We start from the raw sequence: 56667 nt of genomic DNA on the forward strand, positions 1-56667 counted from the left end.
GAAGAGCTGGCTTTGCCGCCGGTGAAGATCCACTGTTCGGTCTTAGCCGAAGACGCGATCAAGGCTGCCATCGACGACTACCGCAAGAAAAACGGCACAGCCGTCAGCGAAGTCGCCTAACGTAAAAACGGGGACAGACCCCTTTTTTAGGGGTACGACCCCGAGGAAAAAAGGGGTCTGTCCCCGTTTTTTGGTTTTTTGCTAAGCTCGCGCCTATGAATACTTATCGCGCTCTAGTGCTCACCAAAGACGAGGCCGGCGTCCACGCCGCCCTTCAAACCCAAGAAGAATCACAGCTGCCCGAAGGCGATGTCACCGTGGATATCGCCTGGTCAACGGTGAATTACAAAGATGGCCTGGCGATCACCGGCAAAGCCCCGGTGGTGCGCAGCTACCCCATGGTGCCGGGCATTGACTTCGTCGGCACCGTGACCGCCAGCCAGCATGCCGATTGGCAGGTGGGAGACCGCGTCATCCTGAATGGCTGGGGTGTTGGCGAAGGCCACCCAGGTGGTTTCGCGCAAAAAGCCCGCGTCAACGGCGATTGGCTGGTCGCACTCCCCGAGACGATGAATGAACGCGATGCGATGATCATCGGCACTGCCGGTTACACGGCGATGCTCTGCGTGCTGGCCTTAGAAGCCCAAGGCGTAACTCCCGACCAAGGCGAGATTTTAGTGACTGGCGCTAGCGGCGGCGTTGGCAGTATCGCTGTCATGCTGTTAGCCGGACGTGGCTTTACCGTGGTGGCCTCAACCGGGCGCCTCGCAGAAACGGATTACCTCAAGAGTCTGGGTGCCAGCGAAGTCATCGATCGTCACACCCTATCCGAGCCCGGCAAGCCACTGGCAAAAATGCGCTGGGCCGGCGCCGTGGATACCGTCGGCAGTCACACCCTAGCCAACGTACTCGCATCCACCCAATATGGCGGCAGCGTCGCTGCCTGCGGTCTGGCCCAAGGTATGGACCTGCCGGCCACCGTCGCCCCCTTCATCCTGCGCAGCGTCAAACTCATCGGCGTCGACAGCGTCACTGTGCCGCGGCCTCAGCGCGAGCGTGCCTGGGCATGCCTGGCCAAAGAACTCGACGCCAACAAACTGCACAGCGTCGCCACGGAAATCCCTCTAAGCGGCGTTATCGATTGCGCCGAAAAAATCATCGCCGGACAAGTGCGCGGTCGCACTGTGGTCAACGTTAATCATGGTTGTAGTGATGAACGTCTCTCTGCGGGAACGGAATAGAGCAGCCAGCCGCTTCAAGCTCGGACTTAAGTTGCTCCAGTAACTGGCCGCGAGTCGGCCAAAATTCGGAAGACTTCACCCACGGACGCACCGCGAAATCCACACTGGATTCACCCAAGTCCATCAACATAATAGTGGGCTCAGGATCATCGAGTACATTCGGGTGATTCTGCAAAACCTTTTCAATCACCGAGCGCGCCACCTTCAAATCATCATCGTAATGCACGCCAATCACCAGATCGATGCGTCGCGTGGCGTAGGCTGAAAAGTTGGTGATGTTGCTGCTGGTGATCGAGCTATTACCCACCACAATGTGGCGGTTGTCAGGCGTTTGTAGCTCGGTGTGGAAAATTCCCACGCTTTGCACTGTTCCAGCAACCCCGCCAGCATCCACGAAATCGCCTTTGGTAAAGGGTCGAAACGCCACCAACATGATGCCCGAAGCGAAATTGCTTAAACTGCTTTGCAATGCCAAGCCCACCGCCAAAGCGGCGCCACCAAGAATAGCCAGCAGCGGCGTGATAGGGATGCCCAGGTAATTGATGGCAATCAGAATCACCATCACCAACAACAATACTGAGAGGATGTTGCTGACAAACTGAATGAGTAAATCATCCAGATTCCGGGCTTTCATCACGCGGCCCAGGCCATTCACCAGCCGCTTGCTCACCCAGCGGCCGAAAATAAAGATGGCCAAAGCGCCCAGAAGCTTCAGGCTGTGATCAATCCAATCGATATTCACAACCCACTCAGTCAGCCAATCCATTTAAACTCTCCTTAGAATCAATCAGGCTATTGTAGCCATACGACAAACGCGAAAGCATCACATGATTGCATTAATTCAAAAGCTGAACAGGCCGCTGTGGCAGTGAAATTCTGGCAACGAAAAAAGGCAGCAACAAGCGACGAGCAGTCCAGCCTGCAAATTGAGACGGTCGGTCACAGCCGCATCGCCCAAATCAGTGCCAGTGCGCGCAAGGTCCCGTGGCTGTTCAATTTTCTGCAGCTGCTGTGGGTCGCCGGGCCAGTGACCTTCATCGCCATGCAAAGCGCCTACAAGCTTGGGTTTGGGGAGTTTGCCCCAGCTCGAAACGTCATTTACTTCGTTTTCTTCACTTTATTCCTAGGTTCTATTGGTCTAGGCAGTAAATTTGTCTCCGTGGCTTTCACCCAGCCGCGTACCGAGCGCTCCGCAGAGCGTTTGCGTCAAGCCATGAATTGGCTGCCTGATCTGCTTTTCGCGATCCGCGATATCGATCAGGCGCGAGAAGATCCTGGCCGCCGGCGACTGCTGGCCGCGGCAACATTGCTCCAGGAGGTCGAGCTCGGTCCCGATGGGGTCGCCTTGGCTGTTGAGGAGATCACCGGCGATGCCAGTTTGGCGGGGGCTGCCCGGCAAATTGAGCTCTATCGGCGCTTGGGTCTGAGTTCGCGGGTAGCTGATCTTATTGAAGCCTCAGCCGATGCGCGCTTGCATGCCCTCAACCAGATTCATCAAACCATGCCGGAAATCGCGGATACCCTGCGTGATCGGCTGATGGGCACCAGTCCGCGCCGGGAGGAGGGTGTTGCGCGCCGCGAAGGCTTTGTCGAGCGCCTATTGGCAGCGGCCGATCAAGAACAACCCGAAGCCCTGCCGCTGGCCGATATCCAGGAATTGATTGTCCTGCTGTTTGAGCTGATCAACGGTCGAGAAATTCGCTATTTGCACTTCGAATGGCAAGGCTCGTGGGAAGTAGCCAGAAGAGTCGCCGATGTTGAAACCGCGCGCAGTCGCTACCGGCTTGCCCAAACCCGCATGGATAATCGCCTGCGTCATTTGGGCTATCGGCTGCTAGGTTGGGGGGAGCCGCCTTTGAGCCGAGCAGATATTAATGGCCCGGTGGTGCCATTGGCCTATCGTATCTCCGAAGCCCTCGTGGCTTTACTCAGGCAACGGCCCCGTTCAGGCACACCGCTGGCGCGTCAGGTCACTGAGATCGCCCGCCTTCTACAAAAACTGCGCCATGATCGTCAGCGCTGGCTGCAAGCCGGTAAGCAGTTTAAACAGGCTTTGCACAAATGGCAGGCGGTGCAAGCCAAAGCCCATGCCAAACTCCCCGAAGAGGCCGGAAAAAAACCGCTCTTGGCTGGCCTGAGGCGGGCTCCTGGCTTACAGATTCAAGAGGCGGTTATTGGCTGGGCCGATGAACAGAAGCTGGAGTTTGCAGACGCGCTATGCAGCTTGTTAGAGCAATTTGAACTGCACATGGACTCAGGAAACCTGAGCTCAGGGGGCAGCCCCATGGGCCCTGAAGACATCCAACGCCTGGGGCTGGCCTTACTGGACTTGCTGCAACAATCCTTGGATCTAGGCGACCTAGCGGTGCAGCGGGCGATCCAAGCGGCGCCAGCGGCCTGGATGGGTGGTCTGCATTCGGTGGTGGGGGCCGACGCTCGTGCTGGAGTGGCAGCGGCTGCGGTCAAAGATGTGCGCCAAGACATGGGCCGCATGGCGGAAAGATTGGCGGCTCAGTGGGTGACTTGGTATCAGTTGCCACTCTCAGCCTCATTACGCGAGCAGCTGGTGCATGAATATCAGGCCAACGCCGAACGTCTGGAAATGCTGGCCAACCGCCCTCAAGACAGCGAGCGGCCACCGCCGGATCCCACGGCCATGCAAGCCGCTCGTGCGGAGGTTATGGAGAATCCTTTGTGGGATAGGCTGTACGCATTGGCGAGGCGCCTGGCAGACTAAAATGGTGCGGGTGGCCGGACTCGAACCGGCACGGCCTTGCGGCCTTCAGATTTTAAGTCTGATGTGTCTACCAGTTCCACCACACCCGCGCCGCGCACAGTATATCAGCCCAGACTGGAATTGGCTCGAGCATTATTCAGGTACGCATAATTTTGCGTATTCACCCGAGAAATCCGAAATTCCACCGGCTCATCGTCAAAGCTCAGGGCCGTGCGCTCGATACGCAGTACCGGTTGGCCAGCCTTCAGTCGCAATAAACCGGCGTCTTCAGCGGATGCGAGGTCAGCCATCAAGCGTTCTGTTGTGCGTACCACATGCATGTTGAATTGCTCCTGATAGAACTGATAAAGCGAGCCCTCGTTTTTTTCTAATAGGGGTCGACTCATACCGGTGACGCGTTGCCTGTCGATATAGGCGTCATAAATCTCAATGATTTGTTGATCGATGAGCAAGGCATTGCGGATACGAATTAAAGGGCGATTTTCGGGGAGCCTAAGCGCTTCATTGGCTCTAGGTTCATCCGCTATGTCAGCGAAATCAATGAGCTGCCGATGGGGTGGGGATTTTTGTCCGTCGCTATCGATGAGATGGAAGAAATGACGAAAAAAGCGCTCTTTGGAATGCGCTTTTATAAACGTGCCAAGTCCCTGATGACGCGAAAGAATATGTTCGCCAACGAGCTTATCGACGGCCTTACGTAACGTTCCAATGCTAACCTGAAATTCAGCGGCGAGATCCAGTTCGTTGGGGAGCGCTTCATAGACCGACCATCTGCCATGCGCGAGGTGACGCAGAATTTCATGCCGGACATGTAAGTAGAGAGGCACCTGATCCGTTGGCGGCAAAGCCTTTTGACTCCTTGGCATTAAATGATCCTTTATATTTTTGTTGGTCCTGTCGCCATTAAATAACAACACAAAAAGTAAGTATTTGACGAGCCTCAGCTAAACAGGTCAAGTTGCCTCTCGCTTGGTGTTTGTTTTGCACGACCAGCTTTTGAGGGCCACCGTCTACGCCAAAGCCAAGGGCGCATGATCAGCGACGCGCAAATCCCTTTTGAACCATACGACATGGACGGGATTCAAGGCATTTCGCATTCAGCATTTCCCCTGTAAGCTGGTGCCAATAGGTGTCGTATCGCGACTGAACACTGGCGCCAAGAGTGTCGGAACCGGACTAAGACGATAATGCCTCTAAACACTGAAAACCAGCGGCATCAAGACAAACCCATCGTGGCTTTGTTTGTCAGTTGCTTGGTGGATTTATACCGCCCATCGATTGGTTTTTCTGCGGTCGAGCTTTTAGAGGCCGCCGGTTGCGAGGTACGCGTTCCCTCCAACCAAACCTGCTGTGGCCAGCCGGCGTATAACAGTGGCGATAATGCCCTGGCTGCCAAGATCGCTCGCCAAACCATCGAGGCGCTCGCCGATCATGATTACGTGGTGGTGCCCTCAGGAAGCTGCGCCGGCATGCTGCACCACTATACGGCGCTTTTTCGCGACGACCCGGTTTGGTCAAAACGGGCCGAGGATCTCAAAGCCAAGACCTTCGAACTCACCGATTTTCTGCTCAATCAACGCGGACTCAAAACCGTCAGCAGCCAGTTTGATGGGGTCGTGACTTATCATGACAGCTGTTCGGGGCTGCGTGAGTTGGGTATTAAAACTCAGCCTCGAGCCTTGCTCTCCAGTGTCAGCGGATTGGAGCTTCGAGAGATGGCCGATGCCGAAGTTTGCTGCGGGTTTGGCGGGCTGTTTTGCGTGAAATACCCCCCGATCTCCGGGCGCATGGTTGATAATAAGGTGCGCGCAGCGCTGGCCACCGGTGCCGATGCCTTGCTCGGCGGTGACCTAGGCTGTTTGTTGAATATGGCCGGAAGACTGCGGCATGTGGGCGCCAATATGCGCGTTTATCATGTCGCCGAGGTCCTGGCGGGGCAGGCCACGGGCCCCGGTATTGGTGAGGTGTGAGGCGATGACCAAGCGCTTTCAGTTACGGGTAGAAAAGGCCCTAAACGATGAACATCTAGGCAAAGCCCTGGGCCATGCCCGCGATGGCTTCGTGGTCAAACGCCAAAACGCCATCGATGCTTTCCCCGAGTTTGAACAATGCCGTGAACAGGCGGCCAAGATCCGCGCCCATACCCTGGCGCACCTCGATGACTACCTGCTGCAATACGTGGAGAAAGTCGAGGCACTAGGCGGACAAGTGCATTGGGCACCCACGGCGGCCGATGCCCGGCAGATTATTCTCGATATTTGCGCCGCCGAGAAGGCCAAGGTCGTCACTAAGGGTAAGTCCATGGTCTCCGAAGAGGTGGGGCTAAATCCGGCTTTGGAAGAGGCGGGGTATGAGCTGGTGGAGACCGATCTGGGTGAATACATCATCCAACTCGCACACGAGCCACCCAGCCACATCATCGCCCCGGCAGTCCACAAAACCCGCGAACAGATCACCGAGTTGTTTCATCAGCATCATCAGGCGCTGGGCTATACCGAAAAAGTCACCAGCATTCCCGGCCTGGTCAATGAAGCCCGCCAAGTGCTGCGCCAGCAATTTCTCAGCGCTGATGTGGGCATTACCGGCGCCAATTTTCTGATCGCAGAAAACGGGGCAGGGGTGATCGTCACCAATGAGGGCAATGGCGATCTAACCATGAGCCTGCCGCGGGTGCACATCGCCATCACCGGTATCGAGAAAATCGTGCCAACGCTGGATGATGTCAGCGTGTTACTGCGCGTTTTGGGGCGCAGCGCCACCGGTCAAAGCATGACCAGCTACACCACGTTTTTTGCCGGGCCACGCCGCGATGAGGATGCTGATGGGCCCGAGGCCTTCCACGTGGTGCTGGTCGACAATGGCCGCAGCCAAATGCTGGCCGATCCCGAGTTTCATGACATGCTGCGCTGTATTCGCTGCGGTGCCTGTCTCAATCACTGTCCGGTTTACGGGTCGATCGGCGGCCATGCCTATGGCTGGGTCTACCCCGGGCCGATGGGCTCGATTCTGACGGCGCGTTACCAAGGCTTGGATCATGAGCCGGATCTGCCCAATGCCTGTACCTTGAATGGGCATTGTGCCGAGGTCTGCCCGGTGAAGATTCCCTTATCCGAGCTCATGCGGGGCTTACGTCGCCACCAAAATGCCCAAGGCATGCAGGCCAGGCCAGCGCGCTGGGGCTTGGGACTCTGGGCCGCCTTGGCGCAGCGACCGCGGCTGTATCGCATGATCAGTCGTATCGCGGCGGGCACTATGGCGCGGGCGGGTAAACAGGGCGTGCTGCGGAGCTGGCCGCTGGCTGGTGGTTGGTTTGCTGGCGGACGCGACTTGCCCAAGCCCCAAGGAAAAACGTTTATGGATGTCTGGAAGAAGCGCAATGGCTGAGAACAGCGCTCGCGATCGCATCCTCGCCGACATCCGCGCGGCGTTGCGCACCACCCCGGCGGACAAACCGCCGCCGCCCGCCGCCATCGCTCGCCCGAGCTTCAGCGATAATGATCGCTTTCGGGCTTTCGTGCAGCGTTTAGAGGCTGTCGCCGGCACCTGGGAGGAGGTGGCCAAAGCCGCCGATGTTCCCAAGGCCGTGGCCGCTTATGCTGCGCAGCATGAACTGGAGAAGCAGGTTGCAGTGGCACCTGCTTTGGCACACCTAGATTGGGATGCGGCCGGCCTCAAGATCGATACCCAAGCACCAGCGCCGGCCCGGCAGCTGGGCTTGACGGAAGCTGTTTGCGCGGTCGCAGAGACCGGAACGCTCGTGCTTTCCTCCAGCGCCGACCACCCGACCACACTCAATTTCCTGCCCGAATATCACTTAGTGGTGATGCACAAAGACAGCTTGGTGACCCACCTTGAGGATGCCTGGCAGCTCATGCGCCAACATCATCAAGTGTGGCCGCGTACGGTGAATCTGGTGACCGGGCCTTCGCGCACCGCCGATGTCGAACAAACGATTCAACTCGGCGCCCACGGCCCGCGCAGCCTGCACGTACTCATCGTCGCCTAGCCAATTCCAGCGGCTGCAGCGGCTGCCCGCATCGCCTAGTTGTTGAAAAAGCCGCGCGCGCCGGTGGCCAGCACTTCCGGATGCGCCAACATCAGCTCGCTACTCAAGCCCTTCTGCAGATAAAAATCATCGCCGCGGTAATTCGGCGCCGGGTTCTGCCGCGTCATGACGCGTATCACACACGAAAAGCCATCCTCTTTTTCCGCATGGCGCAGCGCATACAGACTGAAGTTGAAGCTGAAATACCCCAGATGTCCGAAATAGGCCAGCACATGCGACAGGCCAGCGGCAAGCTGGCTAATGTCCTCATACGACAGCTCGAGAAAATCACCTTGAGTTTCATGGATGCCCATCAGCTCATTGCTGCCCAGTGGCGCATAAGCAGCTAGCCAATGCCATGGCCCGGTGGCGGCGATATAGCGGCTCTGTTTTTCCTGCTCCTCTTTTACGAGGCAAGCGTGATAGGGCTCGCCATGGCGTGATTGCCATTGTTGGCAGGCCGCCGCCAGCTGCGCTTGGTGTTGATAGGGCTGGCTACTGGCCAGCATCTGAAAATGTGGGTGCAACTGGCTCGCACCGGCGGGCGGCAGATAATTGCTGTGCACGCTCAGCCATCGATAGTCAGGATTCTTGCGGTCGCTGGCGCGGGCCACGTTTTGCAGCGCCAAGAACGCATCGCGTATCAAAGCCGGGTCGAACTCCTCGAGCCGCAAGAAGTGCTTGCGCGAGATAATCGCGACGCTGTGCGACCCCGCCAAAGCAAACAGGTTGGGAAACGCCAGCGCCTCACCGACCCGCACGTCGCCAGCATCGATGAAACCGTCGGGATAGCGCGCCAATAAGTGCTGACGAGCGCTGCAAAACAAGCAGTTCTGCTCCGTGTCTTCGGCCAGCTTCTTCAACCAAGCCTCATCAACATCGCCCAAAAATACCTTAAGTCCATCCTCAATTGCCGGGTTATACACACTCGTATGCCCCAGCAAAGGATCCCTGAACACCCGCACCCGCTGCCGCTCAAACGTGAAGTTATTCAGCGGATTCAGCAACTCAAACGCGTCCTCCCACTGCTCAAACTCAATCAGGCTCATCACCACCTCCCAAAAACCGGGACAGATTTATTTTCCGCCCCAAACGGGGACAGATTTATTTTCCGCCCCACCAATATCAGCCAGCCCCAATCATAACTCCATCACCATCACCACATTAACCCTGGGGTACGACCCCAATTGGGGTCGTACCCCGCGCCAAGCGATTGGGATCGTACCCCGCAATGTGCAACACTAATTTCTACGCATTTTCAGTTATGATTGGGAATGCGCTTCAAAATCCTAATCATTGCGATCTTTATCGGGTTTTTAGGGCCGCAATCGGCGGCTCTCGCTATTGACCTCAACCCCGGTGACGTGCGCGCACCACCCGCCGGTTTAAAGGCTTTGCGACTCACTTATCAGCACAGTCAGCTGGATAATTCCGATGCCAATCTCAGCTTTCGCAGCGAGCAACTGCAAGCGCGCCTGGGTGGGGCGTTTACCCTAGGTGAGATGCCAGCTTATGCGTTTGTGCAAGTACCATTGGTACGCAATACTGATCAAAGTGGCAATCCCAATGTTCCCGACGTTGGCAGCGTATCCGGGTTGGGTGATACCAGTCTGGGGCTGGCGATCTGGCCCCATGCCGACCCGGTGCAGCGCACCTACTTTGGCCTTGCTGCTTACCTATTTCTGCCCACCGGAGATTATGACGCCGAGCGCCTTTCTTGGCTGAATCCTGGCGCAAATCGCACCAGCCTGGCGCTTCAGGTCGGCTATGAGCGTCCCTTGTTACCGCGCTTACAGTGGATGAGCGCCGCAGACGCATTATGGTTTGGCAGCAATGATGCATGGGGTGCGGACCGCCAAAAACGCCAGCAAAAACCGCTGTATTCGGCACAGACCGGCGTGCAGTATTTATTCCCACGGGGTCAGACCCTAGGCGTTGCCTATCTCTACAACGCAGGCGGGGCCGCGCGCGTCAGCGGTGGCGACTACCAAAATCGCCTAGAAAATCAGCGCCTGCAAATCACCGCTACCTGGCCAGTGCCCGCCAGAGCCGGCTTTGTCAGCCTGCAGTACGGAACCAAGCTCAGCGCCCAAGCAGGCTTCATCGAAGCCCAGCGCTGGAACCTCAGCTGGATTCAACTGTTCTAAAAAAGGGGACGGATTTATTTTTGTGGGACTCCCAACCCCCAACCCCCAACCCCGAGTGGGGCTCGTACCCCATCCGAACTCCAACGTAACCAAAAATAAATCTGTCCCGGTTTTAGTAGATCCCGGGGACGAAGGTTTGGTCATCTTTGGGCGGGCGCATGTAGCCCGTGGCTTTGGGGCGCGGTGCGAGCTTGCCGGGATTGGGGATGACGTCCTCATAGGGGATCTGCGAGAGCAGGTGATGAATGCAGTTAAGGCGGGCCCGGCGTTTGTCATCTGATGGGACCACATGCCAAGGCGCGTGTTTGGTGTCGGTGTAGGCAAAGGTCTCATCCTTGGCCTTGGAGTATTCCTCAAACAACTCGCGCGATTTCAAATCCATCTCCGAGAGTTTCCAATGTTTCTTGGTATCGCGAAGGCGAGCCTGAAAGCGTCGCTCCTGCTCCTCATCGCTGACCGAAAACCAGTATTTCAACAAAATGATGCCTGAGCGCTGCAGCATGCGCTCAAATTCGGGGGTGCTGCGCATGAACTCAGCATGTTCCTCTTCGGTGCAAAAACCCATCACCCGTTCTACGCCAGAGCGGTTGTACCAGGAGCGGTCAAATAACGCGATTTCTCCAGCTGCCGGAAGATGGGCCACATAGCGCTGGTAATACCACTGGCTGCGCTCACGCTCGGAGGGTTTGGGCAAAGCGACGATGTAGCACACGCGCGGGTTGAGGTGCTCAGTAATACGCTTAATCACACCGCCCTTGCCTGCGGCATCCCGACCCTCAAATAAAATGCATACGCGCAGACCTTTGACCCGAACCCACTCCTGCAGTTTGATGAGCTCTTCCTGCAAGCGCAGCAATTCATGCTCATAAAAGATCTTTTCCACCCGACCTTTCTTGGTCAGCGGCACATGTTTAGGTACCAGCGGCCCGCCATTGGATGCACTCACATACTCAATCGCCGGTTTGGCTTTTTTCATCTCGCTCATGTTTTCCCCGTTTCAAGTGGGGTACGACCCCATCATGCCCCCGTGGGGTCGTACCCTTTTTTATTTAGCGAACACTACAAAGCATGTTTCGAGGGAGTTCAAGGGTAACAAGGAGGTATATCAGCAGGGTGGTTGATCGCAGTTCTTGTATCACTTGATTTAAGTTAGATGGCGTCCACGGCGGATTTGAGCATGTCGCCCACCGCCCCGGCAATCTCACGCAATTCTGAGTTATCGATAGCTGTCATGGAGGCCAGAGGGTCAATGGCGCTCACTTCTACGCCGCCAGATACCTCGCGGAGAATCACGTTGCAGGGCAGCATGACGCCTACATGTGGCTCAACACTGATGGCCTTATGCGCCATCTGCGGGTTACAGGCGCCCAAGATCCGGTAGCCCGAAATATCCACGCCCAGCTTATTTTTTAGGGCGGCAGAGACATCAATCTCGGTCATCACCCCAAAGCCCACTGCCGACAGCGCTTCACGGGCACGGGCATCCGCTTGATCCAAAGTGACGTTGGGTAGGGTGCGATGAAAAGCATAGCTCATGATGATGACCTCAGTGACTCGTTGCATTCGACACCGCAGTCTACCGTAGCAACCCAAAAAGCAGCAAAATTGGGGACGGATTTATTTTTCCGCAAGAAAAAATAAATCCGTCCCCTTTTTTGCAAGCCTTCTCATTCTGCGAAGGCAAGGTTCTCCCGTTTTGAATTCCAGCACGCCCCTGACTGAGGTAATTTAATGGCATGCTAGCGATTTAAAGCCATGAAGACGGGGAATTACGTGAAGAAACTATATATCGGAGGCCAGTGGGTTGATGCCGCCGGGCAGCAGACTCTGCCCGTGATAAATCCATCTACGGGTGCGATCTTTGATCACGTAGCGCGTGGTAGTCAGGAAGACATTAATGATGCCATCGCAGCGGCTCGTGGCGCTTTACAGGGTGCCTGGGGGCAGACCACAGCCCTGCAAAGAGGGCGTTGGCTGACGCAGCTAGGCCAGAAAATCTTAGAGAATCTCGGCACGCTAACCGAGCTTGAAGCCAAGGATACGGGTAAGCCGCTGGCCACCGCCCGCAACGATGTCACGGTGTTGGCGCGGTATTTTGAATTCTACGGCACCGCTGCCGATAAAGTGCATGGCGAGGTGATCCCTTTTGAGAGAGATTACGCGGTGACTTTGATGCGTGAGCCCCTTGGGATCACCGCGCACATCATCCCCTGGAATTATCCGGCGCAAATGATTGGACGATCGGTGGCTCCAGCGCTAGCCATGGGCAATGCGACCATACTCAAGCCAGCGGAAGACACCTGCCTGTCCGCGCTTTTTGTCGCATCGTTGGCGCAACAAGTCGGGCTGCCTGATGGCGCATTCAATGTCGTGACCGGCCTCGGGGAGGAAGTAGGGGCGGCTTTAGCCAGCCACCCGGAAATCGATTTCATCAGTTTCACCGGCTCCAACGAGGTCGGCACAGCCATCCAAAAGGCCTGCGCGCATCGGCCAGTGAAATGCGTCCTAGAACTCGGTGGCAAGTCCCCGCAAATCGTTTTTGAGGACGTGAATGCTGATCGAGCCATCCCCATCATCGCTCGAGCCATCGTCCAAAATGCGGGACAGACCTGTACCGCGGGCAGTCGTTTGCTCGTGCAAAAAAGCATCTACGAAGACTTCGTCGCTCGTCTAGCTGAAGTGTTCAAAAAGCTGCAGGCGGGATCCTATGACATGGATCTGGACTGCGGACCGCTGATGAATCAAAAACAGTTGCAGCGAGTAGAAAACTATATTCAACAGGCAAAAGACGCAGGTATCCCAGTCATTGCGCAAGGGCGCATCCACCCAGAGGCACCCAAGTCCGGTTTCTATGTGGCGCCCATCATGTTCGGTCCCGTGCCCACTCAAGACCCATTGGCCCTAGAAGAGGTGTTCGGGCCGGTGCTATCGGTGATGGCTTTTGAGGATGAGGCCGATGCGATTCGTATTGCTAATGCCACCGACTACGGCTTGGTGGCCGGCGTCTGGACAGAAAATGGTGCACGCCAACAGCGAGTTGCGCGAGCCGTGCGCGCCGGTCAGATTTTCATCAATGCGTATGGTGCAGGCGGTGGCGTTGAGCTGCCTTTTGGCGGCACAAAACGCAGCGGTCACGGGCGGGAAAAAGGGCTTCTGGCGCTTGAGGAAGTCAGTTCTCCAAAAACAGTGGTGCATTATTTCGGAGAGTAAATCATGCGTTTAAAAAACAAAGTAGCCATTGTCACCGGAGGCGCATCGGGATTTGGCGCGGCCATTGTAAAGACCTTTGTGGAACAAGGCGCTAAGGTGGCCATTGCCGACATCAATGCCGAGGGGGCGCAGGCTCTGGCCAAACAGCTTGGCGATGATTGTCTGGGAATGTCCTGTGATGTGAGCTCCGGAGAGGACATCAATCGCCTGGTCAGAGCCACTGTGGATCAATGGGGTAGGCTCGATATCGTTGTTAACAATGCCGGAACCACGCATCGAAACCAGCCCATGCTCAATGTCGATGAAGCGACTTTTGATCGGATCTTTGCCGTCAATGTGAAATCCATTTATCTCATGACCCATGCCGTTGTCCCTCTCATGCGAGAGCAGGGTGCCGGGGTGATTCTTAATGTGGGCTCGGTCGCGGGCATCCGTCCCAGACCCGGTTTAACTTGGTACAACGCTTCCAAGGGTGCAGTGAATACTCTGTCCAAATCCATGGCAGCGGAATTGGGCGCTGATGGCATTCGTGTCAACGCCATCTGCCCCGTTCTTGGGGTGACGGGATTGATGGAGGCGTTTATGGGTCTTCCAGACACCCCGGAAAACCGCGCAAAATTTCTCAGTACCATACCCCTTGGGCGTCTGGCTGAGGCGCAAGATGTGGCCAATGCGGCGCTTTATTTAGCCTCCGATGAGGCCGCCTTCATCACCGGTGTGGAATTTCCCGTGGATGGGGGGAGGACGGTCTAAACCCTCTCCGACCTACGAGTATTTCGCGGGCCTCAGCTTATGGAAAAAAAGTTACTCGCCAATATCGAGTCGGTGCTTCGTGCTTGTGAGATACGCGATGGCATGACGCTCTCCTTTCATCATCATTTGCGTGATGGCGACCAAGTGTTGAATATGGTCATGCAGCGCGTGACAGAGCTAGGCATCCAAAACCTGCACATTGCTGCGAGTTCGATTTTCCCCGTGCATCAACCTTTGGTGGACTGCATCCGCAAGGGTGTGGTTTCTAGGCTCAGTGCCCCCTATATTGCTGGTCCGGTCGCCCAAGCGATTTCCCAAGGGAAGTTGGATGTCCAAGTCGTCATGCAAACGCATGGCGGCAGAGCCCATGCCATCTCCCAAGGTCGCCTGCCCATCGATATCGCCTTTGTGGGTGCGCCGACCAGCGACAATAAAGGCAACTGTAATGGCATCCAAGGAAAGTCTGCTTTTGGAGTGATGGGCTACCCCCGAGTAGATGTTCAGCATGCCAAAAAAGTCGTGGTGATTACTGATAACTTGGTGCGCTATCCCGCCTGCCCAGCGGAAATCACCCAGGAACAAGTCGATTTCGTGGTGAAGGTGGCATCCATTGGCAATCCTCAAGGAATCGTCTCGGGTTCAACTCGTGCTGCCACCGACCCTATGGCCTTACAAATCGCCCAAGACGCCGTCAATGTGATTCGCGCATCGGGCCTTTTAAAAGAGGGTTTTTCATTTCAGACGGGCGCGGGAGGCATATCGCTAGCCAGTTCTGGGCTACTGGCCGGTCTCATGCAGCGGGACGGCATTCGCGGTAGCTTCGCCTCGGGCGGGATCACTGGTTTCCTTGTAGATATGCTGAATGACAATCTGTTTGAAACGCTGCTGGATGTGCAATGTTTTGATTTGCGTGCGGTGCAATCCTATGGTCAAAACAGCCGACATCAGGGCATGTCCGCGGCGCAATATGCCAGCCCTGGCTCTCGCGGTTCCGTGGTGGATGACTTGGATGTGGTGATGTTAGGGGCTGCTGAAGTGGACCTGAATTTTAACGTCAATGTCACCACAGGGTCAGATGGACGGATACTGGGTGGCTCAGGGGGTCATGCAGATACCGCAGCGGGTGCGAAACTCGCCATCGTCACCACGCGGTTAAATGCGGGTGGTTTTGCCAAGATTGTCGATCAGGTCAATACCGTCACTACACCTGGTAGGACGGTGGATGTGGTGGTGACTGATCATGGCATCGCCGTTAACCCACAGCGCCACGACCTATCCTCTCAGCTCGCTGATTTTGGCTTACCGATAAGAGATGTAAGAACTTTGCGTGAGATTGCCTTGGCAGCCAGTTCAAAGCAGCAAGTACTCGCTCATGATGAAGCAAAGTTAGTGGCGGTTGTCGAAAATCGCGATGGCAGTATTCTCGACGTTGTAAGGGCGGTTTCAGAGCCGCTGGGCTAAGATCGAAAAAAGATAATTAAAAGGTAATTATCTAATCGATTTTGGTCTGATCAAGATCCGTGGTTCCTATTAAATGGGAAATCAAGGTTTTGGTTGGCGCGGAGAGTGCATTGATGCTGCGTACGCAAACATACATTTCTCTCGAGGTCCAATCCTCGTCCAACTCAATAAGCCGAAGCCCCATGCCTCGGCCAAATTCCTCTGCGGTTAATTTAGGTAACACGCCGATACCGATCCCTGCTTGCACAAATTTACATACGGCTTCAAAGCTACTGACTTGGACCCGCAAGCGTAGGGGTTCATCCAGTTCCTTGGCGGCTGCTGACAGCAAACCCATGATGGCCGTATCCCCGTCCAAACCAACGAAGTCATATTTCAGCGTTTCCGCAAAGGACACCTTTTTCGATGTCATTTCATGCCCCTTGGGGACCACGACGACTAGTGTGTCTTGGTGGTACGCAAAGCGCGTGATTCCCTCGCAACTTGGGCCATCCATGACGATGCCAAGATCGGCGTTCCCATCTCTGAGTGCTTGGATGATTAGGGAGCTCCGACTCTCCGTCAGTTCAATCTTCACCTCCGGGAAACTCTCGGAAAATACCGCCAACTCTTGGGGTAGGAATTGGGTGATGGCGGAAGTGTTTGCCTGGAGTCGAATATGGCCTTTGATACCGTTTAGAAAATCAGACATCTCTGCTTTCATCAACGACTCGCGATGCAGGAGGCGTCTCGCATGGTAAAGCAGGCTGGTTCCAGCGGCGGTAGGTTCGACTCCCTGAGCCGATCGGTACAACAGTTGAACGCCATAACAGTGCTCGAGCATCGCAATGCGTCGGCTGGCCGCGGCCAGAGCAATATGCGATTCGAGGGCCGCCTTGGAGATGCTGCGTCGCTCAACTGCACGAATGAAAAGATTCAAGGAAACAAGGTCAGGGAGCATAGAATTTGTCTCAATAAGTCGACAGCTGGGTCTGAGTTTTTTGAGCCCGGAAAAATATAAATAAAACAGTATCTATCTTGGCTCGATGTGTGTCATTAGCAATATATACAGTTCGTAATACTACCCGTTTTTCCAAATATTGGCATGAATTATTTTTAAATATCCAACAGGAGGCTTACCCATGAATGTGGTCTACGCGTTCGCAATTAGTGCATCAGTAATCGCTTCTATTACCACTTTGGCATTTTTGAGTTTTCCAGGCTTATTGATTTGGTGTGCCTTCATTGGTTGGGCCGCCTATCTTCAGTCCGGCGGCATCGCTTCAGTCATCTCTTCTGTCTCAGCGTCGATGTTGTTTGGTGCATTCATGGCTTGGCTATTTGCGGTTATTCTCTCTATGGGTGTACTGCCATTCGGGGTTCCCGTCGCCGCTGCGCTGATCGTGGCCGTTATGGCTCCGATTATGGTCATTGCACAAAAAATCGGCCTGCTGAGTGTGGTGCCGGCGACTTTCTATGGTTTTGCCAGCAGTTTTGCTTTTTTGGCACAGACCGACGGCGTCTTCAATCTCGATAGTCTGTTGTCCTTGAGTCTGGCGAACTCACTCATCATTGTGCCTGTTTCACTATTCATTGGCGTGTTTCTTGGTTGGCTACACGCAACCGCCGCCGGCATGCTGACTCAGCAAGCTGGGTAAGACTGTCAGCTTGAGTCGCTTGCTTTGGTTTAGAGATCGGCTAACCCACTAAAAAATCTCATAAAAGACCCCTTCGTTAAATGCGAAGGGTGGTCTGCCCACAAGGCAATTCCATTGCCAGGTGAACGCTGGCTAGACTCATTAATAATAATCATAAAAAAATCTAAAAACGCACCCAAGGAGATATGGACATGAGCAGTCAACCGAAGTTTGCATCAGCAGATCCCCGTCTTGCAGTTTTAGACCGCCAGTTCCGCCTATTAATAGACGGCAAGATGGTCAGCAGCAGCCAGACTTTCGATGTATTTAATCCCGCCAATAACGCCGTCATCGCTCAAGCGCCCGACGGAACCGTTGACCAAGTGGAACAGGCCATCCAGGCAGCCAAGCGTGCATTCAAGAGCTGGTCCCGTCTTTCCGCCGATGAGCGCGCGGACTATGTCACTCGCTATGCCAATGCTTTGGAAGCGCGTAAAGAAGAATTGGCCGCGCTGCTGACCTTGGAGCAGGGCAAGCCCTTTCACAGTATGGCAACCGGTGAAGTAGATGCCAGCATTTACTGGGTTCGAGAAGTGGCTAAGCGCCGCTTAGAGCCAGAAGTGATTGAGGACACCGATGAGCATGTGGTGGAAGTGCACCATACGCCGTTGGGCGTGGTGGGTGCCATCACTCCGTGGAACTTCCCAGTGCTACTGGGTTTGTGGAAGATCGCTCCCTGCTTGTTAACGGGCAACACGATGGTGCTTAAGCCCTCGCCCTACACGCCGCTCACCTCTTTGTTCTTCGGAGAGATCGCCGCTGATATCTTCCCTGCCGGCGTACTCAATATTGTTTCAGGCGGTAATGATATTGGCCAGTACATGACCACCCATAACGATATTGCCAAGATTAGCTTCACCGGCTCGACCGCCACCGGTCAGAAAGTGATGCAAAGCGGCGCCTGTAACTTAAAGCGAATCACACTGGAACTGGGCGGTAATGATGCTGCGGTCGTTCTGCCGGATGCGGAATGGCGTTCCATCATTCCTACCTTGTTTGATGCCGCCTTCGGCAACTCAGGTCAGTGGTGTATCGCGGTTAAGCGCCTCTATGTGCACTCCAGCATCCATTCTGAGTTCGTCAAGGCCTTTGTCGAGTATGCGCAAAGTAAGCGTGTGGGCGATGGCATGGATTCGAGTACGGATCTCGGCCCCATCCAAAACAAGATGCAGTACAACAAGCTGCTGAGCTTATTTAAAGACACCCGCGAGAAAGGCTACAAGTTTGCTTTGGGTGGTGAGATTGATGAAAGCCAGGCGGGTAATTTCGTCCCCGTGACCATTGTGGATAATCCGCCCGAAGACAGCCGCATCGTCAAAGAAGAACCCTTTGGCCCGATTTTACCGATCCTCTCATTCGATGACGTTGAGGACGTGATTCAGCGTGTCAATGATACGAGCTTCGGATTGGCAGGCTCCGTTTGGGGTGGGGATCGTCAGAAAGCTATTGATGTCGCTAAGCGCATTGAGGCCGGCACGGTCTGGGTAAATGAGATTCATATTCATGGCATCGATATCCCCTTTGGTGGGCACAAGATGTCAGGTATGGGTGTAGAAAATGGGCATGAAGGGCTGTGTGAGTTTACTAACAGTAAGACCTATATGTTCCGTAAGTGAAGTCTAATTAAATACAACTGAAATTATAAACTTTATAACGATGAGGAGATGGGCTATGAAAGGCTCAACGGGTAAGTTACGCCAACTGTTTTTAGCCGGCACGGCCAGTGCAGCACTATTTATGTCAACCTCAGCATCAGCGATTGATGTGGATGCAGGTGACTATCAAGCAGCACCCCCGGGCACCAATCTCGGCCTGCTGTACCTGCAGCATGCCAGCCGGGATGACCTGAATACGGATATCGGAATTTTGAGGTTGGTTCATTTCACCGAAATCGGCGGTATGGTTGCTGATCCGCAGGTTCTCATTCCGTTTGGTCGCGTCGACCCGCGCGGGCGCTTGGCAGAGTCAGATGGAAGTAGTGGGATTGGTGACGTGATTTTCGCATCCACCTTTTGGCCACAGAACGACCCCGACCGCGGTGTTTGGACAGGTTTTACTCCTTACCTGTATGTTCCGACCGGTGAGTACGATCGCAACAAAGAGACGCTCAATCTGGGCGAAAATCGTTGGAAGTTTAATTTGCAGGTTGCCCACGTTCGCCGCCTCTCTGAGCGTTTTTCCATTGACCTTGTGGGTGACGTAATGATTCACGGGGATAACAAGGATTTTGGTTCGGATGGGGTGACTCGCTCGCAGGACCCTCTGTACCAAGTTCAGGGTTGGTTGCGGTACCACACGAGTCCAACATCTGATTTGCGTTTCCTTGTGTCCCATGTGTGGGGCGGGGAAAACACCTTTGATGGCGTGGCTGCTGGGGACGAGGCTAGAGTCACGAAAGTGGGGATTGGCGGTTCCTTCTTTGTCGGCCCCAAGACTCAGATCATCGCCATTGCAGGCCGTGATGTAAGCGTCAGAGACCATCCTGGTTTGGCAGATGGTCTTAAAGAAGACGGTCGCGTCAACATCCGCATTCTGCGCATTTTCTAATCCAAAGCGTGACATCAAACCCTTGATGCACCTGAAGAGGTAGACGAAATGGCTCTGGATAAAAAAACACTCTCAAGCATTATTCGCGACTACAGCGAAGGTAATCTTGAGCGCCGTGAGTTTTTGAAAAAGGCTGGGCTGCTGGGTATTTCCGCTGCAATGAGTAGTTCGCTTGCAGTGGTTTACTCGAGCAATGCCTTTGCCCAGTCATCAAGAGAAGCGCCGCAAGGTCGTCGCTCTTATGACTACATCATTGTCGGTTCGGGGTCCGCCGGTTCTGCTTTGGCATACCGGCTGGCCACCACCACTGATGCATCGATTTTGGTGCTTGAAGCCGGTGGTACCGACGATGTGCCGGAGATCCATGATCCCCGGCGCTGGGCAGAGACTCTGGGCACTCGTGCCACCAAGTGGTTCATGACCACGGAGCAGCCGCACACGGCAAACCGTGAGCACAATTGGCCGCGCGGTAATGTGATTGGTGGTACCAGTTCCCTCAACGCCATGATCTTTGCTCGCGGTCACCAAAGTGACTTTGATGGTTGGGCGGCGGCTGGTTGTGAGGGGTGGGACTATGCTTCCGTGCTGCCCTACTTTAAAGCCTTTGAAAACTGGGAAGGAGGGGCTAACGCCTATCGTGCGGTCGGCGGTCCTTTGTCGGTCACTCGTCCTCAGGAAAACCTGCGCCACCCCGGTGGTGAGATGTTCATCGAGGCCTCAAAGGCACTCGGGTTCACTGAGACTTTGGACTTTAACGCCGAACAAATGGAAGGCCCGGCTTGGGTTAACTTCACCATCAAAGATCAGCGTCGTCAGTCCACGGGTGTGGCCTTTTTGAAGCCGGCGATGGCGCGTCCGAACCTGACGGTTCTGACCGATTCACCGGTCACCAAAGTGATTGTCGAACGTGGTCGATGTGTGGGTGTGGAGTATCTGCACAATGGCCAGCCAACAGTCGTTCGCTGCGATCAGGAAGTGATCCTGTCAGCCGGTTCCATTGATACCCCGCGTATCCTGCTGCACTCCGGTATTGGGCCGCGTGCGGATCTCAGACAGGTGGGTATCGCTTCGGTATTAGACCTGCCCGGTGTGGGTCAAAATCTGCAGGATCATGTGCTGGGTGGTGGACCGAACTATGAGTCTCCCACGGCCTTGCCTGAGTCCAACTACAACGCCTCTGAGGTGTACATGTGGGCCAAGTCGGACAGCAGTGTGGTGGCACCGGATATGATCACTTTGTACCTGAATATTCCGTTCTCCACCCCGGCTTTGCCGATGGATGGTATCAAGAACGGTTGGTCGATCCTGTCCGGTTTGGCACGACCCACCAGCACGGGTTCATTGAAGCTGCGCTCTAACCGTGTCACCGACGCACCCATCATTGATCCGAACTACCTTGCGACTGAACACGACCGTCGTGTGTTCTCGCAAGCCACTGAATTGGCTCGTGAAACCGCTCTACAGTCGCAGTTCGCCTCGGTTCGGGCCAAAGAATGGTTGCCCGGAGACAACGTGCGTCCGGGTACGCCCGCTTGGAATGATTTTATTGCCAAGTGTGCGCACACCTACTTCCATCCGACCTCCACTTGCAAGATGGGTGTGGACGATATGGCGGTGGTGGACCCGCAGCTGCGGGTTCGGGGTATCTCACACCTTCGGGTGGCCGATGCGTCCGTGATGCCCAAAATCACCACCAGTAATACCAATGCACCTTCGATCATGATCGGCTGGAAATGTGCCGAAATGATCCGCGGTGTCGCTTAAGTTTCATCCTCCGGCAGTAAATTGGGGTGACATTTCGATGTCACCCCTTTTTTTGGTAAAACCATCATGAATATCAAAAACTTTGTTGTCGTTTGTGTGTGCAGTGTTTTGGTCGTGACTTCGTCCCAGACGTTTGCCGATGAGCCATTGGCGCTTCAAGGTCAGGAAGTCTTTCGTTTATGTGAGGCTTGCCATTCAGTAGAACCGGGTGTGCACATCTTTGGCCCGACGCTACATGGAGTCTATGCGCGGCGGGCGGGCACTCAAGAGGGCTATAGCTATTCCCAAGCATTAGCGAACTCGGGCATTGATTGGAACGAATCCTATCTGCACCGATGGCTGGCCAGTGACTCTAAGAACTTAGTCCCGGGCACACGTATGCAGTGGAGAACGCAGTTGTCGGAGGAACAGTTGCAGGCCCTGATTGCTTACTTGAAGACGCTACAAGACTAAGGGGCAGGGGCGGTTTAGCGTGATTGTGCTAGGCGCAAAATGCCCTGAGCGCGCTCGACGACGGGTCTATCGACCATCATTCCATTGCAGACCGTAGCAGCACCTCCGCTGGCCGAGTCGGCTTCAATGACACGTTCTGCCCAAGCGATCTCATCTTTGCTGGGCAGGAAAGCGGTGTTTGTAGCGGCCACCTGACAGGGGTGAATACACAGTTTGCCGCCAAAGCCCACTGACACGGCATTATGAAGCTCAGCATTCAGCTTGGCATCATCGCGAAAATCAACGCAGACCCCATCAATGGGCGCCGCAATCCCCGCCAGGCGCGAGGCGAGTGTCAATTCAAGGCGAAAAGGATTGAGGTCTTGGCTGGATAGTTGAAGGTTAAGATCCAATTGGAAATCTAAGGTGCCAAACATCAATGCCGTGACCTGTGTGGCTTTGGCGATCTCTCGACAGTGCGCCAATCCCGCTGCAGTCTCAATCAGCGGGAAGATGCGAACTCGCGGATTGAGCCGCGCAGTGATTGCTTCGATTTGCGAGGTAGATTCCGCCTTGGGGATGACTACGCCAAGCGGGTCTGCCGCGATTATGGCGTTCAGATCCTCGTCGAACCAAGGACTACCCGGAGCGTTGATGCGCACCAGAAAATCGCGATCCGTTTTGAGGGTGGCATCCAGCTGGCGTCGGGCGCTTTCTTTTTGTTCGGGCGAGACGGCATCTTCCAGATCAATGATGACGGCATCAGCGCCGCTGGTCCTAGCTTTTGCGAACCGTTCCGGTGTAGTGGCAGGGACAAAAAGGAAGCTGCGCATGCGTGATGGTTCAGATGATCCCGTTATCTTCGAGTGTTTGAATTTGTTCGTCGCTATAAGCTAATTCAGTGAGAATCGTTCGGCTGTGTTGACCCAGTCCTGGGATTGGACCCATGTTTGCATGATCTGCTGAATCGATGCCGGGTGGCAAGAGTGCCGGCAAGGCGCCAGAGGGACTGCCGATTTGGGTCCAACGATTTCTCGCGGTGAGCTGTGGGTGATCCCAAACCTCGTTCAATGTATTCACGCGGGCACACGCGATGCCGGCCTTGTCCAAAAGCGTCACGATTTCATCCGCACTGTATTGCGCGAATACGTCATCTATCAGTTTTTTTAGAAGGCTTCTGTGCTCCGATCGAGCTGAATTAGTTTTAAATCGCTCATCACTCAGAAGATGCGGTTTTTTGAGAACCTCATTGCAAAATAGTGCCCATTCCTTCTCATTCTGCAATCCCAAAACGATAGTCCCCTGATCGTTACCAGAGAATAGCCCATAGGGATAGATCGTTGCGTGAGATGCGCCGGCTCTTTCCGGTGGTTCTGCGCCTTCAAAAGCGTAGTAGAGGGGATACCCCATCCATTCCACCATGGATTCCAGCATAGAGACTTCGATGCGACATCCGCTTTGGGTGAGGCCTCGTTTGATGAGCGCGGCTAAAATATTCGAATAGGCATACATGCCAGCGGCAATATCCGCAATGGAACATCCCGCTTTGGAGGGTTCATCGGGTGTTCCAGTAATCGACAAAAATCCTGATTCACTTTGAATCAGAAGATCATAGGCCTTCTTATCCCGATAGGGACCCGAATCACCGTAGCCGGAGATATCGCACACAATCAGTTGATCATTCGAGTTTTTTAATGTTTCGTAGCTCAATCCAAGTCGTTGGGTGGCTCCCGGTGCTAGGTTTTGTACAAACACATCAGCCTTGGCCAAGAGTGACATCAAGATATCTTTCCCCTCGGGAGTTTTAATGTCTAAGGTTAAGCTCTCTTTCGAGCGATTAGTCCATGCAAAATGAGATGAAATACCTTTCACTCGATCATCATAATTCCGTGCAAAATCTCCGTGTTTTGGTCGCTCTATTTTGATCACTCGCGCGCCGAGATCGGCCAGCTGTCGTGTACAAAATGGCGCAGCAATCGCATGCTCCAAAGCTACGACCAGCAATCCACTGAGTGGGTGAGTGTTTTTATTCATCGCTCAAGATCTAAAGCCAGTTGAGTGGAAGATTTTTGTTTTTTCGCGATCACTGAACCCGGCCTCAAGAGAATCATTTCCTGGGACCTGAAACTAGTTTTTAGTGTAGCGACTAACGGCTAAAAACAGGTTTCAAAATTGGCACAGTGCGACTTCGCGAATTACGAACACGCCTCACGACAAAAAAGGGGGACGACGAAAAAGGGGGACGACGAAAAAGGGGGACGGATTTATTTTTCCGCAAGGAAAAATAAATCCGTCCCCCTTTTTTTTTCAACCCTATAGAGGGCTCTTGACTCGCGGCTATCAAAGCTCGCCACACTGGGTCAGGCTAAGTATCGATCCCTCGCTGGCCACCACATCACAGCCGCACATTCTGCGTATTCAGCCCCAGTACCTGGATTACATCACGCTCTTTGACCCGCTCGAACCTAGCCAGCATGTGCGACAAACCGGGGGCATGACACGACTCTCGGTTGATGAATACCAATCCTTGAATTTCAATTTCGTTATTCCCGTGGGTGATCAGCCGCGTTATCTATACCTTAAGATTGAAACACGAAGTACCACACTGCTGGCGGCACAGGTGCTGCCACCCAGCCAGGTGCTCAGGCAAGATCGCCTCTACGAGGTTTTCGCCTCGCTTCTGCTCGGTGTGTTGTTTCTGATCGTCATTTGGGCACTGTTTCAATGGCTCTTGGAGCCCAGCCTGCTCATGGCCAGTTTTCTGGTGAAACAGCTGGCCGTCATGAGCCACGCCGCCGGCTACATGGGGTACTGGCGCCTTTGGCTGTCGGATTATCTACCACCGGCTCTTCTTAACGAGCTGTTTAGCCTCAACATTTTCATCATGACGGCGGCAGCCATCTGGTTTGTCTACCAGTTTCTGAAAGAATATGACCCTCAGCCTTGGGCCATCCGTCTGTTTGCCGGTTGCCTGTTGTTTTTCCCCGTGCAGGTGATCTTACAGTGGTCTGGATACACGCAAATGGCTTTGGAGACGGTGGCATTGCTATCGTTATTCATGCCCATGCTTGGCTTGTACCTCGCCGCCACGGCGCGCGTCTGGAAGACCTCGAGTGAAGAGGATCTGCCGGTCTTATCCCGCAACCAGCTCACCTTGCTATTTCTCCTGCTGGCCATTGTCCTTTGGATTTATGTACTGCCGGTTCTCGGCCTGATTCGGGTGGAGCCGCTGACTTTATACGGCATCATGCTCTACAACCTCGTCACCAGCTTGATGATGATGGCCGCCCTGCAGCTACGCGCTCGTCATCGCAGTCGCCAGCAGGCCAAGATTCAAGAGCGGCTGCTCATGGTTGAGCGAGAGGTTCGTATCGAACGAGAGAGGCGGGAAGAGCAAAAACGCTTCATGGATATGTTGACGCATGAGCTAAAGAACCCTTTGTCGACGATACGCCTAGTCACATACGGCGAGACGGAATACGCCAGCAAGGTGTCCGCAGCGATCGCAGATATGCAAAGCATCATCGATCGTTGCGCGCAATTGGGTCAGATTGAGGCCGAATATGTGATACCTCGTACCGACACGATTGATCTCAAAGAGATCGTGCGTAATTGTCAGGAGCGCCTTTGACCTTTCCCCCAAAATAAGCACCAAAAGTTCGATGAGATTTCCATTACGATGTAACGAGGAGATCTCACATGAAGAAGCGATATACCGAAGAACAGATCATCAAAGCCATCAAGCGTCATGAATCCGGGGTCAAAGTTGACGAGATATGCCGTGATTTAGGCATTTCAGCAGGGACTTTTTAAAACTGGCGAAGCAAGTACACTGGCCTCGAAGTCAATGACGCCAAGCGTCTCAAGGCGCTAGAGTCTGAGAACCACAAGCTCAAACGCATCCTGGCTGACAAGCTACTCGAAGTTGAGGCCATGAAGGACGTGCTCTCAAAAAAGTGGTGAGCCCAGCCAAACGCCGAGAGGTGGTGAGGCATTTGGTTGGGCAGTTTGGGATCAGTCAACGCCGTTCCTGTGAGCTGGCGAGCGTGAGCCGCTCATCCCTCCGGTATCAACGAAGAGAGGCCCGTGATGAGGCGCTCAGGGCCCGTCTCAAGGCTCTGGCGAGCACCAATGCGCGCTACGGCTACTTGTTGCTGCATGGCCTGCTCAAAAGTGAGGGGCTGGTGGTCAACAAGAAGCGAACCTATCGTCTTTATTGTGAGGAGGGCCTCCAAGTGAGAACCAAGAAGCGCAAGAAACTGCAACGCCCTCGTCTTCCCATGGAAGTCCCAACGGTCCCAAACCAGCGCTGGTCGATGGACTTTGTGGCAGATCAGCTCAGCAATGGCAGACGCTTTCGGATACTGAACATTGTGGATGACTTCTCCCGAGAGCTGGTCGGCCAGCTGATTGGCTTTTCCCTCTCCGGGCATCAGGTCGTTCGATATCTAGGCCAGTTAGCTGCCTCAAGGGGACTGCCGAGAATGATCACCATGGACAACGGTAGCGAATTCACCAGCAAAGCCATGCACTTTTGGTCCCGAGATACTGGGGTAAAGCTTGGGTTTATCCAGCCAGGAAAGCCCACCCAAAATGCTTTTGTCGAGAGCTTCAATGGCAAGTTCAGGAACGAATGTCTGAATCAGCACTGGTTCAGATCCATTGAGGAAGCCAGGAGCACAGTTGATGAGTGGCGGGACCATTACAACCAGGTTCGACCCCACAGCTCACTGGGCTATCTGCCACCTGTGGAGTTTGCCAAACGTGCAGCATAAAATAACCAAGATCTCATCAAGCTAATGGCGCAAACTTTGGGGAAAGGTCACCCGATCTTCGCATACTGACGCCAGAACAATTGCTATGAGAGGATAATGCCATGGCTACGTTAACTATTCGGTTACCCGATGACAAACACAACCGTCTGAAAGCGCTGGCTCGTCGCAAGAAGATGAGCGTCAATAAGCTTATTGAAGAAATGTCGACTCAGACACTGGCCGAGTTCGATAGTGAAATTCGTTTCCGAACCTTGGCGGCATCAGGTGATGTCAAACGCGGCCTTGAGCTGCTTGATAAGCTCGATGCCGAGTAAAAAAGGGGACGGATTTATTTTTTAGTGAAAAAATAAATCCGTCCCCCTTTTTTGTCGCTAGTAGTGATACCGCAGTTGTGCAATCAGCAAAGCGTCATCCCTGACCTTGTAAACCAGCCGGTGCTCTTCATTGATCCGGCGAGACCAGTATCCTGTGAGGCTGTGTTTGAGGGGCTCTGGTTTGCCAGTGCCTTTGAACGGGTCCCGCTGGATTTCCTTAATCAACTTATTGATTCTTTGAAGAGTTTTTCTATCGGTTCTCTGCCAGAATAGAGAGTCTTCCCAGGCAATTTCGGAGAAGACAAGTTTCATTTAAGCAGCGCCTTTTCTTGGCCGCCGCCTCGTTCCAACTCAGCAATGGATTCCAGCAGACGCCGGGTATTTTTTGGTGCGCGTAGCAGGTAAGCAGTTTCTTGCAGTGCTTCGTAGTCTTCTAGGGAAATCATCACCACAGACTGCGACTTGCTACGGGTGATGATCACCGGATCGTGGTCCTCACAGACGCGATCCATGGTTTTCGCTAAATTCGTTCTAGCGGCTGTGTAGCTAATTGCATCCATAACCATGCCCCTGTACAGAATGTTGTTCATGCACATAATACTGTACGTAAAACTCACGGGCAATCAGTTAAACTCTTGAAGATTGGGGTATGACCCCAGACCCCGAACGGGGAGCTTGGCGGAGGGTAGGGTAATGACAGACAGCTTTGTGATCGATGATTTTCAGGAGGATGCGCGTCTTTCTGCGCTCGGTACGTCTTGGGAGGGTTTGACTGATCGGGTCATGGGCGGGCAGTCCGATATGCAGATGGGCTATCGGGAGTCCGATTCAGGTTCAGTGCTCTTCCTGCGCGGTGCGGTCCGCCTAGAAAACGGTGGCGGGTTCATCCAAGTTCGTTTGCCATTAGTGACCAATGGCGGCAGTTTCGATGCGCGGGCCTGGCAGGGCTTGCGCATCATAGTGCGCGGTGTGCCCGGTCCTTACTATCTTCATCTGCGCACACAACAGACGCGGCAACCCTGGCAGCATTACCGTGCCCCCATCGATGTTGGCCTTGAGTGGCGCGAGCAATTCATTCCATTCACGGCATTTGAAGGTCGGGCGATCGGCGGCCCAATCGACGTCAGCCGCCTTCAGTCGGTGGGCATAGTGGCCTACGGCGCGGCATTCGAGGCAGACCTCGAAGTGAGGTGGCTCGGGCTATTCAAAGCAGAACCATAAAAAGGGGACGAATTTATTTTGGGGTCAGACCCCTGTGGATAAATAATGGGGACAGATTTATTTTTTCATGAAAAAATAAATCTGTCCCCATTATTTGGTGGAGCGGAGGAGGATCGAACTCCCGACCTTCGCATTGCGAACGCGACGCTCTCCCAGCTGAGCTACCGCCCCATGGCTTGCGAGTATATGACAGCGGGGCCGATCTTTTCTAGCCAATGCACCCGACTTAGCTTTGCTTTAAAACCAGCCCGCCCAAAGGCGGCAGGGTCAGGCTAATAGAGTAGGGCCGACCCATCCACGGGATCTCCTCGGCTTGCACCGCGACATTGCCCAGATTGCTGCCACCATAGAAGCTCGAATCGGAATTTAAGAGCTCCTGATAAAGCCCCGGAGCAGGCACCCCAATGCGATAACCATGGCGAGGCATCGGCGTGCAATTGAGTATCGTGATCACGGCATCGCCGTTATCTGCACTTTTGCGCAGATAAGCCAGCACCGATTGCGCCGCATCATGACAATCAATCCACTCAAAACCCTGCCACTCAAAGTCATAGTAATGCAGCGCCTTTTGCTGGCGATAAAGCCGGTTCAAGTCCCCCACCAGCTGCTTCATGCCTTGATGCAGGGGGTAATCCAAAAGCCACCAATCCAGGCCGCGCTCCTCGCTCCATTCCTCGCTCTGCGCAAATTCACAGCCCATAAACAACAGCTTCTTACCCGGATAGGTCCACATGAGTGTGTACAGCAAGCGCAGATTGGCAAAACGTTGCCACTCATCACCCGGCATGCGATGCAGCAAGGAGCGCTTACCGTGCACCACTTCATCATGGGACAGCGGCAGCATGAAGTTCTCAGTAAAGGCATACAGCAGGCCAAAAGTCAGCTGGTCGTGGTGAAAATGCCGATGCACGGGGTCTTTCTTGAAGTACTCCAAAGTGTCGTTCATCCAGCCCATATTCCATTTCATCGCAAAACCCAGGCCGCCCAGCCAAGTAGGGCGCGTCACCTGCGGCCATGAAGTCGATTCCTCAGCGATGATCAGCGTGCCGGGATGATGGCCTTGCACACTGCTGTTAAGCTCGCGCAGAAACTCGATAGCGCCCAAGTTCTCGCGGCCGCCGAACTTATTGGGCAGCCAGTCGCCAGCCTTGCGGGAGTAATCCAGGTACAACATCGAAGCCACGGCATCGACGCGCAGGCCATCAATATGAAACTCTTCCACCCAGTACATGGCGCTGGAGAGCAGGAAGTTCTTCACTTCGTTGCGATCGTAATTGAATATCAGCGTGCCCCAATCGCGATGTTCGCCAAGGCGCGGATCCTCATGCTCATACAAGGCGCTGCCGTCAAAACGCGCCAAGGCAAAAGCATCTTTGGGGAAGTGCCCGGGTACCCAATCCAGCAACACGCCAATGCCATTTTGGTGGCAGTAATCCACGAACCAACGAAAATCATCCGGCTCGCCAAAGCGCCGCGTCGGTGCGTAATAGCCGGTGGTTTGATAGCCCCAAGAGCCATCAAAGGGATGCTCGGTGATTGGCAGGAGCTCAATATGGGTAAAGCCCAAGGGCTTGATGTAATCCACTAACTCTTTTGCCAGCGTGCGGTAATCCAAAAAATCGCTTTGGGCATCGCGTTTCCAAGAGCCCAGATGCACCTCAAACACCGACATGGGGCGATGCAGCCAAGCCTCGGCATGACGCTGCTGTATCCAGGCCTCATCACCCCATGCATGTTGGCTGGGCAGGGCGGCGACCGATGAGGTCTTGGGACGCAGCTCAAATTGCTGTGCATAGGGGTCCGCCTTGGTGAATACCTCACCGCTATCGCGATTACGGATTTCGTATTTATACAAGGAGCCGGGCTTAAGACCCGGAATAAACAGCTCCCACACCCCGCTGCCGCCGCGCACGCGCATTGGGTGACAGCGCCCATCCCAATGGTTGAAGTCGCCCACCACGGAAACCCGCGCAGCAGCCGGGGCCCAAACCGCAAAGCGCAAACCCATCACCCCCTCGACTTCCCAGGCATGCGCGCCGAGAAAGCGATAGGCATGCCAATGCCGCCCTTCGGCGAATAAATGCAGATCGAAATCGCTGATTTGCGCTGCAAAACTATAAGGGTCATGGATCGTGTGCTGATGACCATGGTGGTCCTCCCAGCAGATCCGATAGTGTGCCGGCAGAGCATGGCTATTGCCGCTACAGCTAAACAGGCCCTCACCTAGGGCTGTCATGGGCATGTCATCGAGGTCAGGCAGGCTGGCTTTCGCTGCATGCGGCAGCAACGCGCGTATCACCCAGTTTTTTCCATCCGGGTGTCGACCAAGAATGGAAAAAGGGTCATGATGCCGATGTTGCAGCAGTGCCTGAAGTTCGATGGAGGAGGATCCACTCATAAGGGTTCCATGATAAAATACCATTTAAATTGTGGTGATAAAGATCGGCCATGGCAAGGCAAAGCCCGGCTGACATTCAGAGGAAACACAATGCCATGAAACCACAGTCGCAACGATTCGTCAGCCGAATTACCCGCGATACACTGGCCTTGATCCTGGCTGGCGGGCGAGGATCCCGGCTCAAACAGCTCACAGAATGGCGCGCCAAGCCTGCAGTCCCTTTTGGCGGCAAGTTCCGCATCATCGATTTTCCTTTGTCCAACTGCATTAATTCCGGGATTCGCCGGGTCGGTGTCGTGACCCAATACAAAGCCCATTCGCTGATTCAGCATATCCAGCGGGGTTGGAGTTTTTTGCGCGGTGAGTTCGGCGAGTTCATTGAGCTGCTGCCGGCGCAACAAAGAATTGGTACCTCTTGGTATAAAGGGACAGCCGATGCCGTCTACCAAAACATCGACCTGATCCGCGATCATGATCCCAGCTACGTGCTGATCCTCGCCGGTGACCACATCTATAAGATGGACTACGGCGACATGATCGCCTATCACGTGGAATCGGGCGCCGATATGACCGTGGGTTGTCTCGAGGTGGATCTAGAGACGGCCAAGGGCTTTGGCGTCATGGGTGTAGACAGCGAAGGGCGCGTACGTCGCTTCGATGAAAAGCCCGAAGAGCCGCAGGCCATTCCCACCAAACCGGGTAAGGCGCTGGCCTCGATGGGGATATATGTGTTCAACACCCGCTTTTTGTATGAACAGCTGATTAAGGACGCCGATACCGCCGACTCCAGTCACGACTTTGGCCAGGACATCATCCCCAGAGTGATTAAATCCTACCGCGTCATGGCCTACCCATTTCGCGATGTGCAAACCAACTCGCAGGCCTACTGGCGGGATGTGGGAACCATCGACTCTTACTGGAAGGCTAACCTTGAGCTTATCGGCGTTACCCCAGAGCTGAATTTGTATGATATGGACTGGCCCATTTGGACTTATCAAGAACAGCTGCCACCGGCTAAGTTCGTCTTTGATAACGATGATCGCCGCGGCATGGCCGTGGACTCCATGGTCTCGGGTGGCTGCATTATCTCGGGTTCAACTGTGCGACACTCGTTGTTGTTTTCCAACGTTACCGTCAACAGCCATGCCAAGGTAACCGATTCGGTCATCCTGCCCAATGTGGAGATCGGCAGCAACGCGGTGATTCAAAAGGCCGTGCTAGACAAAGGCTGCCGGATTCCCGAGGGCATGGAAGTGGGCGTGGATCTTAAAGAGGACGCTAAGCGCTTTTTTGTTTCCCCGAGCGGTGTGACCGTGGTGACACCGGGCATGTTGGGGGATAACCCGCATTATGCCCGCTAGTTTCGGGCGCCGTCAGGCGGGGGTCCTGCTGCATCCCACTTCCTTGCCCGGGCCCGGCTTGCAGGGCACGTTGGGCAAAGAAGCCTATCGGTTCATTGAGTTTTTGCAGGCGAGTGGTTTTGGCCTGTGGCAGGTCTTGCCGCTGAACCAGCCGCATGGGGATCGCTCGCCGTATCAAACCATGTCAGTGCATGCCGGCAATGTCGGCCTGGTCTGTCCCGAGGCTTTGGTAGAAGCCGGCTGGTTGGCCCCTGAAGATGCCTGGCGCGGCGGCGACATTGATCCCCTCGATGCTCGGCCTTGGCAGCGCGCCCTACAGCATTTTCAAACCCACGCCGATCCCTCCGCCCACGCCGCCTTCGCCGACTACAAACAGCGTCAAGCCTTCTGGCTCGACGACTACGTTTTGTACCTCGAAAAAAAGGGGTCGTACCCCATTCAAGGAATGGGGTACGACCCCGATGGTAAAGAGGCGTTTCGGTTTGCGCAGTTTGCGTTCGCTACGCAGTGGCAAGCCTTGCGGAGCTATGCGCACGAGAAGGGCGTCATGCTGATGGGCGACATGCCGATTTTTGTGGCGTTAGATAGCGCCGATGTCTGGGCGCATCGCGATCTTTTCGATCTGGATGAGGCCGGGCAGCCGCGCTATGTCACGGGCGTGCCCCCGGATTATTTCGCAGCGACAGGGCAGCGCTGGGGCAATCCGCATTACCACTGGGAACGCATGCAAGAGCAGGGCTTTAGCTGGTGGTTTGAGCGCTTTGCGGCGATCCTTGAACAAGTGGATTGCCTGCGCATCGACCATTTCCGCGGGTTTGAGGCCTGCTGGTATATCCCGGCGGATGAACCCACGGCGATGAATGGTCACTGGCGTGCCACGCCCGGTCGCGCCCTGTTTGAAGCTTTACAAAAACGCTGGGGTGAACTGCCACTGGTGGCTGAAGATCTGGGCATCATTACGCCAGAGGTGGAAGCCCTGCGCGATGATTTTGGGTTGCCGGGCATGAAAATCCTGCAATTCGCTTTCGACAGCGATGCCACTAACCCCTATTTGCCGCATCGCCACATCCAAAATAGCGTGGTGTATACCGGCACCCATGATAACGACACGACCCTGGGCTGGTTTGAAGCAGCCGATCCAGAGCTCAAGCAACGCGCGCTGAGCTACTTGGGCCATCCAGAGGAGCCCATGCCCTGGCCGTTGATTCGCAGTGCCTTGGCCTCGGTGGCGAACACCGCTATCTTGCCCATGCAAGACATTCTCGCACTGGGCAGCGAGCATCGCATGAATCAACCGGGTACGGTTGAGGGGAATTGGCAATGGCGCTTTGATTGGTCCCAGGTATCAGAGGACCTGGCGGCCAAGCTCAAAGATATGCTGGTGTTGTACGGGAGAAGCTGAGCGCACACTAACGTCAGATCAGTGCCCACTAAACCCGTCGGCCTACCGCCCACTAACTCCAGCTCACCGCAAACAAACAAGCCTCACCGCCGGCTGCGGCGCATTGCGACTCGATCACACGCGTGCGGCGATGCACCAGCTGGCGGAATAGATGCTCAAACACCGCCGCATAATAATCACACACCGGATTATTGGCCCGCAGCAGACGACACAAAGGACTATTGTCGATGCGCAGCTGCAACCGTGGCGAGTACTCAACACTGAACTGACCGCTACCGGCAAATGTCCAGCTGTTGCGCCCAATGGCAGTCAGCAGGATGCGCGCGGCCAAAGGGGCCGGCAGGAGTTTGAGTAAGATCTGCACCGGGCGCGGAATACGATGCGCCAATAAATAATCCGCAGTCAGCCGCCCCGCCTCCAGCGACACTGTTTTGGCCGTTTCCTCATCGCAATGCTCACGCAGCGCTTGATGCAGCCGGCTCACGTCGTTCTCATCCACCATCTCGGTCGGCGGCTCTGTCAGATGATGCTGCAGCTCGGCTGCCGCAAAAACGGCTTGCTGTGTTTTCAGATCCACGCGATGCTCAAGAGCCTCGGCTACGCGGGTAATCGCATTGGGGCCAATACGCCCCGAGGAATCAATAGCTTGTGACATGTTTAGGCAGGTCGGTTGGGAAGGGGGTGAGGACCCGGTGCTTGGGTTTTGTCCGGATCATTAGCAGCTTGATAGCGCGGATAAATGGGCACGAATTCAGCATCTTCCGGAATACGCGAGCGTAGCGCCCAATTCCACAGTGCTTGAGAGGGCAGGGGTAGCACCAAAAACCAGTGCTCAAGAATCGCCAGCAACATCAGCATCGCCAAAAACGTCATCCCCGCGGTGTGCTGTAGGCTGGCGCCACTGGCCAGCGCCGACTGAACCAACAACACCGCCACCGCCATAGCCAAGGTCACTGAGACGGGGAAGAACACATTCATCGGCCGCTTACGAAAATAACTCTCTAGATAGCGTAAATGGTCCGGCAGCCATTCCTCATTGAGGTTGCGCACGCCAAAAAACACATTCAGTTTGGTACTGGTGCGCATCACCCAGAGAATTAAGAAGGTATAAAGGCCCACCAGATTGCTCCCGCCCCAAGTGATCCCCAATATTGCCAAGAAAAATCCCAGCAGCAGCAGTTCATGATAGGAGATCGCCTGCACCGCATACCAAAACCGGGGCCAACCCTTGGCGCCCTCAGGACAGCGATCGCGACGGCTCCCGGTGAGAAAGCCCATGAGAAAGCTCATCTCCACCCAACCCCATAAGACAATGGCGCTGGTGAAGGCGATGTAGATGGCCAATAAGGACGGATCATGGGCGGTGACTGCCAGCGCATAAAGCGCCACAGCCCCTAGGATCGTGGCCCCCCACATGCTCCAGCGGTAGGTGCGGCGCGGCAAACCGTCTAAGTAAATAATCGCCCCGGTGCTAAACCACCAGAGGAAAACCACATAGAGAATGGGTAGCGCGTACTGGATCACTGGGGGGCATACGCTGCATCAAAAAGTCGCGCAAAAGCCGCCGCATTGCTCGAGCCAAACGCATTAAGCTCGTAGCGCAATCCCGTTTGCGGATCCTCCAATGACAGACTTTGATCCGACCAGCGAGTCAGCAGAAACGGCGCCTGAGGATCAATATCTCGATTGCGTCTGTCCAAAGCCATAATGCGCAGCACGGTCAGCATAAAACCTTCCCCACCCGCTTCAATCATCCGCAGGGTACGACCCTCATCGGCATCCACAATCGCCGTGCGCCCACCCAAGTGCGCCTCAGTGCGCAGCGATAATTGCTGTACCTGCGTGCGGTTCTCATGATCCAAAGGCACGGGTGAGGGGGCGGGGCGGGTAGCCTGTTGCACTGGCGTTGTGGGGGTGGACACGGCATTGGTCGATAGATAAAAGATGCCGACTAAGGCCAGCAGCACCAAGGCGCCAACGCCCGGAAACAGCCAGCGGCGATAGGGGTGTTCAGCTTCCTTGGATTCAGCCATGTTTGGGCCCGCCTGTTTAGGCTCCGACCGTGGCTGCCGTGCCTTGATCGGGATCTTGTGATGATTGACCGCGCTGCACGGCGTTTTCGGCCATGGCATTAGCCAACACTTCAGCGACTGCCTGCGCATTAGGAATGCCGCGCAGCATCGGTTGGGGGTTAAGCCAGCGCCAAGGACGCACATGTGGCCACAACACCACATACGAAATTCGCTGCTCTGGATCCACTTTCATGGGCACATCGCCCGTACCGTCGCGATAAGTCTTCAACGAAGCACTTTCGATGAGTGCGAACGGTAAGTTGATGGTCATCTGCAACGCCACACCAAAGCGAATCACTACGCGTTGATTGGTGATGGTATACACGGTTGCGCGCGCCGTAGCATAGGCGAGGGCCATGAACAGACCAATAGCGGTTAACGAGAGCATGAATACAAAGCCCATGGAGAGCAGCGCACCAAAAACCGTTTGGGTTTCAATAAAGCCTGTCAGACCACGCAAAAATAGGAAAAGACCCAGAAAGACGATCACCTTGCGCAGGTGAAAAGCGCGTAGCGCTAAGGTTGTCCAATGCGGTGCGCCCTGCCACAAAATAAACTCCCCCTTGGGGGGGAGTTCAGGCAAACCGCGAATCGGCTCAACGGCATGATCGTCGTCGTGACTCACAAGAACTTATATTTGCGTTGTGGGGTTGCGTAAAAATGACCGCCTCCAAAATACGCCATGATTTTATCTTCTTCAAGACGCGTGATGGATTCGGGGTCTTTGACCGTTGGGGCCTCAGCGAAATGTTCGGCTTTGACCGAGACCACACGAACGAAGCGCTCACGGTAGTCTTCGCTACGCTCCTTCGGTGTGCCCTTGGCCGGGCCGTACTCACTGCGCGCGATCTTGGTCAGGAACATAGGCACTAAGCGGATACCGCCGTCGGCCAGTTTGACTTCGAGGTACCGCGGCATCGCCTCGGAGCGGTCCACCCAAATATCCAGACATTCGCCGGCAACCTTGCCATCCAGCGCAACCACCTTCATGCCGCGCGGATCGGGATCGTTGGACGACACGGCAAAACCATGACCGGCAATGCGCATGGGAACAATACGCGGCACGCCATCCATCGTGACATCGGGGATGTCGGCGCGATTGGCCCAAGAAGCGGGGCCGACGCCATCGACCATTGGGTTACCCGTCGGCTCTAGCGGTGCACCGGGATAGTTGGCCACAGGCTTGGCGTGGATTTCGCGGGTATCGGGATTGCCATTGGCAATAATGTTTTTGCTGCCGTCTTTCTCCAAGTATTCCTTGGGCCCGGGAGCGGCGGGGTAGCCTTGTACGGTGATGTAAGGCGAGCGGTCAGACTCCAGCGGATAACCTTCCCGCTTATTCTCGCGATGTAGATAATAGATTAGAGCTGCAAAGGCGAACCAGAATACATACAGGGCGACTTGGGCAACATTGATATATTCAGTGATGGCACCGGTTGGCATTTCATTTCCTCCAGTTATGCGCACATGCAGCGCGGAAGTACCCGCAGATAATAGGGATATTGCCAGACATTATTCCGGTGCGTGGGAAAGCCGAACTGCGAGTATGACCTGGATCAGCATACTGGGTGTTTGGCGTGATGGTTTCTCAGTTCCAGCGCCTGTGATGTGTAAAAACCTTGCGAGATACGCTGCGTGCGTTCCGCCCGCCAGTCACCCAAAGTAGGCTCCAAGCCAATCAGTTCACGCAGCATCGACTCGCGCACGGGTTCGATCGACGGCGAGCGGTCTGAGCGTGGGAACAGTTTACCCATCCAGTACATCAAAGCCAGCGCGGGTGTGCGTGGCGCGAAGGTGAACAACATGGCCGCATGGGTGCGCCCAGCCAACGTCGCCAAAACTTGCAGCACATCATCGGGGGTGTAATGGATGAATGAGTCCATCGCCACTACGTAATCAAACTCGCCCAAAGACGGATCCAGATAATCACCCACACGAAAATCGATGAGTGAATCCAGCCCCTCCGCCTTGGCCTGTTCGCGACCTATCTCCACCAAATTGCCGGCCAAATCCACGGCGACCACTCGCGCCCCGCGTCGTGCCAGCTCTAGGGACATCGAACCGGTGCCACAGCCGGCATCCAGTACCCAGCTGCTCTCCAGGTTCTCTGGCAACCACTGCAGCAGCGTCTGGCGCATACGTGCGCGCCCAGCCCGCACGGTGGCGCGAATCCGGCCCAGCGGCGTGTCCGAGGTCATTTTTTTCCAGGCATCCGCTGCTGTGCTGTCGAAATAGGTCTCAAGCTGACCGCGGCGTTTCTGGTAAGAGGGGCTTGGCATGGGGATTCTCTAACGCCCGAAATGGGCTTTGGCATCGTATAAAGTATCCACCGAGATCTGCAGGATGCCTTTTTCTTTGGCATAGCGCTCGGTGTTGCGGCGGGCTTTGCCGCGCACAAAAAATGGGATTTTTTTCAGTTCTTGTTCGGCATCAGTCAGCCAGACCGGTTCGCCCTCAGCGGCATCGGAGGCGGCGTTTGCGCTGGCATCTGAGCCCTCTGCAGCAGCTGGGGTCTCAGCGCCAGAAGGTGCGGTGGATGTCGAGGAGGCCTCGCTTGGCGACGACGCAGCAGTGGACTTGCCTAGATGAGATGGCGCCGCTTCGGCATGAAACTCAAAGTCTTCGCGGAACATGCCCAAGAGATGTTCTTCTAGGCCCATCATCAGCGGATGCACCCAAGTATCAAACAGCACATTGGCGCCGCCAAAGCCCATCTGCGGGCTGTAGCGTGCCGGAAAATCCTGCACATGCACTGGTGCCGAGATCACCGCGCAGCCAATGCCAAGGCGCTTGGCAATATGGCGCTCCATCTGCGTGCCCAACACCAGCTCGGGTTGCAGCTCAGCCACCTGGGCCTCGACTTCCAAATAATCATCGGTAATCAGCGGCTCAATGCCCAGCTCTTTGGCCATGTTGCGCACCTCGCGCGCAAACTCGCGGCTGTAGGTCCCTAGACCCACCACTTCAAAGCCAAACTCATCGCGCGCCACACGCGCTGCGGCTACGGCATGCGTGGCATCAGCAAAGATGAAGACCCGCTTGCCGGTGAGATAATTGGAGTCGACCGAGCGCGAATACCAGGGCAGGCGCGAAGGCGCGCTGGCCAAGACGGGCTCGGGATCGACGCCAGCTAAGGCCGCTACCTCGCGCACAAAATCTAAAGTCGCGCCCACGCCAATGGGAATGGTGGTATTGAAATCCTGTTTGAAAGTGCGCTGCAGCCAACGCGCCGCGGTATCGGCAACCTCCGGATACATGACGACGTTGAAATCGGCTTCAGGAATGCGCGCAATATCCGCTGGACTGGCACCCATCGGTGCCACCACATGCACATCAATGCCCAGCTGATCCAGCAGCGCGGTGATCTCGATGATGTCATCGCGATGCCGAAAACCCAGTGCCGTGGGGCCGAGCAAATTACAGCGAGGTCGGCTGCCTGGCGCACGCTCGGTTGTAGGCGGTTTCGCCAAGGTGCGCACCAATTGATAAAAGGTTTCAGAGGCGCCCCAGTTCTCTTTGCGGCTGTAGGAAGGCAGCTCTAGTGGGATCAAAGGAATCGGCAGACCAATGGCCTCGGCCAAGCCCCCTGGGTCATCCTGAATCAGCTCGGCGGTGCACGAGGCGCCCACCAACATAGCCTGCGGTTTGAAGCGCTCAAAGGCCTCGATGGCAGTGTTCTTGAATAAGGCTGCGGTGTCCGAGCCTAGGTCGCGGGCTTTAAAGGTCGTATAGGTCACCGGCGGACGCTGATCGCGACGCTCAATCATGGTGAACAACAAGTCCGCATAGGTGTCACCCTGCGGCGCATGCAAAACGTAGTGTAGGCCGCTCATGCCAGTCGCCACTCGCATCGCGCCGACATGGGGCGGTCCTTCATAAGTCCAAACGGTCAGTTGCATGCGCTTATACCTTAAGTTTTTGTCGGCGCAGCAGTGGCCGAGCAAAAAGTTCCGCCAAATCAGCGGCCTGGTCATAGCCTTGTATGGGGCTAAATACCAGCTCAATGGACCATTTGGTGGTAATGCCCTCAGCCTCCAGGGGATTGGCCTGACCCAATCCACAGACCACCACATCCGGCTTCGCGGCGCGGCAGCGATCGAGCTGCTTGTCCACATCTTGACCTTCGCTGAGCTGCACATCCTCTGGTAACCAGGCCAGCTCGTGCTCTAGGTGGCCCTTGTGCAAATACGGCGTACCGATCTCGAGCAATTCCATACCCACCTCGCGGTGTAAGAATCGCGCCAGGGGGATTTCCAGTTGCGAATCCGGGAACATGAATAAGCGCTTGCCGGTGAGCTGTGGGATATAGGTCTCCAGGCTTTTCTTGGCGCGAGCGATCCCTGGCTGGGTGACTTCATCAAAGCGGGCCTCATCCACGTCGAAGGCCGTTGCTGCGGCTTTGAGCCAGCCCGTTGTGCCCTCGACCCCTAGCGGGAAGGGCGCCGACAGGTATTTCGCGCCGCGTTTTTCTAGAGCGCGCGCGGTTTCACCCAAAAATGGTTGGGCCAGCAAGAACACGGTGTTTTCGCCGACGCTAGGCAGTGTATCCGAACGACGCGACGGCAGATAATCGACCTGCTCAATGCCCATGGCTTTGAACAAGCGTGTGAACTGGTCCTCGACGATATCGGCCAAGGTGCCGACCACCAACAGTTGCTGGTTAGAGCCGGCCGGACGGGTCTCCAGTTCGGGCACCAAGGCTGACAAACAGCTGTCCTCGCCTTGGGTGAAGGTGGTCTCAATGCCGCTGCCGGTGTAATTCAGAATCCGTACGCCTGGGGAGTAATGTTGCGACAGGCGCTCAGCCGCTCGACTCAAATCCAGCTTAATGACTTCTGAGGGGCAAGAGCCCACCAAGAACAGCATGCGTATGTCGGGACGCCGCTCTAGCAGACGCCCCACGACACGATCTAGCTCCTCATTGGCATCCGCCATGCCTGCCAGGTCGCGTTCTTCGATAATCGCCGTGCCAAAGCGCGGCTCAGCGAAAATCATCACGCCGGCGGCCGATTGCATCAGGTGCGCGCAGGTACGCGAGCCAATGATCAAAAAGAAAGCATCTTGGATCTTGCGGTGCAGCCAGATAATGCCGGTCAGCCCGCAAAACACCGAGTGCTGGCCGCGTTCGCGAATAATCGGAATGCGGCGTTCGAGATCGGCGCTCATGTCCGCGTCTCCGAACCGGTACTCGCGCTGGTTCCCATGGGTGGATTCTCGGCTGATGCTGAGGTGGCTGCCTGAGCTTTCGCAGCCGCCTCACCCAGCCTTGCAGCGCGTAGCTTAAGAATAAACTGTGCGGCGTTGATGACGTAAATCGCATAAGCCACCAAGGCCAGATACATTTGCTGCTCGACGGTCAAAAACGCCACGAACAGCGAAGCCATATAAATCGTGTGCAAGGCGATCACCGCCATGCTGACCACGTCCTCCCAGAAGAACTGTTTGGCGAACAGATAATGACCAAAGACGACTTTTTCCCAGATCGCACCGGTGACCATGATGGTGTACAAAATCAATGTCTTAAGCACGATCGAGGCATGCGCCCAGAACAAACCCTCACCAGTCTGCAAATAGCGCACTACCAGCCAGGTGCTGATGATGAACACCAAAAATTGGGTGGGCGCGAGAATGCCCTGCACCAAAGTCCAGTGTGTTTCATCGCGTCGTTTGCGCTGTTCTGGGGTATACAGCGGGGGTGGCGCCTTGCGGCCGCTGCCGGCAGAGGGCATTCGGTCAATCTCCGAGTCAATGCAATCGCATCGAGTGTGGCGAGGCGGCTAAGCTTTTGTCAAACCTCAATGGCCGTGGTGCTTTCTTTGTTTGACAATCGTCATGAAGGCGGCAATCCGGCGGCTTGACGCCCCTATAAACCCCCTATACCTTACCGCCAATGTCTGCCGTTCCCGCCCCTCGCGCGCTCCTTGAGCTCCTCAAACCTGTCACTTGGTTCCCGCCGATGTGGGCTTATGCCTGCGGCGTGGTCTCTGCGGGCGTGGCTTTTGGTGAGCGCTGGGTGCTGATTGTTGTGGGTGTGTTGTTGGCCGGGCCTTTGGTCTGTGGCACCAGCCAGATTGTGAACGATTGGTACGATCGCCACGTCGATGCCATCAATGAGCCGAACCGGCCGATTCCTTCGGGGCGCGTACCTGGGACTTGGGGATTTTGGTATGCCGTGGTTTGGACGCTGCTGTCCTTGGCGGTCGCTACCGTGCTCGGGATTTGGGGATTTTTGGCGGCAGCTTTAGGGCTTTTGTTGGCTTGGGCGTATAGCGCACCGCCGACGCGACTGAAGAAAAACGGCTGGTATGGCAATTCCGCGGTGGCGATTTGCTATGAGGGTGTGCCGTGGTTCACCGGCGTGGTGGTGATGGTAGGCGTATTCCCGGATTGGCGTATTGTTGCCGTGGCCGTGCTTTATAGCATCGGTGCCCACGGCATCATGACCTTGAACGATTTCAAATCCATCGAAGGCGATAAGCGCATGGGCCTGGGCTCTTTGCCGGTGCAGTTGGGTGTGGATCGCGCGGCGCATTTGGCGTGTTGGGTGATGGCGTTGCCGCAGGTGGTGGTGATTGGCCTGCTGCTGGGTTGGGGTGCTCCGGGATATGCGTTGGCGGTGACCGCCGTGCTGCTGGCGCAGGTAGCGCTGATGACGCGTTTGGTGCAAAAGCCTAAGGAACTGGCGCCTTGGTATAACGGTACCGGCATTACGTTATATGTCAGCGGGATGATGGTGACTGCCTTTGCTCTGCGCAGCATGGAGCTGATGTAAGGCGTTTCCTTGGATTCGAACTCGGCGTCTTCAAGCCATTGAGGCTGATCCCACTTCGGCCCAAGTCCTGCGCCGGATCATCATTGTCGCCACAAAACGCCTGCTAAGCTTGGGGTTATGACATCCACGATGCACGGCAAGTGAGCGATCCGATGGAAACTTATGATGTGGTGGTGATTGGCGGCGGACCAGCTGGCGCAACCGCTGCTAATGATTTGGCTTTGAAAAATCACCGGGTTTTGTTGTTGGATCGTGGCGGGCGCATCAAGCCCTGCGGCGGAGCAATCCCGCCGGTGACCATGACCGAATTCGATTTGCCGGACTCGGTTCTGGTGGCACGCATCCGCAGTGCCTGCATGTTCTCTCCCGCGAATAAGAAAGTCGACATGCCCATCGATGGCGGCTATGTCGGCATGGTGGATCGCGAGCACTTTGATGAATGGCTGCGTAATCGGGCGGCCAGCAATGGCGCGGAACGCCGCAAAGGCTCTTATCTGCGGCTGGATCGCGATGCTGAGGGTCGTGCCATTGTGGTTTATAAAGATGAAGACGGCGCAGAAGTGCAGGTCGGCGCGCGTTCCTTGATCGGGGCCGATGGTGCGCGCTCCGCGGTGGCCCGTCAGAATGTGCCCGGCGCCGACAAAATTCCTTATGTCGCGGCTTATCACGAGATTATCCGCAAGCCGGCGGCCAACAGCGCTGAGTACCATGGCGAGCGCTGCGATGTGTACTACCAAGGTAAGCTTTCCCCAGATTTCTATGCGTGGGTGTTTCCGCACGGCGATACCGTGAGTGTGGGTGTCGGTTCGGCCGTCAAGGGTTTTTCGTTAAAGGGCGCAGTGGCGGAGTTGCGTAAAGACTCTGGTTTGGATGCCAGCGAGACCCTTCGCTGCGAAGGGGCGCCCATTCCGCTGTACCCCATGAAATGCTGGGATAACGGCAAGGATCTGGTGCTGGCGGGTGATGCCGCTGGCGTTGTCGCTCCCGCCTCGGGGGAGGGCATTTTTTACGCCATGACCGGCGGGCGTCTGGCGGGGGAGGCGGTGGCGGAATTCCTGCATTCCGGCAAACCCGCTGCACTGCGTCTGGCGCGCAAGCGCTTTATGAAGGCCCACGGCAAGGTCTTTTGGGTGCTCGGCATCATGCAACGTTTTTGGTACACCAACGACAAACGCCGCGAGCGTTTCGTCAGCCTCTGTCGCGACAAGGACATCCAAGAGCTCACCTGGCAATCCTACATGTACAAAAAGCTGGTGCGCACCCGACCCCTGGCCCACGTCCGCATCTTCTTCAAAGACATGGGCCACCTGCTTGGCCTCTCCCGCGTCTAAAAACGGGGTACGACCCCAAATGGGGTCAGACCCCATTTGGGGTCGTACCCCGCTCTAAGCGATGACCGAAGCATTCGCCAGCGGCCGCATCATCGATGTCATCATCCTCTTGATGTGGCTGGAGGCGGCGCTACTGTGGCTGTGGCATCGGCGCACGGGTAAAGGCTTAGCGCCGCGCGTGATTCTGCCCATCCTGCTCTCTGGTATGGCTTTGATGCTGGCCGTGCGCGCTGCTTTGGTAGGCGCCGATTGGCCGTCCATCGCCTTTTGGCTGCTGTGCGGGCTCTTCGCACACCTTTTGGACTTGCGCCAACGCCTAAGCTAAAAAAGGGGACAGCTAAAAAAGGGGACTGTCCCCCTTTTTTGGGGACTGTCCCCTTTTTTAGTCCCCTTTTTTAGCTGCGCGGGGTGTGGTCGACCGAGGCGGGCCGCTCCAGCGGCTTGGTTTCGGGCACGCCCAGCTCGGTGAAGCGCCGCGCGCTGGGCATGACTTGAGACTCCAAAGAGCCCACGGCCTTGTTGTAGTGGGTGACGGTGCTGCCGATGTGGCTGCCAAGGCGGGTGAGGTGTTCGGTGAACGTGGCCAGGCGCTGATGCAGTTGCTGACCCAGTTCGCGAATTTGTTCGGCGTTGCGGGTCAGTGCCTCCTGGCGCCAGCCGTAAGCCACCGCCCGCATCAAAGCCACCAAGCTCGCCGGCGTGGCCAAAATGACCCGCTGTGACAAGGCGTATTCCAACAGATCCGGGTCCTTCTCCAGCGCAGACGACAACAGGTTATCGCCCGGCACAAACAAAATCACAAAATCCGGCGCCTGCTCAAACTGCGCCCAATAAGCCTTGCCCGCTAGCTCTTTAACCCGCTCGCGAAGCTTGCGCGCATGACGCAGCAAGGCGTCCTCCCGAGCCTCCTTGCTGGTGGCATCCATAGCCGCCAAAAAGGAATCCATCGGCGTTTTCACATCGACAATCAGCATGCGCTCATTGGGCAGGCGAACAATCATATCGGGCCGCAGACGCCCATCCTCGGTGTTAATCGAGACCTCTTCAGAAAAATCACAATGCTCCACTAGCCCCGCCAACTCCGCTAAGCGGCGCAAGCTCAGCTGACCCCATTGACCCCGCACCGTTGGCCGCGATAGCGCTTGCACCAGCTTATTGGTCTCCTGCTGCAGCCGCTGATGGTCCTGAGCCATCTGCCGAATCTGTTCGTTCAAGCCACCAAACGCCTCGCTGCGCGCCTTTTCCATGGCGCTGACCTGCTGCTCGGTTTTCTCTAAGGCCTGCTTGATGGGGTCCAATAAGCTCTGAATAGCCTGCTGGCGTTGCTCCTGCTCGCTGCGGGCTTCTTGGCGAGAGTCTTTGAGCACCTCGGTGGCCATCTGCGCGAACTGATCGCGCATACGCCGCTGCAGCTGCCAATAAACCAAGAGCATCCCCAGCGACAGGCCCAAGACCAACATCGCCGCCGCCAACAAAAGCATTTCACCGCTCATCACAGTGGGGTCTGACCCCATCTCTCCAAAAGGGGTCGTACCCCTTTGTCGAAGATCTCCGGGGGTGATGCGACGAAGTCGTCGGCGCCCCAGGTGTTGGGGGTTTGCGCGGGGTCGATGTAGCCGTAGGCGGCAATCAGGGTGCGCATGCCGGCTGCGCGGCCAGCGGCGATGTCGCGTTCCGCATCACCCACATAGACGCAAGCCTCGGGAGACACGCCGGCTTGCTCACAGGCAAAAAGCAGCGGCAGAGGGTGCGGCTTGCGCTCGGCTGTCGTATCGCCAGAGATGACGGTGGCAGCGCGATCATATAAGCCCATCGACTTGAGCAGGGGATCGGTCAGCCAGCCGGGCTTATTGGTCACCACACCCCAACTTAAACCACTGGCCTCGATGTCATCCAAGAGCCGATCCATACCGTCAAACAAACGGCTATGGACATGCAGATTCTCAGCATAAATCTCCAAAAACCGGGCTACCAAGGCGTCAAAATGTGTCGTATCAATCCCCGGAAAACCCAGGCGCACCATGGCGCCAGAGCCGTGCGAGACATGATTGCGCACCGCCTCAAAAGGCAATGGGGTCAGACCCTGTTCTTGTTGCAGAACCACCAAGGTCTGCCAAAGATCCGGCGCCGTATCGGCTAAAGTCCCATCCAAATCAAACAGAACACTGGCCAAGGCCTAATCCCGAACCGCGTGCGCGAGATAGTTTACATCCACGCCGGGACCCAAATGATAACGCCGCGCTAAGGGGTCATAGTGCAGCCCCATCAAATCCCGCATGCGCAAGTCGGCCGCGCGCATCCACGCCTCCATCTCAGAGGGGCGGATGAAGCGTGCATACTCATGCGTGCCGCGTGGCAACCAACGCAAAACATACTCGGCGCCGACAATCGCCAGCGCAAAAGCCTTGGGTGTGCGGTTCAAGGTCGCTACCACCAAATGTCCACCGGGCTTTAATAGCTGCGCACAGGCCGTCAGCACCGAGCCGGGATCGGGCACATGCTCCAGCATCTCCATACAGGTGACCACATCAAACTGCCCTGGCTTGGCCACCGCCATATCCTCAGCCGAGCGCAGCTGATAATCCACCTCAAGCCCCGATTCAAATAAATGCATGCGCGCCACATCCAAAGCATTCTCACCCAGATCAATGCCCGTCACATGCGCACCGCGCCGCGCCAAGCCCTCGCTGAGCAGCCCGCCGCCACAGCCCACATCCAAAACCTGCAGGCCTTCCAAAGCACCCACACGGCTCTCGATGTAATCCAGGCGCAGCGGATTGATCTCATGCAAAGGCCGATACTCGCCCTGAGGATCCCACCAACGATGCGCCATCTCATCGAACTTGGCGATCTCGCCGGCATCCACATTTGCTTGCGTTTGTGCCATAGCTTAAAAGTCCCTAATCGCTTAATGCCGCGCTGCGGCGATGCGTTTTTGCCACTCTATAATACGCGCACGCAGGTCAGCTTCATCAATGCTGGTTAATCGCCGCTGACGCAGCAGCTGGCGCCCAGCCACCCAAACATCACTGACCTGATGACGACCCACGGCATAGACCAAGTGCGAGATGGGGCTGGTCATCGGCTGACTTTCCAGCTCCGATAAATCCACGGCAATCACATCGGCGGCCTTGCCCGGCACCAGCGAGCCAATCTCATCTGCCAATCCCAAGGCCACTGCACTGTTCAAAGTCGCCATGCGCAGCGTCGTCTCAGCAGGCAAAGCCGCGGCATTACCGCTCACGCCCTTACCCAGCAGAGCCGCCGTGCGCATTTCGCCAAACATATCCAAATCATTATTGCTCGCCGTGCCGTCGGTGCCGATGGCGACATTCACTCCAGCCTCCTGCAAGCGATGCACCGGACAAAAGCCCGAAGCCAGCTTCAGCGACGCCTCCGGGCAATGCAGCACATGCGTCCCAGACTCGGCGAGAAAATCGATTTCCGCATCGGTAAGCTGTGTCATATGCACCGCCAAGAAATTCGGTCCACTGATTCCCAGTTGTGCCAGCTTCTCCAGCGGCCGCATGCCAAAGCGCGCCTGAAACTCATTCACTTCCTGCGCTGTTTCATGCACATGCATATGAATAGGAAGATCAAGTTCATCCGCTAAAACCTTGATTCGACGAAGATTGTCTTCCGACACGGAGTAGGGCGCATGGGGCGCAAAACAAAAGCTCAACAAGGGCTCTGTTTTGTTGCTGTCATAAAGATCCAAACCTTTCTGAATGTACTCATTGGCATCCGAAGCCCAGGCGCTGGCAAAGTCGATCAGGAGCAAGCCAATCGATCCGCGCATCCCCGCTTGGGTGGTCACCTTGGCAGTGACTTCCGGGAAGAAGTACATGTCATTAAAACAAGTCGTGCCGCCACGCAGCTGTTCCGCTAACGCCAAAAGGCTCCCATCATGCGCAAATTCCTCGCTGACATGGCGCGCTTCCATCGGCCAAATATGCTGCTGCAGCCATTCGTATAAAGGCATGTCATCAGCCACCCCGCGCAGCAAGGTCATTGGCGAATGCGTATGGGCATTCACCAACCCCGGCATGAGCGCATGCTCCACAAACTGCTGGTGCTCCGCGGGTTGAAATTGCGTCAACGCTTGGTCGGTCGGTACGAGCGCCACAATGCGTCCATCGTGGATCACCAGGCTGTGGTTTTCTAGAACCGCACCCGAAGGCTCGATCGGCACCACCCAGCGCGCTGACAGCATCAAATCCACGGTTTTCATGCTCAGCAAGATAACCCCCACGCCCGCGCCTGACAAGCGCCCATAAGTTCTGGTCAGAAAGCCAATGGATGCCTACAATGCGCCCATGAAAAATCACGCCCATGACTCCATTCGCGCCATCATCTGGCAAGATCATCACCTACGCCTGCTGGATCAGCGCTGGCTGCCGCAGGAAACCCGCTACCTCGATTTGCACACCGCCAAAGACACGGCCGCAGCGATTCGGGACATGGCGGTGCGCGGTGCGCCGGCGATTGGTGTGACTGCCGCCTATGCCGTTGTTCTGGCCGCGCGTCAGGCCTATGCGCGTTACCGCGAGAACTGGTTGGCGCACATGCAAGAGGATGTAGAGACCCTAGCGCAGGCCCGCCCAACCGCCGTCAATTTGTTTTGGGCCATTGACGTCATGCGCGAGCACTGCGCGGCCATTCCCAAGGGTCAGGATCCTGAAGCGCTGCTATTAGAGGCAGCGACGCGTATCCACGAAGAGGACATCGCCGCCAATCGCCGCATGGGCGAGCTCGGCGCGGCCTTAATCCAAGGCGGGCGTGATGTCCTAACGCATTGCAATACCGGCTCACTGGCCACCGGCGGTTACGGCACCGCCTTGGGCGTGATTCGCAGCGCCTATGCTGCGGGTCACATCCAAACTGTTTTTGCTGATGAAACCCGGCCCTGGCTGCAAGGCGCGCGGCTGACTGCTTGGGAGCTGGTGCAAGATGAGATCCCGGTGTGTCTCCTGTGTGAAGGAGCCGCCGCCAGTTTGATGCGTGAGGGGCGGGTGTCATGGGCGATTGTCGGCGCGGATCGTATTGCTGCTAATGGCGATGCCGCCAATAAAATTGGCACCTATTCTCTAGCCGTTGCAGCGCGTCATCATGGCGTTAAGTTCATGGTGGTAGCGCCCACCACCACCATTGATATGCAAGCCGCCGATGGCGATGCCATTCCCATCGAGCAGCGCAGCGCCGATGAGGTCTTAGAGCTGGGTGGTCAGCGTGTGGCGGCACGCGGTGCACAGGCCTGGAATCCCTCCTTTGATGTCACGCCGGCCAGCCTGATCGATGCCATTGTCACCGAGAAGGGCGTGGTCACCGAGCCGACCCGGGAAAAGATGCAAAATCTGATGAAATCCTAAGCCTTCCCTTATCTTTCCTGACAGGGGCAGTGGGCATCGGTTTGTGGTATCCTTTCCCGGTTAAATTTGCTCACCACTCACCCAGCCCAAAATAAGAGCCTGAATGGTCGATTTCGCCCGCGAAGTTTTACCCGTCAATTTAGAAGACGAGATGCGTCAGTCCTACTTGGACTACGCCATGAGTGTCATCATCGGCCGCGCCCTTCCGGATGTGCGGGATGGCATGAAACCCGTGCATCGCCGCGTGCTTTTCGCCATGCGCGAGCTCGGTAATGACTGGAACAAGCCTTACAAGAAATCGGCCCGCGTGGTCGGTGATGTGATCGGTAAATACCATCCTCATGGCGACACCGCCGTGTACGACACGATCGTGCGTATGGCTCAGCCTTTCTCCATGCGTTACATGTTGGTCGACGGTCAGGGTAACTTTGGTTCGGTGGACGGCGACGCCCCCGCCGCCATGCGTTATACCGAAGTGCGTATGGCGCGCATCGCCCATGAGTATTTGGCCGATATCGAAAAGGAAACCGTCGATTTTGTCGACAACTATGATGGGTCCGAGAGCGAACCCTCGGTATTCCCCACTCAGCTGCCTGGCCTTTTGATCAATGGCGCTGCCGGTATCGCGGTGGGTATGGCCACCAACATCCCGCCTCATAATCTCACCGAGGTTATCAACGCCACCGTCGCCTTGATTGATGATCCGGCATTGGATATCGCTGGCCTGATGGAGCACCTGCCTGGTCCTGATTTCCCCACCGCGGCGATGATCAATGGCGAGCGCGGCATCCACGAAGCCTACCGCACGGGCCGTGGCCGCATTTATCTGCGCGCCCGCTCGCATGTCGAAACCGACGACAGCACCGGCCGCCAGACCATTGTTGTCACCGAGCTACCCTATCAGGTCAATAAAGCCCGCCTGCTCGAGCGCATCGCCGAGCTGGTTAAGGAAAAGAAACTTGAGGGCATCAGTGAACTGCGCGATGAGTCCGACAAAGACGGCATGCGCATGGTGATTGAGCTCAAGCGTGGTGAAGTGCCCGAGGTGCTGCTGAATAATCTATATCTTCAGACACAGATGCAAAATGTGTTTGGCATCAACATGGTGGCGCTGGAGGACGGTCAGCCCAAGCTGCTGAATCTCAAGCAAATACTCCAAGCCTTTATCAAGCACCGCCGCGAAGTCGTCACGCGCCGCACGATTTTTGAACTGCGCAAAGCTCGAGAGCGCGCGCACGTACTCGAAGGTCTTGCTGTCGCGTTGGCCAACATCGATCCGGTGATCGCCCTGATCAAGGCCTCGGGCAGCCCTGCCGAAGCCAAACAGGCTTTGTTGGACGCCACTTGGGCCCCAGGTGTCGTGAATGAAATGTTGGAACGGGCGGGTGCCCGCGCCTCACGCCCCGAAGATCTGGGGGATGAGTATGGCCTCATCGAGGGCCGTTATCGTCTCTCCGAAGCCCAAGCGCAGGCCATTTTGGATTTGCGTTTGCATCGTTTAACCGGCTTAGAGCAAGAAAAGATCCTAAATGAATTCAGTGAATTGCTGGATAAAATTGAAGCATTGCTCGAAATTCTAGGCAATCCCGATCGGCTCATGGAAGTGATCCGCGATGAACTGGTGGCCATGCGCGATCAATACGGCGATGAGCGGCGCACGGAGATCGTCGCCCACCAAATGGATCTCACATTAGAAGATCTCATCACCGAAGAAGATGTGGTGGTGACGCTGTCTCACGCCGGTTATGCCAAATATCAACCAGTCACTGCTTACCGGGCGCAGCGACGCGGTGGGCGCGGTAAGACTGCGACCACCTTCCGCGATGAAGACTTTATCGATCGCTTGGTGGTGGCTAGCACCCATGACACGATTTTGTGTTTCTCGAGTCGCGGCAAAGCCTATTGGCTCAAGGTCTACGAGTTGCCCCAAGGCAGTCGTGTGGCGCGAGGCCGACCGCTGGTGAATTTGCTGCCGCTGGAAGAAGATGAGCGCATTAACGCCATTCTGCCTGTGCGCGAATATGCCGAAGACCGTTATATCTTTATGGCCACCGCCAGCGGCGTGGTGAAGAAAACTCCTTTGGTGGATTTCTCGCGCCCGCGCTCCAACGGCATTATCGCGTTGGGGCTGCGTGATAACGACGCCTTAGTCGACGTCAAAGTCACTAACGGCGAACAAGACATCATGCTGCTCACCAGTGCCGGCAAAGCCATTCGCTTTGAAGAAAGCCAAGTGCGCGCCATGGGGCGTACCGCCACGGGCGTGCGCGGGGTTCGCTTGGGCAACGATCAGCGGGTGATCTCGTTGATTTGTGTCGAGGAAGGCTCGGTACTGCTGGCCACCGAACATGGCTACGGTAAGCGCACGGTGCCCGCTGAGTTCCCGCGCCATGGGCGCGGCGGTCAAGGGGTGATCGCCATCCAAACGAGTGGTCGCAATGGGGCCCTCGTGGGTGCCACCCTGGTGGCTGACGATGATGAGGTGATGCTTATCACCAATGGCGGCACTTTGGTGCGCACCCCGGTGGATCAGATCTCGGTGCTGGGGCGCAATACCCAAGGCGTACGCTTGATTCGCCTGACTGAAGGGGAACAGTTGGTGGAGCTGGCCCGGGTTGCTGGGCTGGGTGACGATGAAGATGCGGAGCCAGAAGAATCGGCTCCTGCTACTGAATAAACCAAATCTTTGATCTGGAGTGCATCATGACCCGTGTGTTTAATTTCAGTGCCGGTCCTGCGGCGCTGCCTGAGCCTGTCTTAGAATGCGCTCGCGACGAAATGCTGGATTGGCAGGGCAGTGGTCTGTCGGTGATGGAAATGAGTCACCGCGGCAAGGCCTTTGTGTCGATCGCCGAAAAGGCTGAGCAAGACTTACGCGACTTGCTGGCGGTCCCCAACAACTACAAGATTTTGTTTCTGCAGGGCGGCGCCAGTGGTCAATTTGCTGCCGTGCCCATGAATCTGATGCGCGGTAAAACCAGCGCCGATTACATCAACACCGGCGCTTGGTCGAAAAAAGCCATCGCTGAGGCCAAGAAATATGCCGAGGTCAATGTCGCGGCCAGCAGCGCCGACGATCAGTTCATGAGCATCCCTGATCCCGCCTCATGGCAGTGTGATCCCAATGCCGCCTATTTGCACTACACGCCGAACGAAACCATCGGCGGTGTCGAATTTCATTTCGTCCCAGAAACTGGTGATGTGCCACTGGTAGCCGATATGTCCTCGACCTTGTTGTCGCGGCCTATCGACGTTTCGCGCTTTGGCGTCATTTATGCCGGTGCTCAGAAAAACATAGGCCCGGCTGGTCTAACCATCGTCATCGTGCGTGAAGATCTCATGGGCCAGCCCATGGATTGCCTGCCCAGCATCTTGGATTACCAAGTGCAGGCCGATGCTGACTCCATGTCCAATACGCCGCCGACCTACGCCTGGTATCTGGCGGGTCTGGTGTTTGCGTGGCTGAAGGATTTGGGCGGGCTGGCGGCGATGGCGGAGATCAACCAGCGCAAAGCCGATAAGCTTTACCGCGTCATTGATAATTCCGCGTTTTACAATAACCCCGTCGCCAAAGATGCGCGCTCATGGATGAATGTGCCTTTCACCTTGGCAGATGCCGAACTCGATGCGCTATTCCTCAAAGAAGCCACACAGGCTGGGCTGATGACCCTTAAGGGGCATCGCTCGGTGGGCGGTATGCGCGCCAGTATTTATAATGCTATGCCCGAGGCGGGTGTGGATGCCTTAATCGACTTCATGGTCGACTTTGAACAGCGCAAGGCCTGATATGTACAAGATTCTCACGCTGAACAATATTTCTCCCAAGGGACTGAGTCGGTTTCCTTTGGATCACTACGAAGTCTCTTCAGAAATGCGCGAGCCCGATGCCGTTGTCGTGCGCTCTTTTAAGATGCATGACATGGCGCTGGCCGATACCGTCAAGGCCATTGGCCGTGCGGGCGCTGGGGTGAACAATATCCCAGTAGAAGCCATGACGGCTCAAGGCGTGGTGGTCTTCAATGCCCCAGGAGCCAACGCCAATGCTGTGAAGGAGCTGGTGCTCGCTGGGATATTGTTGGCGGCGCGTCATATCTGCGCGGCTTGGGATTACACCCGCGGCTTGGCCGGAACGGATGCTGAACTGAATAAGCAAGTCGAAGAGGGCAAAAAGAAATTCGCTGGCTTTGAATTGCCAGGTCGCACCCTGGGCGTGCTGGGGCTTGGTGCCATCGGCGTCAAAGTCGCCAACGCCGCGCGCGCCCTCGGCATGAACGTACTGGGGTACGACCCCCATATGACGGTGGATCGTGCCTGGCAACTGGATTCGGGTGTGCAACAGGCCGCTGGCATCGATGATTTGCTGGCGCGCAGCGATATGGTGACCTTTCATGTGCCGCTCAATGACGCCACGCGGCATCTGATCCGCGCCGATCGTCTGCGCATCATGAAGCCGGGCGCCGTGCTGCTGAACTTCGCGCGCGAGGGGATTGTGGATGAAGCGGCGGTGGTAGAGGCCCTGAATCAAGGGCATCTGCGAACCTACGTCTGCGATTTCCCCAGCAACACATTGCAAGGTCACCCTAAAGTCATTGCTTTGCCGCACCTAGGCGCATCCACTCAAGAAGCCGAAGAGAACTGCGCCATCATGGTCGCCGATCAGATTCGTGATTATCTGGAGAATGGCAACATCCGCCACTCAGTGAACTTCCCGGACATGAGCCTGCCGCGCGCCGGCAGCAGTCGCCTGACAGTGATCAACAGCAATCGGCCCGATATGGTTGGTCAGATCTCGCATGTGCTGGGACAAAACAGCATCAACATCGTCCACATGGTGAATGAATCCCGCAATGGTGTGGCGTACAATCTTATCGATGTTGAGGGTAATCTGGATGGGGAGGCCGCTCGCGGTATCGCCGCCATTGATGGGGTGCTTAAGGTGCGCGTGCTCTAAAAATGAGTCAGGATCAGGACAATCTGGGCAAAATTCGTCAGCGTATCGACGCGCTGGATGGCCAGATTATGGAGCTTATCAGCCAGCGCGCCGATTGTGCGCAGGAAGTCGCGCGCATCAAGCGTGATGAAGATCCTGAAGCTGAGTTCTATCGGCCTGATCGTGAAGCGCAAGTGCTGCGACGCATCCACAGCGAGAACCCCGGGCCGCTGGATGCTGAAGAAATGGCCCGCCTGTTCCGCGAAATCATGTCCGCCTGCCTGGCTTTAGAACAGCAGTTGGAAGTGGCCTATTTAGGTCCCGAGGGGACATTCACCCAAGCTGCCGCCTTGAAACACTTTGGTCATTCGGTACAAACGCGTGCCATGACGGCCATCGAAGAGGTGTTCCGCGAAGTCGAGTCCGGCAGTGCTCACTATGGGGTTGTGCCCATCGAGAACTCCACGGAAGGGGTGGTCACCCATACCTTGGATCGATTCATGCAATCACCTTTAGTAATCTGCGGTGAGGTCGAGCTGCGCATCCATCATCAGCTACTGAGTCACGCCACTGATTTGGGCGACATCCAAAAGGTGTATTCCCATCAACAGTCTTTGGCGCAGTGTCGGGAATGGTTAGATTCGCGCCTGTCGCAGGCTGAGAGGCTGTCGCTAGCGAGTAACGCTGAAGCCGCCAAACAGGCCGCTAAGGATCCACAGTCCGCAGCGATCGCCAGCGCCGCGGCAGCACAGCTATATGGGCTGAATATCCTTGCCAGCAATATCGAGGACTCACCGGATAACACCACCCGCTTTTTGGTCATCGGGCCACGCGCCAGCGGTCCCTCGGGTCAGGACAAAACCTCGCTTTTGATCTCCGCGCACAATCGCCCCGGCTCCCTGCATGGGCTGCTCTCGCCCTTTGCCGCTCATGATGTCAGTCTCACCCGCATCGAATCGCGGCCCTCCCATTGCGTCAACTGGGAGTACGTATTTTTCATCGACATCGAAGGTCATTGCCAAGACGCCAAAGTCGCCGCGGCCTTATCCGAGCTGCGCGCCCAAGCCGATCTAGTACGAGTGTTGGGGTCGTACCCCAAGGCGGTGTTATGAGTTGTGATTACCGAGCGCTGGCCAATGCTGGCGTGCAAAAAATCTCGCCTTACGAGCCGGGTAAGCCGATTGAAACTCTGGAGCGCGAGCTAGGAATCAGTAATAGCATCAAGCTGGCCTCCAATGAAAACCCACTGGGCCCCAGCCCTCTGGCGCTGAAAGCCATCACCGGTATGCTGCCCGAGCTGGCCTTGTATCCCGATGGCGGCGGCTTCGCGCTGCGTGAGGCGATTGCCGCTAAACTGCGCGTGTCCGCTGATATCGTTACCTTGGGCAATGGCTCCAACGATGTGCTTGAGTTGATCGCCCGCGCCTACTTAGCGCCAGGTTTTAGTGCGGTGTTCTCCGAGCATGCCTTTGCGGTCTACCCGCTGGCGGTGATGGCCACGGGCGCCACACCTCGGATCGCTAAGGCCAATGCCGCCAATCATGCCATGCCCTATGGCCATGATCTTAATGCCCTGCGCGAGGCCATTGATGCCACTACGCGCTTGGTTTTTATCGCCAACCCCAATAACCCGACCGGTACGTGGTTGACGCGCCAAGCGCTGACCGCTTTTCTGGACTCGGTGCCCGAGGATGTGCTGGTGGTCTTGGACGAGGCGTATTCTGAATATGTGGGCCATGATGACTATCCCGATGCCATTGCTTGGCTGCAGCAATACCCCAATTTAATTGTCACGCGCACATTTTCGAAGATCTATGGCCTGGCTGGGCTGCGCATTGGTTTTGCGCTATCACATCCGCAGGTGGCTGATATGCTTAATCGCGTGCGCCAACCCTTTAACACCAATATGTTGGCTCAGGCGGCGGCGATCGCTTCACTCGAAGACGCCGACCATATTCTGCGCTCGGTGGCGCTCAATGATGAAGGTCTGGCGTTTCTGACCCAAGCCTGCACAGAGCGTGATTTGCGCTACATCCCCTCGGTCGGTAATTTCCTTTGCATCGAGGTCGGGGATGGCGCCAAGGTCTATCAGGACCTCCTGCGCGAGGGTGTGATCGTGCGCCCCATCGCCAGTTATGGGCTGCCGCAGTATCTGCGGGTCAGTATCGGCACCGCTAAGGACAATCAGCGCTTTATCAAAGCCTTGGATAAGGTTCAGGGCAGGTGAAATTACGCATCAGTATTTTTGGCGTGGGCCTAATCGGTGGGTCCTGGGCCTTGGCCATGCGCCATGCGGGTATGACCCACGAAATCATCGGCTGCTCGCGATCAGAAAATCACCTAGCGGAAGCCAAGAAACTGGGTGTCATTGATCGCTACACATTGGATCCCGCAGAGGCAGTGCGCGATGCCGATGTGGTCATCTTGGCCGTACCGCTTGGTGCGATGCAAAGTGTGTGCAAACAAATCCAAGCGCATCTCTCGCCTCAGGCGATTCTCACCGATGTCGGTAGCGCCAAAGCCAGCGTTATTGAAGCGGTGCGCCAGGGGCTTGGTGAGATACCTCCGCGCTTCGTGCCTGGGCATCCCATTGCCGGCACCGAAAAAAGTGGTGTCAGCGCGGCATTCGATAGCCTATTTGATGGGCGCCGCGTCATCTTGACGCCCTTGGAGCATACCGACCCATCAGCGGTGAACCGCGTGCGCGGG

At 55.9% G+C, this 56667-nt stretch carries 54 protein-coding genes, 2 tRNA genes and 1 pseudogene (1 of these 57 only partly in view); 31 read left to right on the forward strand and 26 right to left on the reverse strand.

What is annotated here, in order from left to right; translation table 11 throughout:
- On the forward strand, nucleotides 1-120 hold a 120-nt coding region (locus tag CKX93_RS08465), incomplete at its 5' end, for an iron-sulfur cluster assembly scaffold protein (protein ID WP_240076669.1).
- Nucleotides 121-215: 95 nt separating this feature from the next.
- The gene (gene acuI / locus CKX93_RS08470) at nucleotides 216-1241 is read left to right on the forward strand and encodes an acrylyl-CoA reductase (NADPH) (protein WP_076756270.1); all 1026 of its coding nucleotides are present in this window, start codon (nucleotides 216-218) and stop codon (nucleotides 1239-1241) included.
- Here acuI and CKX93_RS08475 read toward each other — a convergent pair.
- The gene (locus CKX93_RS08475; protein ID WP_076756271.1) at nucleotides 1195-2007 is read right to left on the reverse strand and encodes a mechanosensitive ion channel family protein; all 813 of its coding nucleotides are present in this window, start codon (nucleotides 2005-2007) and stop codon (nucleotides 1195-1197) included. The two genes, acuI and CKX93_RS08475, sit on opposite strands and share 47 nt — an antisense overlap.
- A 96-nt stretch (nucleotides 2008-2103) precedes the next feature.
- On the opposite strand from CKX93_RS08475, the gene CKX93_RS08480 reads away from it, so the two are divergent.
- On the forward strand, nucleotides 2104-3978 hold the full coding sequence (locus CKX93_RS08480; RefSeq protein WP_076756272.1) for a hypothetical protein: 1875 nt from the start codon (nucleotides 2104-2106) through the stop codon (nucleotides 3976-3978).
- Nucleotides 3979-3980: 2 nt separating this feature from the next.
- On the opposite strand, the gene CKX93_RS08485 is transcribed toward CKX93_RS08480, so the two are convergent.
- Nucleotides 3981-4067 (reverse strand) — tRNA-Leu (locus CKX93_RS08485).
- Between the two features lie 15 nt (nucleotides 4068-4082).
- Entirely contained in the window at nucleotides 4083-4844 is a 762-nt protein-coding gene (locus tag CKX93_RS08490) for a GntR family transcriptional regulator (protein ID WP_076756273.1), read from the reverse strand.
- Nucleotides 4845-5165: 321 nt separating this feature from the next.
- On the opposite strand from CKX93_RS08490, the gene CKX93_RS08495 reads away from it, so the two are divergent.
- Genes CKX93_RS08495 through CKX93_RS08505 form a run of 3 tightly spaced genes read left to right on the forward strand, consistent with a single transcriptional unit; the run spans nucleotide 5166 to nucleotide 7984 of the window.
- Nucleotides 5166-5948 carry a (Fe-S)-binding protein gene (locus CKX93_RS08495; protein ID WP_076756274.1) on the forward strand — a complete coding sequence of 261 codons (783 nt, stop codon included), beginning with the start codon at nucleotides 5166-5168 and terminating at the stop codon, nucleotides 5946-5948.
- 4 nt (nucleotides 5949-5952) lie between these two features.
- Nucleotides 5953-7362, forward strand: a complete 1410-nt coding sequence (locus CKX93_RS08500; RefSeq protein WP_076756275.1) for a LutB/LldF family L-lactate oxidation iron-sulfur protein — start codon at nucleotides 5953-5955, stop codon at nucleotides 7360-7362.
- Entirely contained in the window at nucleotides 7355-7984 is a 630-nt protein-coding gene (locus tag CKX93_RS08505) for a LutC/YkgG family protein (RefSeq protein ID WP_076756276.1), read from the forward strand. The genes CKX93_RS08500 and CKX93_RS08505 overlap by 8 nt, the downstream gene beginning before the upstream one ends.
- A gap of 35 nt (nucleotides 7985-8019) precedes the next feature.
- Here the strand turns inward: CKX93_RS08505 and CKX93_RS08510 are convergent, their stop codons facing one another.
- Complete coding sequence (locus CKX93_RS08510; RefSeq protein WP_076756277.1) at nucleotides 8020-9072, reverse strand: hypothetical protein; 1053 nt, start codon at nucleotides 9070-9072, stop codon at nucleotides 8020-8022.
- 225 nt (nucleotides 9073-9297) lie between these two features.
- Here CKX93_RS08510 and CKX93_RS08515 point away from each other — a divergent pair, with 225 nt between their 5' ends.
- Nucleotides 9298-10170 carry a transporter gene (locus CKX93_RS08515; RefSeq protein ID WP_076756278.1) on the forward strand — a complete coding sequence of 291 codons (873 nt, stop codon included), beginning with the start codon at nucleotides 9298-9300 and terminating at the stop codon, nucleotides 10168-10170.
- A 112-nt stretch (nucleotides 10171-10282) separates the two neighbouring features.
- Here the strand turns inward: CKX93_RS08515 and ppk2 are convergent, their stop codons facing one another.
- Nucleotides 10283-11155 carry a polyphosphate kinase 2 gene (ppk2, locus tag CKX93_RS08520; RefSeq protein ID WP_084178730.1) on the reverse strand — a complete coding sequence of 291 codons (873 nt, stop codon included), beginning with the start codon at nucleotides 11153-11155 and terminating at the stop codon, nucleotides 10283-10285.
- 164 nt (nucleotides 11156-11319) lie between these two features.
- Nucleotides 11320-11733, reverse strand: coding sequence for a DUF302 domain-containing protein (locus CKX93_RS08525; RefSeq protein WP_234982857.1), 414 nt, complete (start codon nucleotides 11731-11733; stop codon nucleotides 11320-11322).
- 210 nt (nucleotides 11734-11943) lie between these two features.
- Here CKX93_RS08525 and CKX93_RS08530 point away from each other — a divergent pair, with 210 nt between their 5' ends.
- Genes CKX93_RS08530 through citF form a run of 3 tightly spaced genes read left to right on the forward strand, consistent with a single transcriptional unit; the run spans nucleotide 11944 to nucleotide 15594 of the window.
- Nucleotides 11944-13380, forward strand: coding sequence for an aldehyde dehydrogenase family protein (locus tag CKX93_RS08530; protein ID WP_076756291.1), 1437 nt, complete (start codon nucleotides 11944-11946; stop codon nucleotides 13378-13380).
- Nucleotides 13381-13383: 3 nt separating this feature from the next.
- On the forward strand, nucleotides 13384-14133 hold the full coding sequence (locus CKX93_RS08535; protein WP_200799846.1) for a glucose 1-dehydrogenase: 750 nt from the start codon (nucleotides 13384-13386) through the stop codon (nucleotides 14131-14133).
- Nucleotides 14134-14172: 39 nt separating this feature from the next.
- The gene (gene citF / locus CKX93_RS08540; RefSeq protein ID WP_076756280.1) at nucleotides 14173-15594 is read left to right on the forward strand and encodes a citrate lyase subunit alpha; all 1422 of its coding nucleotides are present in this window, start codon (nucleotides 14173-14175) and stop codon (nucleotides 15592-15594) included.
- A gap of 31 nt (nucleotides 15595-15625) precedes the next feature.
- On the opposite strand, the gene CKX93_RS08545 is transcribed toward citF, so the two are convergent.
- Entirely contained in the window at nucleotides 15626-16534 is a 909-nt protein-coding gene (locus tag CKX93_RS08545) for a LysR family transcriptional regulator (protein ID WP_076756281.1), read from the reverse strand.
- Nucleotides 16535-16715: 181 nt separating this feature from the next.
- Here CKX93_RS08545 and CKX93_RS08550 point away from each other — a divergent pair, with 181 nt between their 5' ends.
- From CKX93_RS08550 to CKX93_RS08570, 5 genes are all read left to right on the forward strand, one after another.
- On the forward strand, nucleotides 16716-17231 hold the full coding sequence (locus CKX93_RS08550) for a DUF1097 domain-containing protein (protein WP_076756282.1): 516 nt from the start codon (nucleotides 16716-16718) through the stop codon (nucleotides 17229-17231).
- A 191-nt stretch (nucleotides 17232-17422) separates the two neighbouring features.
- A complete protein-coding gene (locus tag CKX93_RS08555) occupies nucleotides 17423-18886 on the forward strand; it encodes an aldehyde dehydrogenase family protein (RefSeq protein ID WP_076756283.1) in 1464 nt (487 codons plus the stop codon).
- A gap of 55 nt (nucleotides 18887-18941) precedes the next feature.
- A complete protein-coding gene (locus tag CKX93_RS08560) occupies nucleotides 18942-19817 on the forward strand; it encodes a transporter (protein ID WP_076756284.1) in 876 nt (291 codons plus the stop codon).
- 48 nt (nucleotides 19818-19865) lie between these two features.
- Nucleotides 19866-21581, forward strand: a complete 1716-nt coding sequence (locus tag CKX93_RS08565) for a GMC family oxidoreductase (protein ID WP_076756285.1) — start codon at nucleotides 19866-19868, stop codon at nucleotides 21579-21581.
- A 66-nt stretch (nucleotides 21582-21647) separates the two neighbouring features.
- Nucleotides 21648-22034: a c-type cytochrome gene (locus tag CKX93_RS08570; RefSeq protein ID WP_084178731.1), complete on the forward strand. Its 387-nt coding sequence runs from the start codon at nucleotides 21648-21650 to the stop codon at nucleotides 22032-22034.
- A 14-nt stretch (nucleotides 22035-22048) separates the two neighbouring features.
- Here CKX93_RS08570 and CKX93_RS08575 read toward each other — a convergent pair whose 3' ends face one another.
- Together CKX93_RS08575 and CKX93_RS08580 are read right to left on the reverse strand one after the other, a co-directional pair.
- Nucleotides 22049-22846, reverse strand: coding sequence for an HpcH/HpaI aldolase/citrate lyase family protein (locus CKX93_RS08575; RefSeq protein ID WP_076756286.1), 798 nt, complete (start codon nucleotides 22844-22846; stop codon nucleotides 22049-22051).
- A gap of 10 nt (nucleotides 22847-22856) precedes the next feature.
- Nucleotides 22857-24047, reverse strand: coding sequence for a CaiB/BaiF CoA transferase family protein (locus CKX93_RS08580; RefSeq protein WP_076756287.1), 1191 nt, complete (start codon nucleotides 24045-24047; stop codon nucleotides 22857-22859).
- Between the two features lie 250 nt (nucleotides 24048-24297).
- Here CKX93_RS08580 and CKX93_RS08585 point away from each other — a divergent pair, with 250 nt between their 5' ends.
- From CKX93_RS08585 to CKX93_RS08595, 3 genes and pseudogenes are all read left to right on the forward strand, one after another.
- A complete protein-coding gene (locus CKX93_RS08585) occupies nucleotides 24298-25644 on the forward strand; it encodes a 7TM-DISM domain-containing protein (RefSeq protein ID WP_338066010.1) in 1347 nt (448 codons plus the stop codon).
- A gap of 68 nt (nucleotides 25645-25712) precedes the next feature.
- Nucleotides 25713-26788: pseudogene (locus CKX93_RS08590) on the forward strand (IS3 family transposase).
- A gap of 101 nt (nucleotides 26789-26889) precedes the next feature.
- A complete protein-coding gene (locus CKX93_RS08595) occupies nucleotides 26890-27102 on the forward strand; it encodes a CopG family transcriptional regulator (protein ID WP_076753846.1) in 213 nt (70 codons plus the stop codon).
- Nucleotides 27103-27159: 57 nt separating this feature from the next.
- Here the strand turns inward: CKX93_RS08595 and CKX93_RS08600 are convergent, their stop codons facing one another.
- Nucleotides 27160-27414: a Txe/YoeB family addiction module toxin gene (locus CKX93_RS08600; protein WP_076753848.1), complete on the reverse strand. Its 255-nt coding sequence runs from the start codon at nucleotides 27412-27414 to the stop codon at nucleotides 27160-27162.
- Complete coding sequence (locus CKX93_RS08605; RefSeq protein ID WP_076753850.1) at nucleotides 27411-27662, reverse strand: type II toxin-antitoxin system Phd/YefM family antitoxin; 252 nt, start codon at nucleotides 27660-27662, stop codon at nucleotides 27411-27413. Before CKX93_RS08605 ends, CKX93_RS08600 begins: the two co-directional genes overlap by 4 nt.
- A 133-nt stretch (nucleotides 27663-27795) precedes the next feature.
- On the opposite strand from CKX93_RS08605, the gene CKX93_RS08610 reads away from it, so the two are divergent.
- A complete protein-coding gene (locus CKX93_RS08610) occupies nucleotides 27796-28323 on the forward strand; it encodes a CIA30 family protein (RefSeq protein WP_076753851.1) in 528 nt (175 codons plus the stop codon).
- 95 nt (nucleotides 28324-28418) lie between these two features.
- Here the strand turns inward: CKX93_RS08610 and CKX93_RS08615 are convergent.
- Nucleotides 28419-28494: transfer RNA gene (locus CKX93_RS08615), tRNA-Ala, on the reverse strand.
- A 55-nt stretch (nucleotides 28495-28549) separates the two neighbouring features.
- Nucleotides 28550-30721, reverse strand: a complete 2172-nt coding sequence (glgB, locus tag CKX93_RS08620) for a 1,4-alpha-glucan branching protein GlgB (RefSeq protein WP_076753853.1) — start codon at nucleotides 30719-30721, stop codon at nucleotides 28550-28552.
- A gap of 95 nt (nucleotides 30722-30816) precedes the next feature.
- Between glgB and glgC the strand changes: the two genes are divergently transcribed.
- Complete coding sequence (glgC, locus tag CKX93_RS08625) at nucleotides 30817-32082, forward strand: glucose-1-phosphate adenylyltransferase (protein ID WP_076753855.1); 1266 nt, start codon at nucleotides 30817-30819, stop codon at nucleotides 32080-32082.
- Nucleotides 32072-33484 (forward strand): 4-alpha-glucanotransferase, encoded by a 1413-nt coding sequence (gene malQ, locus CKX93_RS08630; RefSeq protein ID WP_076753856.1) that lies wholly within the window; start codon nucleotides 32072-32074, stop codon nucleotides 33482-33484. The genes glgC and malQ overlap by 11 nt, the downstream gene beginning before the upstream one ends.
- A gap of 52 nt (nucleotides 33485-33536) precedes the next feature.
- Here malQ and bchJ read toward each other — a convergent pair whose 3' ends face one another.
- The 9 genes from bchJ to bchF all read right to left on the reverse strand — a co-directional run bounded on the left by bchJ (nucleotide 33537) and on the right by bchF (nucleotide 41285).
- On the reverse strand, nucleotides 33537-34139 hold the full coding sequence (gene bchJ / locus CKX93_RS08635; protein ID WP_076753858.1) for a bacteriochlorophyll 4-vinyl reductase: 603 nt from the start codon (nucleotides 34137-34139) through the stop codon (nucleotides 33537-33539).
- A gap of 2 nt (nucleotides 34140-34141) precedes the next feature.
- Entirely contained in the window at nucleotides 34142-35008 is an 867-nt protein-coding gene (gene puhE / locus CKX93_RS08640) for a putative photosynthetic complex assembly protein PuhE (RefSeq protein ID WP_076753860.1), read from the reverse strand.
- On the reverse strand, nucleotides 35005-35517 hold the full coding sequence (gene puhC / locus CKX93_RS08645; RefSeq protein WP_076753862.1) for a photosynthetic complex assembly protein PuhC: 513 nt from the start codon (nucleotides 35515-35517) through the stop codon (nucleotides 35005-35007). Before puhC ends, puhE begins: the two co-directional genes overlap by 4 nt.
- Before the next feature lie 16 nt (nucleotides 35518-35533).
- The gene (puhB, locus tag CKX93_RS08650; protein WP_076753864.1) at nucleotides 35534-36181 is read right to left on the reverse strand and encodes a photosynthetic complex putative assembly protein PuhB; all 648 of its coding nucleotides are present in this window, start codon (nucleotides 36179-36181) and stop codon (nucleotides 35534-35536) included.
- A complete protein-coding gene (gene puhA / locus CKX93_RS08655) occupies nucleotides 36178-36999 on the reverse strand; it encodes a photosynthetic reaction center subunit H (RefSeq protein WP_076753867.1) in 822 nt (273 codons plus the stop codon). Before puhA ends, puhB begins: the two co-directional genes overlap by 4 nt.
- A gap of 113 nt (nucleotides 37000-37112) precedes the next feature.
- On the reverse strand, nucleotides 37113-37835 hold the full coding sequence (bchM, locus tag CKX93_RS08660) for a magnesium protoporphyrin IX methyltransferase (RefSeq protein WP_076753869.1): 723 nt from the start codon (nucleotides 37833-37835) through the stop codon (nucleotides 37113-37115).
- Nucleotides 37836-37844: 9 nt separating this feature from the next.
- A complete protein-coding gene (gene bchB / locus CKX93_RS08665; protein WP_076753871.1) occupies nucleotides 37845-39455 on the reverse strand; it encodes a ferredoxin:protochlorophyllide reductase (ATP-dependent) subunit B in 1611 nt (536 codons plus the stop codon).
- 4 nt (nucleotides 39456-39459) lie between these two features.
- The gene (locus tag CKX93_RS08670) at nucleotides 39460-40722 is read right to left on the reverse strand and encodes a ferredoxin:protochlorophyllide reductase (ATP-dependent) subunit N (protein WP_076753874.1); all 1263 of its coding nucleotides are present in this window, start codon (nucleotides 40720-40722) and stop codon (nucleotides 39460-39462) included.
- Nucleotides 40719-41285, reverse strand: a complete 567-nt coding sequence (gene bchF, locus CKX93_RS08675) for a 2-vinyl bacteriochlorophyllide hydratase (protein ID WP_076753876.1) — start codon at nucleotides 41283-41285, stop codon at nucleotides 40719-40721. The genes CKX93_RS08670 and bchF overlap by 4 nt, the downstream gene beginning before the upstream one ends.
- Nucleotides 41286-41446: 161 nt before the next feature.
- Here bchF and chlG point away from each other — a divergent pair, with 161 nt between their 5' ends.
- From chlG to CKX93_RS08690, 3 genes are all read left to right on the forward strand, one after another.
- Nucleotides 41447-42328: a chlorophyll synthase ChlG gene (gene chlG, locus CKX93_RS08680; RefSeq protein WP_076753878.1), complete on the forward strand. Its 882-nt coding sequence runs from the start codon at nucleotides 41447-41449 to the stop codon at nucleotides 42326-42328.
- A 152-nt stretch (nucleotides 42329-42480) separates the two neighbouring features.
- Nucleotides 42481-43659 carry a geranylgeranyl diphosphate reductase gene (locus tag CKX93_RS08685; RefSeq protein WP_076755113.1) on the forward strand — a complete coding sequence of 393 codons (1179 nt, stop codon included), beginning with the start codon at nucleotides 42481-42483 and terminating at the stop codon, nucleotides 43657-43659.
- A 61-nt stretch (nucleotides 43660-43720) separates the two neighbouring features.
- Nucleotides 43721-43984 carry a hypothetical protein gene (locus CKX93_RS08690; RefSeq protein WP_076753880.1) on the forward strand — a complete coding sequence of 88 codons (264 nt, stop codon included), beginning with the start codon at nucleotides 43721-43723 and terminating at the stop codon, nucleotides 43982-43984.
- Nucleotides 43985-44054: 70 nt separating this feature from the next.
- Here the strand turns inward: CKX93_RS08690 and CKX93_RS08695 are convergent, their stop codons facing one another.
- Genes CKX93_RS08695 through CKX93_RS08710 form a run of 4 tightly spaced genes read right to left on the reverse strand, consistent with a single transcriptional unit; the run spans nucleotide 44055 to nucleotide 47890 of the window.
- Entirely contained in the window at nucleotides 44055-45152 is a 1098-nt protein-coding gene (locus CKX93_RS08695; RefSeq protein WP_143339884.1) for a DNA recombination protein RmuC, read from the reverse strand.
- Nucleotides 45152-45832 (reverse strand): HAD family hydrolase, encoded by a 681-nt coding sequence (locus CKX93_RS08700; RefSeq protein ID WP_076753884.1) that lies wholly within the window; start codon nucleotides 45830-45832, stop codon nucleotides 45152-45154. The genes CKX93_RS08695 and CKX93_RS08700 overlap by 1 nt, the downstream gene beginning before the upstream one ends.
- A 3-nt stretch (nucleotides 45833-45835) precedes the next feature.
- Nucleotides 45836-46546 (reverse strand): bifunctional 2-polyprenyl-6-hydroxyphenol methylase/3-demethylubiquinol 3-O-methyltransferase UbiG, encoded by a 711-nt coding sequence (gene ubiG / locus CKX93_RS08705; protein WP_076753886.1) that lies wholly within the window; start codon nucleotides 46544-46546, stop codon nucleotides 45836-45838.
- A gap of 21 nt (nucleotides 46547-46567) precedes the next feature.
- Nucleotides 46568-47890 (reverse strand): TRZ/ATZ family hydrolase, encoded by a 1323-nt coding sequence (locus CKX93_RS08710; protein ID WP_076755115.1) that lies wholly within the window; start codon nucleotides 47888-47890, stop codon nucleotides 46568-46570.
- Between the two features lie 85 nt (nucleotides 47891-47975).
- Between CKX93_RS08710 and mtnA the strand changes: the two genes are divergently transcribed.
- The 7 genes from mtnA to CKX93_RS08745 all read left to right on the forward strand — a co-directional run.
- Entirely contained in the window at nucleotides 47976-49028 is a 1053-nt protein-coding gene (gene mtnA, locus CKX93_RS08715; RefSeq protein WP_076755117.1) for an S-methyl-5-thioribose-1-phosphate isomerase, read from the forward strand.
- A gap of 103 nt (nucleotides 49029-49131) precedes the next feature.
- On the forward strand, nucleotides 49132-51705 hold the full coding sequence (gene gyrA / locus CKX93_RS08720) for a DNA gyrase subunit A (protein ID WP_076753888.1): 2574 nt from the start codon (nucleotides 49132-49134) through the stop codon (nucleotides 51703-51705).
- Nucleotides 51706-51731: 26 nt separating this feature from the next.
- Nucleotides 51732-52814, forward strand: a complete 1083-nt coding sequence (gene serC, locus CKX93_RS08725; RefSeq protein WP_076753890.1) for a 3-phosphoserine/phosphohydroxythreonine transaminase — start codon at nucleotides 51732-51734, stop codon at nucleotides 52812-52814.
- Nucleotide 52815: 1 nt separating this feature from the next.
- Nucleotides 52816-53979, forward strand: a complete 1164-nt coding sequence (locus CKX93_RS08730) for a 3-phosphoglycerate dehydrogenase family protein (RefSeq protein WP_076753892.1) — start codon at nucleotides 52816-52818, stop codon at nucleotides 53977-53979.
- 2 nt (nucleotides 53980-53981) lie between these two features.
- A complete protein-coding gene (gene pheA, locus CKX93_RS08735; RefSeq protein ID WP_076753894.1) occupies nucleotides 53982-55070 on the forward strand; it encodes a prephenate dehydratase in 1089 nt (362 codons plus the stop codon).
- A complete protein-coding gene (gene hisC / locus CKX93_RS08740) occupies nucleotides 55067-56185 on the forward strand; it encodes a histidinol-phosphate transaminase (protein WP_076753896.1) in 1119 nt (372 codons plus the stop codon). The genes pheA and hisC overlap by 4 nt, the downstream gene beginning before the upstream one ends.
- Nucleotides 56182-56667 carry the 5' portion of a prephenate dehydrogenase gene (locus CKX93_RS08745; protein WP_084178556.1) on the forward strand. The gene runs 372 nt beyond the window's last position, so only the first 486 of its 858 coding nucleotides appear in the window; its start codon is at nucleotides 56182-56184; its stop codon lies beyond the right edge, outside the window. The genes hisC and CKX93_RS08745 overlap by 4 nt, the downstream gene beginning before the upstream one ends.

It is taken from the genome of Ectothiorhodosinus mongolicus, assembly GCF_022406875.1.
Classification (GTDB): domain Bacteria; phylum Pseudomonadota; class Gammaproteobacteria; order Ectothiorhodospirales; family Ectothiorhodospiraceae; genus Ectothiorhodospira; species Ectothiorhodospira mongolica.

Bases quoted from the DNA above. Each gene is read 5' to 3' on its own strand.
- acuI (WP_076756270.1), top strand. From the start codon at position 216: ATGAATACTTATCGCGCTCTAGTGCTCACCAAAGACGAGGCCGGCGTC.
- CKX93_RS08475 (WP_076756271.1), bottom strand. From the start codon at position 2,007: ATGGATTGGCTGACTGAGTGGGTTGTGAATATCGATTGGATTGATCAC.
- CKX93_RS08490 (WP_076756273.1), bottom strand. From the start codon at position 4,844: ATGCCAAGGAGTCAAAAGGCTTTGCCGCCAACGGATCAGGTGCCTCTC.
- CKX93_RS08495 (WP_076756274.1), top strand. From the start codon at position 5,166: ATGCCTCTAAACACTGAAAACCAGCGGCATCAAGACAAACCCATCGTG.
- CKX93_RS08500 (WP_076756275.1), top strand. From the start codon at position 5,953: ATGACCAAGCGCTTTCAGTTACGGGTAGAAAAGGCCCTAAACGATGAA.
- CKX93_RS08505 (WP_076756276.1), top strand. From the start codon at position 7,355: ATGGCTGAGAACAGCGCTCGCGATCGCATCCTCGCCGACATCCGCGCG.
- CKX93_RS08510 (WP_076756277.1), bottom strand. From the start codon at position 9,072: ATGAGCCTGATTGAGTTTGAGCAGTGGGAGGACGCGTTTGAGTTGCTG.
- CKX93_RS08515 (WP_076756278.1), top strand. From the start codon at position 9,298: ATGCGCTTCAAAATCCTAATCATTGCGATCTTTATCGGGTTTTTAGGG.
- ppk2 (WP_084178730.1), bottom strand. From the start codon at position 11,155: ATGAGCGAGATGAAAAAAGCCAAACCGGCGATTGAGTATGTGAGTGCA.
- CKX93_RS08525 (WP_234982857.1), bottom strand. From the start codon at position 11,733: ATGCAACGAGTCACTGAGGTCATCATCATGAGCTATGCTTTTCATCGC.
- CKX93_RS08535 (WP_200799846.1), top strand. From the start codon at position 13,384: ATGCGTTTAAAAAACAAAGTAGCCATTGTCACCGGAGGCGCATCGGGA.
- citF (WP_076756280.1), top strand. From the start codon at position 14,173: ATGGAAAAAAAGTTACTCGCCAATATCGAGTCGGTGCTTCGTGCTTGT.
- CKX93_RS08545 (WP_076756281.1), bottom strand. From the start codon at position 16,534: ATGCTCCCTGACCTTGTTTCCTTGAATCTTTTCATTCGTGCAGTTGAG.
- CKX93_RS08550 (WP_076756282.1), top strand. From the start codon at position 16,716: ATGAATGTGGTCTACGCGTTCGCAATTAGTGCATCAGTAATCGCTTCT.
- CKX93_RS08555 (WP_076756283.1), top strand. From the start codon at position 17,423: ATGAGCAGTCAACCGAAGTTTGCATCAGCAGATCCCCGTCTTGCAGTT.
- CKX93_RS08560 (WP_076756284.1), top strand. From the start codon at position 18,942: ATGAAAGGCTCAACGGGTAAGTTACGCCAACTGTTTTTAGCCGGCACG.
- CKX93_RS08565 (WP_076756285.1), top strand. From the start codon at position 19,866: ATGGCTCTGGATAAAAAAACACTCTCAAGCATTATTCGCGACTACAGC.
- CKX93_RS08570 (WP_084178731.1), top strand. From the start codon at position 21,648: ATGAATATCAAAAACTTTGTTGTCGTTTGTGTGTGCAGTGTTTTGGTC.
- CKX93_RS08575 (WP_076756286.1), bottom strand. From the start codon at position 22,846: ATGCGCAGCTTCCTTTTTGTCCCTGCCACTACACCGGAACGGTTCGCA.
- CKX93_RS08580 (WP_076756287.1), bottom strand. From the start codon at position 24,047: ATGAATAAAAACACTCACCCACTCAGTGGATTGCTGGTCGTAGCTTTG.
- CKX93_RS08595 (WP_076753846.1), top strand. From the start codon at position 26,890: ATGGCTACGTTAACTATTCGGTTACCCGATGACAAACACAACCGTCTG.
- CKX93_RS08600 (WP_076753848.1), bottom strand. From the start codon at position 27,414: ATGAAACTTGTCTTCTCCGAAATTGCCTGGGAAGACTCTCTATTCTGG.
- CKX93_RS08605 (WP_076753850.1), bottom strand. From the start codon at position 27,662: ATGGATGCAATTAGCTACACAGCCGCTAGAACGAATTTAGCGAAAACC.
- CKX93_RS08610 (WP_076753851.1), top strand. From the start codon at position 27,796: ATGACAGACAGCTTTGTGATCGATGATTTTCAGGAGGATGCGCGTCTT.
- glgB (WP_076753853.1), bottom strand. From the start codon at position 30,721: ATGAGTGGATCCTCCTCCATCGAACTTCAGGCACTGCTGCAACATCGG.
- glgC (WP_076753855.1), top strand. From the start codon at position 30,817: ATGAAACCACAGTCGCAACGATTCGTCAGCCGAATTACCCGCGATACA.
- malQ (WP_076753856.1), top strand. From the start codon at position 32,072: ATGCCCGCTAGTTTCGGGCGCCGTCAGGCGGGGGTCCTGCTGCATCCC.
- bchJ (WP_076753858.1), bottom strand. From the start codon at position 34,139: ATGTCACAAGCTATTGATTCCTCGGGGCGTATTGGCCCCAATGCGATT.
- puhC (WP_076753862.1), bottom strand. From the start codon at position 35,517: ATGGCTGAATCCAAGGAAGCTGAACACCCCTATCGCCGCTGGCTGTTT.
- puhA (WP_076753867.1), bottom strand. From the start codon at position 36,999: ATGCCAACCGGTGCCATCACTGAATATATCAATGTTGCCCAAGTCGCC.
- bchM (WP_076753869.1), bottom strand. From the start codon at position 37,835: ATGCCAAGCCCCTCTTACCAGAAACGCCGCGGTCAGCTTGAGACCTAT.
- bchB (WP_076753871.1), bottom strand. From the start codon at position 39,455: ATGCAACTGACCGTTTGGACTTATGAAGGACCGCCCCATGTCGGCGCG.
- CKX93_RS08670 (WP_076753874.1), bottom strand. From the start codon at position 40,722: ATGAGCGCCGATCTCGAACGCCGCATTCCGATTATTCGCGAACGCGGC.
- bchF (WP_076753876.1), bottom strand. From the start codon at position 41,285: ATGCCCTCTGCCGGCAGCGGCCGCAAGGCGCCACCCCCGCTGTATACC.
- chlG (WP_076753878.1), top strand. From the start codon at position 41,447: ATGTCTGCCGTTCCCGCCCCTCGCGCGCTCCTTGAGCTCCTCAAACCT.
- CKX93_RS08685 (WP_076755113.1), top strand. From the start codon at position 42,481: ATGGAAACTTATGATGTGGTGGTGATTGGCGGCGGACCAGCTGGCGCA.
- CKX93_RS08690 (WP_076753880.1), top strand. From the start codon at position 43,721: ATGACCGAAGCATTCGCCAGCGGCCGCATCATCGATGTCATCATCCTC.
- CKX93_RS08695 (WP_143339884.1), bottom strand. From the start codon at position 45,152: ATGAGCGGTGAAATGCTTTTGTTGGCGGCGGCGATGTTGGTCTTGGGC.
- ubiG (WP_076753886.1), bottom strand. From the start codon at position 46,546: ATGGCACAAACGCAAGCAAATGTGGATGCCGGCGAGATCGCCAAGTTC.
- CKX93_RS08710 (WP_076755115.1), bottom strand. From the start codon at position 47,890: ATGAAAACCGTGGATTTGATGCTGTCAGCGCGCTGGGTGGTGCCGATC.
- mtnA (WP_076755117.1), top strand. From the start codon at position 47,976: ATGAAAAATCACGCCCATGACTCCATTCGCGCCATCATCTGGCAAGAT.
- gyrA (WP_076753888.1), top strand. From the start codon at position 49,132: ATGGTCGATTTCGCCCGCGAAGTTTTACCCGTCAATTTAGAAGACGAG.
- serC (WP_076753890.1), top strand. From the start codon at position 51,732: ATGACCCGTGTGTTTAATTTCAGTGCCGGTCCTGCGGCGCTGCCTGAG.
- CKX93_RS08730 (WP_076753892.1), top strand. From the start codon at position 52,816: ATGTACAAGATTCTCACGCTGAACAATATTTCTCCCAAGGGACTGAGT.
- pheA (WP_076753894.1), top strand. From the start codon at position 53,982: ATGAGTCAGGATCAGGACAATCTGGGCAAAATTCGTCAGCGTATCGAC.
- hisC (WP_076753896.1), top strand. From the start codon at position 55,067: ATGAGTTGTGATTACCGAGCGCTGGCCAATGCTGGCGTGCAAAAAATC.